Origin of the sequence: Psychrobacillus psychrotolerans, from assembly GCF_900115805.1 — a bacterium.
In the GTDB taxonomy this organism is placed as follows: Bacteria; Bacillota; Bacilli; order Bacillales_A; family Planococcaceae; genus Psychrobacillus; species Psychrobacillus psychrotolerans.
Genome location: NZ_FOXU01000006.1, coordinates 1 through 57671 on the forward strand (window position 1 = coordinate 1; position 57671 = coordinate 57671).

At 36.5% G+C, this 57671-nt stretch carries 60 protein-coding genes (1 of these 60 running past the window's edge); 46 read left to right on the forward strand and 14 right to left on the reverse strand.

Annotated elements, in window-relative coordinates:
* From BM260_RS12050 to BM260_RS12110, 12 genes are all read left to right on the forward strand, one after another.
* Nucleotides 1-93: IS3 family transposase (locus BM260_RS12050; RefSeq protein ID WP_139219922.1), on the forward strand; the 93-nt coding region annotated here is incomplete at its 5' end.
* Between the two features lie 158 nt (nt 94-251).
* Nucleotides 252-827 (forward strand): sigma-70 family RNA polymerase sigma factor, encoded by a 576-nt coding sequence (locus tag BM260_RS12055; protein WP_093537606.1) that lies wholly within the window; start codon nt 252-254, stop codon nt 825-827.
* Nucleotides 824-1834: a DUF4179 domain-containing protein gene (locus BM260_RS12060; RefSeq protein ID WP_093537607.1), complete on the forward strand. Its 1011-nt coding sequence runs from the start codon at nt 824-826 to the stop codon at nt 1832-1834. Before BM260_RS12055 ends, BM260_RS12060 begins: the two co-directional genes overlap by 4 nt.
* A 209-nt stretch (nt 1835-2043) precedes the next feature.
* A complete protein-coding gene (locus BM260_RS12065) occupies nt 2044-2640 on the forward strand; it encodes a kinase (RefSeq protein WP_093537608.1) in 597 nt (198 codons plus the stop codon).
* Between the two features lie 662 nt (nt 2641-3302).
* Nucleotides 3303-4631: a group II intron reverse transcriptase/maturase gene (gene ltrA / locus BM260_RS12070; protein WP_093537609.1), complete on the forward strand. Its 1329-nt coding sequence runs from the start codon at nt 3303-3305 to the stop codon at nt 4629-4631.
* A 460-nt stretch (nt 4632-5091) separates the two neighbouring features.
* Nucleotides 5092-5622 carry a hypothetical protein gene (locus BM260_RS12080; protein ID WP_053589475.1) on the forward strand — a complete coding sequence of 177 codons (531 nt, stop codon included), beginning with the start codon at nt 5092-5094 and terminating at the stop codon, nt 5620-5622.
* Between the two features lie 258 nt (nt 5623-5880).
* Nucleotides 5881-6168 carry a hypothetical protein gene (locus BM260_RS12085; protein WP_093537610.1) on the forward strand — a complete coding sequence of 96 codons (288 nt, stop codon included), beginning with the start codon at nt 5881-5883 and terminating at the stop codon, nt 6166-6168.
* A 253-nt stretch (nt 6169-6421) separates the two neighbouring features.
* Nucleotides 6422-6766 (forward strand): YciI family protein, encoded by a 345-nt coding sequence (locus BM260_RS12090; protein ID WP_093537611.1) that lies wholly within the window; start codon nt 6422-6424, stop codon nt 6764-6766.
* 210 nt (nt 6767-6976) lie between these two features.
* Nucleotides 6977-7468 carry a hypothetical protein gene (locus tag BM260_RS12095; protein WP_093537612.1) on the forward strand — a complete coding sequence of 164 codons (492 nt, stop codon included), beginning with the start codon at nt 6977-6979 and terminating at the stop codon, nt 7466-7468.
* Between the two features lie 150 nt (nt 7469-7618).
* Nucleotides 7619-8089, forward strand: a complete 471-nt coding sequence (locus BM260_RS12100) for a GNAT family N-acetyltransferase (protein WP_093537613.1) — start codon at nt 7619-7621, stop codon at nt 8087-8089.
* A gap of 115 nt (nt 8090-8204) precedes the next feature.
* Entirely contained in the window at nt 8205-8612 is a 408-nt protein-coding gene (locus tag BM260_RS12105) for a hypothetical protein (protein ID WP_245762723.1), read from the forward strand.
* Between the two features lie 101 nt (nt 8613-8713).
* The gene (locus BM260_RS12110) at nt 8714-8935 is read left to right on the forward strand and encodes a hypothetical protein (protein ID WP_093537614.1); all 222 of its coding nucleotides are present in this window, start codon (nt 8714-8716) and stop codon (nt 8933-8935) included.
* A gap of 70 nt (nt 8936-9005) precedes the next feature.
* Here BM260_RS12110 and BM260_RS12115 read toward each other — a convergent pair whose 3' ends face one another.
* The 4 genes from BM260_RS12115 to BM260_RS12130 form a co-directional block, all read right to left on the reverse strand.
* Entirely contained in the window at nt 9006-9542 is a 537-nt protein-coding gene (locus tag BM260_RS12115) for a TetR/AcrR family transcriptional regulator (protein WP_093537615.1), read from the reverse strand.
* 152 nt (nt 9543-9694) lie between these two features.
* The gene (locus BM260_RS12120) at nt 9695-10330 is read right to left on the reverse strand and encodes an FMN-dependent NADH-azoreductase (RefSeq protein WP_093537616.1); all 636 of its coding nucleotides are present in this window, start codon (nt 10328-10330) and stop codon (nt 9695-9697) included.
* A gap of 478 nt (nt 10331-10808) precedes the next feature.
* Nucleotides 10809-10988, reverse strand: a complete 180-nt coding sequence (locus tag BM260_RS12125) for a hypothetical protein (protein WP_093537617.1) — start codon at nt 10986-10988, stop codon at nt 10809-10811.
* 82 nt (nt 10989-11070) lie between these two features.
* A complete protein-coding gene (locus tag BM260_RS12130) occupies nt 11071-11646 on the reverse strand; it encodes a hypothetical protein (protein WP_093537618.1) in 576 nt (191 codons plus the stop codon).
* Nucleotides 11647-11858: 212 nt separating this feature from the next.
* Between BM260_RS12130 and BM260_RS12135 the strand changes: the two genes are divergently transcribed.
* Both BM260_RS12135 and BM260_RS12140 read left to right on the forward strand, forming a co-directional pair.
* Complete coding sequence (locus tag BM260_RS12135) at nt 11859-13406, forward strand: fatty acid--CoA ligase family protein (protein WP_093537619.1); 1548 nt, start codon at nt 11859-11861, stop codon at nt 13404-13406.
* A 139-nt stretch (nt 13407-13545) separates the two neighbouring features.
* Nucleotides 13546-15522 carry a S9 family peptidase gene (locus tag BM260_RS12140; RefSeq protein WP_093537620.1) on the forward strand — a complete coding sequence of 659 codons (1977 nt, stop codon included), beginning with the start codon at nt 13546-13548 and terminating at the stop codon, nt 15520-15522.
* Nucleotides 15523-15585: 63 nt separating this feature from the next.
* On the opposite strand, the gene BM260_RS12145 is transcribed toward BM260_RS12140, so the two are convergent.
* On the reverse strand, nt 15586-16941 hold the full coding sequence (locus BM260_RS12145; RefSeq protein WP_093537621.1) for an amino acid permease: 1356 nt from the start codon (nt 16939-16941) through the stop codon (nt 15586-15588).
* A gap of 136 nt (nt 16942-17077) precedes the next feature.
* Here BM260_RS12145 and BM260_RS12150 point away from each other — a divergent pair, with 136 nt between their 5' ends.
* Both BM260_RS12150 and BM260_RS12155 read left to right on the forward strand, forming a co-directional pair.
* Nucleotides 17078-17605 carry a GNAT family N-acetyltransferase gene (locus BM260_RS12150; protein ID WP_093537622.1) on the forward strand — a complete coding sequence of 176 codons (528 nt, stop codon included), beginning with the start codon at nt 17078-17080 and terminating at the stop codon, nt 17603-17605.
* Nucleotides 17606-17676: 71 nt separating this feature from the next.
* A complete protein-coding gene (locus BM260_RS12155) occupies nt 17677-18435 on the forward strand; it encodes a hypothetical protein (RefSeq protein ID WP_093537623.1) in 759 nt (252 codons plus the stop codon).
* Nucleotides 18436-18477: 42 nt separating this feature from the next.
* Here BM260_RS12155 and BM260_RS12160 read toward each other — a convergent pair whose 3' ends face one another.
* Both BM260_RS12160 and BM260_RS12165 read right to left on the reverse strand, forming a co-directional pair.
* Nucleotides 18478-19017, reverse strand: coding sequence for an HAD-IIIA family hydrolase (locus tag BM260_RS12160; protein ID WP_245762724.1), 540 nt, complete (start codon nt 19015-19017; stop codon nt 18478-18480).
* Entirely contained in the window at nt 19005-20006 is a 1002-nt protein-coding gene (locus BM260_RS12165; protein ID WP_093537624.1) for a S66 family peptidase, read from the reverse strand. Before BM260_RS12165 ends, BM260_RS12160 begins: the two co-directional genes overlap by 13 nt.
* A 175-nt stretch (nt 20007-20181) precedes the next feature.
* On the opposite strand from BM260_RS12165, the gene BM260_RS12170 reads away from it, so the two are divergent.
* The 6 genes from BM260_RS12170 to BM260_RS12195 all read left to right on the forward strand — a co-directional run bounded on the left by BM260_RS12170 (nt 20182) and on the right by BM260_RS12195 (nt 25968).
* On the forward strand, nt 20182-20679 hold the full coding sequence (locus BM260_RS12170) for a GNAT family N-acetyltransferase (protein ID WP_093537625.1): 498 nt from the start codon (nt 20182-20184) through the stop codon (nt 20677-20679).
* Nucleotides 20680-20805: 126 nt separating this feature from the next.
* On the forward strand, nt 20806-22647 hold the full coding sequence (locus BM260_RS12175) for an SLC13 family permease (protein ID WP_093537626.1): 1842 nt from the start codon (nt 20806-20808) through the stop codon (nt 22645-22647).
* Between the two features lie 134 nt (nt 22648-22781).
* Nucleotides 22782-23420, forward strand: coding sequence for a class I SAM-dependent DNA methyltransferase (locus tag BM260_RS12180; RefSeq protein WP_093537627.1), 639 nt, complete (start codon nt 22782-22784; stop codon nt 23418-23420).
* A gap of 12 nt (nt 23421-23432) precedes the next feature.
* Complete coding sequence (locus BM260_RS12185; RefSeq protein WP_093537628.1) at nt 23433-23903, forward strand: S-ribosylhomocysteine lyase; 471 nt, start codon at nt 23433-23435, stop codon at nt 23901-23903.
* Complete coding sequence (locus BM260_RS12190; RefSeq protein WP_093537629.1) at nt 23903-24832, forward strand: PLP-dependent cysteine synthase family protein; 930 nt, start codon at nt 23903-23905, stop codon at nt 24830-24832. Before BM260_RS12185 ends, BM260_RS12190 begins: the two co-directional genes overlap by 1 nt.
* A 2-nt stretch (nt 24833-24834) precedes the next feature.
* A complete protein-coding gene (locus BM260_RS12195; RefSeq protein ID WP_093537630.1) occupies nt 24835-25968 on the forward strand; it encodes a bifunctional cystathionine gamma-lyase/homocysteine desulfhydrase in 1134 nt (377 codons plus the stop codon).
* A gap of 130 nt (nt 25969-26098) precedes the next feature.
* Here BM260_RS12195 and BM260_RS12200 read toward each other — a convergent pair whose 3' ends face one another.
* Nucleotides 26099-26356 (reverse strand): hypothetical protein, encoded by a 258-nt coding sequence (locus BM260_RS12200; protein ID WP_093537631.1) that lies wholly within the window; start codon nt 26354-26356, stop codon nt 26099-26101.
* A 145-nt stretch (nt 26357-26501) separates the two neighbouring features.
* On the opposite strand from BM260_RS12200, the gene BM260_RS12205 reads away from it, so the two are divergent.
* A complete protein-coding gene (locus BM260_RS12205) occupies nt 26502-27341 on the forward strand; it encodes a DUF2268 domain-containing protein (RefSeq protein WP_093537632.1) in 840 nt (279 codons plus the stop codon).
* Nucleotides 27342-27421: 80 nt separating this feature from the next.
* On the opposite strand, the gene BM260_RS12210 is transcribed toward BM260_RS12205, so the two are convergent.
* Nucleotides 27422-28300 carry a LysR family transcriptional regulator gene (locus tag BM260_RS12210; protein WP_093537633.1) on the reverse strand — a complete coding sequence of 293 codons (879 nt, stop codon included), beginning with the start codon at nt 28298-28300 and terminating at the stop codon, nt 27422-27424.
* Between the two features lie 132 nt (nt 28301-28432).
* Between BM260_RS12210 and BM260_RS12215 the strand changes: the two genes are divergently transcribed.
* Both BM260_RS12215 and BM260_RS12220 read left to right on the forward strand, forming a co-directional pair.
* A complete protein-coding gene (locus BM260_RS12215) occupies nt 28433-29401 on the forward strand; it encodes a DMT family transporter (RefSeq protein ID WP_093537634.1) in 969 nt (322 codons plus the stop codon).
* Between the two features lie 104 nt (nt 29402-29505).
* Entirely contained in the window at nt 29506-30387 is an 882-nt protein-coding gene (locus BM260_RS12220) for a DMT family transporter (RefSeq protein ID WP_093537635.1), read from the forward strand.
* Nucleotides 30388-30787: 400 nt separating this feature from the next.
* Here the strand turns inward: BM260_RS12220 and BM260_RS12225 are convergent, their stop codons facing one another.
* Together BM260_RS12225 and BM260_RS12230 are read right to left on the reverse strand one after the other, a co-directional pair.
* Nucleotides 30788-31234 (reverse strand): DUF4275 family protein, encoded by a 447-nt coding sequence (locus BM260_RS12225; RefSeq protein WP_093537636.1) that lies wholly within the window; start codon nt 31232-31234, stop codon nt 30788-30790.
* Between the two features lie 163 nt (nt 31235-31397).
* Entirely contained in the window at nt 31398-31952 is a 555-nt protein-coding gene (locus BM260_RS12230) for a GNAT family N-acetyltransferase (RefSeq protein WP_093537637.1), read from the reverse strand.
* A gap of 185 nt (nt 31953-32137) precedes the next feature.
* Here BM260_RS12230 and BM260_RS12235 point away from each other — a divergent pair, with 185 nt between their 5' ends.
* Nucleotides 32138-32458: a DUF378 domain-containing protein gene (locus BM260_RS12235; RefSeq protein WP_093537638.1), complete on the forward strand. Its 321-nt coding sequence runs from the start codon at nt 32138-32140 to the stop codon at nt 32456-32458.
* A gap of 76 nt (nt 32459-32534) precedes the next feature.
* Here BM260_RS12235 and BM260_RS12240 read toward each other — a convergent pair whose 3' ends face one another.
* A complete protein-coding gene (locus tag BM260_RS12240; protein WP_093537639.1) occupies nt 32535-33311 on the reverse strand; it encodes an enoyl-CoA hydratase-related protein in 777 nt (258 codons plus the stop codon).
* A 156-nt stretch (nt 33312-33467) separates the two neighbouring features.
* Between BM260_RS12240 and BM260_RS12245 the strand changes: the two genes are divergently transcribed.
* A complete protein-coding gene (locus tag BM260_RS12245; RefSeq protein ID WP_093537640.1) occupies nt 33468-34697 on the forward strand; it encodes an EAL and HDOD domain-containing protein in 1230 nt (409 codons plus the stop codon).
* 160 nt (nt 34698-34857) lie between these two features.
* Nucleotides 34858-35223, forward strand: coding sequence for a hypothetical protein (locus BM260_RS12250; RefSeq protein WP_093537641.1), 366 nt, complete (start codon nt 34858-34860; stop codon nt 35221-35223).
* On the opposite strand, the gene BM260_RS12255 is transcribed toward BM260_RS12250, so the two are convergent.
* A complete protein-coding gene (locus BM260_RS12255) occupies nt 35220-35759 on the reverse strand; it encodes a competence protein ComK (protein WP_175496285.1) in 540 nt (179 codons plus the stop codon). The genes BM260_RS12250 and BM260_RS12255 overlap by 4 nt on opposite strands.
* A gap of 178 nt (nt 35760-35937) precedes the next feature.
* On the opposite strand from BM260_RS12255, the gene BM260_RS12260 reads away from it, so the two are divergent.
* From BM260_RS12260 to BM260_RS12280, 5 genes are all read left to right on the forward strand, one after another.
* Nucleotides 35938-36174 (forward strand): IDEAL domain-containing protein, encoded by a 237-nt coding sequence (locus BM260_RS12260; RefSeq protein ID WP_093537643.1) that lies wholly within the window; start codon nt 35938-35940, stop codon nt 36172-36174.
* A gap of 143 nt (nt 36175-36317) precedes the next feature.
* Nucleotides 36318-37892, forward strand: a complete 1575-nt coding sequence (locus BM260_RS12265) for a M14 family zinc carboxypeptidase (RefSeq protein ID WP_093537644.1) — start codon at nt 36318-36320, stop codon at nt 37890-37892.
* 464 nt (nt 37893-38356) lie between these two features.
* Nucleotides 38357-40339: an excinuclease ABC subunit UvrB gene (gene uvrB, locus BM260_RS12270; protein ID WP_093537645.1), complete on the forward strand. Its 1983-nt coding sequence runs from the start codon at nt 38357-38359 to the stop codon at nt 40337-40339.
* A gap of 6 nt (nt 40340-40345) precedes the next feature.
* Nucleotides 40346-43237: an excinuclease ABC subunit UvrA gene (gene uvrA / locus BM260_RS12275; protein WP_093537646.1), complete on the forward strand. Its 2892-nt coding sequence runs from the start codon at nt 40346-40348 to the stop codon at nt 43235-43237.
* An 83-nt stretch (nt 43238-43320) separates the two neighbouring features.
* A complete protein-coding gene (locus tag BM260_RS12280) occupies nt 43321-44424 on the forward strand; it encodes a DUF4097 family beta strand repeat-containing protein (protein ID WP_093537647.1) in 1104 nt (367 codons plus the stop codon).
* A 436-nt stretch (nt 44425-44860) separates the two neighbouring features.
* Here the strand turns inward: BM260_RS12280 and BM260_RS12285 are convergent, their stop codons facing one another.
* The gene (locus BM260_RS12285) at nt 44861-45412 is read right to left on the reverse strand and encodes an N-acetylmuramoyl-L-alanine amidase family protein (protein WP_093537648.1); all 552 of its coding nucleotides are present in this window, start codon (nt 45410-45412) and stop codon (nt 44861-44863) included.
* A gap of 123 nt (nt 45413-45535) precedes the next feature.
* On the opposite strand from BM260_RS12285, the gene hprK reads away from it, so the two are divergent.
* From hprK to trxB, 13 genes are all read left to right on the forward strand, one after another.
* Nucleotides 45536-46471 (forward strand): HPr(Ser) kinase/phosphatase, encoded by a 936-nt coding sequence (hprK, locus tag BM260_RS12290; protein ID WP_093537649.1) that lies wholly within the window; start codon nt 45536-45538, stop codon nt 46469-46471.
* Between the two features lie 23 nt (nt 46472-46494).
* Complete coding sequence (lgt, locus tag BM260_RS12295; RefSeq protein WP_093537650.1) at nt 46495-47304, forward strand: prolipoprotein diacylglyceryl transferase; 810 nt, start codon at nt 46495-46497, stop codon at nt 47302-47304.
* A 15-nt stretch (nt 47305-47319) separates the two neighbouring features.
* Nucleotides 47320-48258: a nucleoside recognition domain-containing protein gene (locus BM260_RS12300; protein WP_093537651.1), complete on the forward strand. Its 939-nt coding sequence runs from the start codon at nt 47320-47322 to the stop codon at nt 48256-48258.
* Nucleotides 48255-48905: a pyrophosphatase PpaX gene (gene ppaX, locus BM260_RS12305; RefSeq protein ID WP_093537652.1), complete on the forward strand. Its 651-nt coding sequence runs from the start codon at nt 48255-48257 to the stop codon at nt 48903-48905. The genes BM260_RS12300 and ppaX overlap by 4 nt, the downstream gene beginning before the upstream one ends.
* Nucleotides 48902-49411 (forward strand): acyltransferase, encoded by a 510-nt coding sequence (locus BM260_RS12310; RefSeq protein WP_093537653.1) that lies wholly within the window; start codon nt 48902-48904, stop codon nt 49409-49411. The genes ppaX and BM260_RS12310 overlap by 4 nt, the downstream gene beginning before the upstream one ends.
* Before the next feature lie 619 nt (nt 49412-50030).
* Nucleotides 50031-51212: an ATP phosphoribosyltransferase regulatory subunit gene (locus BM260_RS12315; RefSeq protein WP_093537654.1), complete on the forward strand. Its 1182-nt coding sequence runs from the start codon at nt 50031-50033 to the stop codon at nt 51210-51212.
* A 13-nt stretch (nt 51213-51225) separates the two neighbouring features.
* Complete coding sequence (hisG, locus tag BM260_RS12320) at nt 51226-51834, forward strand: ATP phosphoribosyltransferase (RefSeq protein WP_245762730.1); 609 nt, start codon at nt 51226-51228, stop codon at nt 51832-51834.
* Nucleotides 51835-51842: 8 nt separating this feature from the next.
* Nucleotides 51843-53126: a histidinol dehydrogenase gene (gene hisD, locus BM260_RS12325; RefSeq protein ID WP_093537655.1), complete on the forward strand. Its 1284-nt coding sequence runs from the start codon at nt 51843-51845 to the stop codon at nt 53124-53126.
* The gene (hisB, locus tag BM260_RS12330; protein WP_093537656.1) at nt 53123-53719 is read left to right on the forward strand and encodes an imidazoleglycerol-phosphate dehydratase HisB; all 597 of its coding nucleotides are present in this window, start codon (nt 53123-53125) and stop codon (nt 53717-53719) included. The genes hisD and hisB overlap by 4 nt, the downstream gene beginning before the upstream one ends.
* Nucleotides 53720-53734: 15 nt before the next feature.
* Nucleotides 53735-54475 carry a 1-(5-phosphoribosyl)-5-[(5-phosphoribosylamino)methylideneamino]imidazole-4-carboxamide isomerase gene (gene hisA, locus BM260_RS12335; RefSeq protein ID WP_093537657.1) on the forward strand — a complete coding sequence of 247 codons (741 nt, stop codon included), beginning with the start codon at nt 53735-53737 and terminating at the stop codon, nt 54473-54475.
* 47 nt (nt 54476-54522) lie between these two features.
* Nucleotides 54523-55149, forward strand: coding sequence for a bifunctional phosphoribosyl-AMP cyclohydrolase/phosphoribosyl-ATP diphosphatase HisIE (hisIE, locus tag BM260_RS12340; RefSeq protein ID WP_093537658.1), 627 nt, complete (start codon nt 54523-54525; stop codon nt 55147-55149).
* A 75-nt stretch (nt 55150-55224) separates the two neighbouring features.
* A complete protein-coding gene (locus tag BM260_RS12345) occupies nt 55225-56751 on the forward strand; it encodes a tetratricopeptide repeat protein (protein ID WP_093537659.1) in 1527 nt (508 codons plus the stop codon).
* Nucleotides 56752-56824: 73 nt separating this feature from the next.
* Nucleotides 56825-57671, forward strand: partial view of a thioredoxin-disulfide reductase gene (gene trxB, locus BM260_RS12350; RefSeq protein ID WP_093537660.1) — the 5' portion only. It continues 104 nt past the right edge of the window; only the first 847 of its 951 coding nucleotides appear in the window; its start codon is at nt 56825-56827; its stop codon lies beyond the right edge, outside the window.

Sequence of the window (57671 nt, forward strand, 5' to 3'; positions counted from 1 at the left end):
TATATGGAGTATTATAATCACAAGCGAATGAAGGCAAAATTAAAAGACCTGAGCCCGGTTGAATACCGAACGCAGATCTTAGAAGCTGCTTAAATAATTTGTCTAACTTTATTGGGTCAGTTCATTTGGCAGGTCTTTTTGTTGTAGTTTAAGAAAAAGAAATCAAATTTTATTAAATGTGAGAAAAAAAGTGGATTTATTACGTTGTATATAGTGTGAGGGATTTTACAAAAAGTAAGGAGACAAATCGTATGAAATCTACCGACCATAATTTTATTAAGCGGCTTAAACGTCAAAAAGAAGATGCTCTAGAATATGCAGTTGATAAATATTTACCGTTAGTTAAGGGCATTACCTATAAAGTATTGTCACCATTAGGAAACCCTGGTCTAGTTGATGAGTGTATAAATGATGTTTTTTTAACTATTTGGCATCACGCAAATCAGTTTGAAGGGGACACGGATGATTTTCGAAAATGGCTCTGTGTGGTCACAAAATTTAAAGCAATTGATACCTATCGGATAGCAAATAAACGTGTTGAAGTTGAAATAGTCGGTACGAATGATTTAGATGTAGGTAGTAGTCCTTCTGTAGAAAACGAAGTTCTCGTTACTGAACATAAAAATGAACTATTAAAGTTAATGTGTGGGTTTGAAGAGATTGACCGAGATATTTTTATGATGAAATTTTTCTTGGACATGACAAGTGAGGAAATTGCAAAGAATATTGGTTTAACGAAAGCCGCAGTCGATAACCGCATTTACCGTGGAAAGAAAAGACTAAAACAACAACGGACTATTAATAACTTAGGGGGGATTTTTGCATGAAAGATATCTTTGAACATTTAAATAATCTAAAGCTGGATGATAAAGATTTTGAAGAAATGGAAGTAAATGAAGTCGAAAAGGCACGAGTAAAGGCAAAATTAAAGCAATCAATTGAAAAGAACCAGTCACATCAGTTGAGAAAACAGTCAGCTAGAAAAAAATGGGGTTATGGCATTGGGGCAGCAGTTATGGCTTTTGGATTGTTAGTCGCATCTGCGACGGTGTCTCCAACAATGGCACAGGTCGTCTCTTCTATACCATTAATTGGTCAAATATATAAGAACTTAGGCGATATCGGATTGAAAAATGTTTCGGAAGCAGGGTTGAGTGAGTTTTCCGGGGAATCTAAAACAATCAACGGGATTACGATAACACTCGGGGAAATCTATTACGATGATGCCCGGGTAACAGCCAGCTTTTCCGTCGATTCTGAAAAACCTTTAACGTCGGATTATTTTAACATTAAACATAATTATAAAGGTGGAATGCCTTTATCGAATTATGGACTTACAACGGATGAAAGTTCACCAACAAATTGGACTGGAATTCTAAATATTAATTACTATAGTTTTAACCCTGATACACTTGAATTGGGTATAACTTTTGAAGGTAAGCAAGAGGAGTTATTTGAATTTAGGAAGGAAGTAGTTAAAGCACAGTATGAAAATAAGATTGATATTGCAAAATCTCAACAAATAGATAACTTGAAATACGAGATACATGATATTAAATGGGGTACTCCTGGCGTTCTCTTTACGTATGATGCCCAATATAAGGAAGAAAATTATGGAAGAGACGTTAAACTTGAATTTGAGGTGGTCGATTCTTCTAACAAACGATTAAAGGAGATTAGTTGGAAGTACGGTAAGCAATTATTTGAACCGGTCGAAAATGGTGTCACTGAATTAACAATCACCCCTTATGCTAAATTTGATATTCAAAGAGGAGATGGAGATATAGAATGGAAGGAATATAAGTTGGAGCCCTTTAAAATATCGATTCCGTAAATAGAGTTTGTATGAAAGTAAATTAAAGGAATTATCTCCAGTAGAGTTGGAAGGCTTTAATAAATGTGTTTTGTACATTGAGGACAATGACAAAGGGGGGAGTGGCTTTTACTACTCTATTTTTAAAAATAGATAAGAAAGTATCTAATTTTTTGTTCAATGCAGCAGGGTACCAAAAGAAGGAAGGCAATAATTAAGGGGGGAGATACTTGAAAGATAACGACCTTCTTATAATACTTAATAGAATTTCAAACATTGAACAAGGTAAAAGAGTTATTCTTGGAATAGATGGTTTAAGTCGTTCTGGAAAAACAACATTTGTAAAAAAAGTTGAACATCATCTTCAAAAATTAAACATATCTGTCTATATTTTTCATATAGACGACTACATTGTTGAGAGAAAAAAGCGGTACGACACTGATTATGAAGAGTGGTATGAATATTACTATTTGCAATGGGATGTAGAGTTGTTAAAAGACAGCTTGTTCAAAGAACTGAAGGTGTCCAAGGAACTACACTTGCTAAATTATGATTATTACTCTGATAGACAAAAATTACAGGTAGTGAAAATACCTGATACTTGCCTCATTATAATTGAAGGAGTGTTTCTGCAAAGAAGTGAGTGGAGAACTTTTTTTGATTATATGATTTACTTGGATTGTCCAAAAGATAAAAGATTCAAACGTGAAAGTGATGTAACACAAAATAACATTAAAAAATTAGAAGAGAGATACTGGAAAGCAGAAGATTATTATATAGGGACAGTATCACCTAAGAAACAAGCCAATTTAGTTATCCTGAATTGAACTAAAATCATCTGTTTTAGATAACGAACACTTAAAGTAACAGGTGCTTTAGTTAACCATGACCATCATTTTCGATGGTCTATTTTTATGTCAAAAACATTAATTTGATATTGGTGTTCCATTGTGAAATGTTACACTTAAACTAACGAAGCAGTTGTGCGGCCGAGCCTAGGTCGTATCATATAGCGGGTGGGATTCCCGTCGAGAAAGAACTAGCCATTCACTCGTAGCGAGTCTTGGAGGGCTAATGGTAACATTAGCCTTTAAGCGTAGACAGTTAGGTGGCGGGCCGAAAGCCAAATGGTTGAAGGGATTGAGCTCCATAATGTTAGTAAATCGAGAGGGCTGATGCCTTAACTGCGGTAGAAAGCTACATTTTATTCTTCGATAAAGGCAAGAAGAATAAAACCTCTCTGGGGTCAGAGACCTTGGCACGTCACACATGGATATGATACGGCAACTCGGGAGACCCTACCGGTCTCTTCTAATAGAAGAGTATGGTGTACAAGTGATAATAAGCAAGGAAACCAAATGCCGTTGTAGGGAGTCGGATAGCAGCGTAGTACCAATGAAGTTGGGTAATGCCGATGGAGGAAAGGCTGCTACCAAGTTATCACCCTTACTAGGGACACATTTACTACACTCGGAGGTAGGAATATTAAATGGAAACAAAACTATTAAGGATAGCAGAATTAGCAAAATCTGATCCTAAAATGAAATTTACATCTATTGTCCATTTACTAAATAAGCAATCTCTAGTTCAGTGTCATCTTGAATTACCTAATAAGAAGGCTACTGGGATTAATGGCACAACTAAAGAGCAATACAGTGAAACACTAGAGGAAAATATAGAGGATTTAGTAAGTAGGCTTAAAAGTAAAAGTTATCATCCTGTTCCCGTAAGGAGAATGTATATTCCGAAGCTTAACTCCAACAAGAAAAGACCATTGGGGATACCGGAACATGAAGATAAGATTGTACAGAAAGGCATTACAAAAATACTAAATGCCATCTATGAAAATGATTTTCTAGATTGCTCTTTTGGGTTCCGCCCAAATCGTAACTGCCACGATGCTTTGAAAATATTAAATCATTATATTGAAAAGAAATCAGTAAATTATATAGTAGATGTAGATATTAAAGGATTCTTTGACAACGTTGACCACATATGGATGATGGAGTTCTTAAAACTGCGAATCGCTGACCCTAACTTACTAAGAATAATAGGTAGGTTTCTTAAAGGTGGATACATGGAGGAAGGAAAGAAATACAAGACAGATAAAGGCACACCGCAAGGTGGAGTCATATCTCCGGTCCTTGCCAATCTATACCTCCATTATGTCCTGGACCTGTGGTTTGAGAAGGAAGTTAGAAAACAGTGTAAAGGAGAAGCATACATAGTTCGTTATGCAGATGACTTTGTTTGTTGCTTCCAATATAAGAGCGAAGCTCAGGAATTCTTTCAATCATTAAAGCTGAGATTACAGAAGTTTAACTTAGAAATAGCGGAGGATAAAACCAAAATTATTCCCTTCGGGAGATTTGCGGAGAAAGATGCAAAACTAAAGGGAAATGGAAAACCTGACACCTTTGATTTCCTAGGTTTTACACACTACTGTGGAAAGAGTAAATCTGGATACTTTCGTGTGAAACGGAAATCAAGCAGGAAAAAGCTACAAGGTAAACTTAAGGAATCGAAGGAATGGATAAAGAAGAACCGAAACAATGATATTCATATGATTATGGATAGATTTAAACGCTCGCTTGTAGGTTATTACAACTACTATTGCATCACAGATAACACTCCAAGTGTTCAACAATTTAAAGACAAAATCCAATACTTACTGTTTAAATGGCTCAACAGAAGAAGTCAAAGAAAATCCTTTACTTGGGATAAATTCAATCTCTTTCTTCATAAATATCCGTTACCTTCACCAAGAATAAAGGTGAATATATACGACTTAAGAAAAGAGATTAGCTATATTTTGTGAATGAAGACTTGGAGGAGCCGTGTGCGTGAATAGCGCAAGCACGGTTCTGTGAGGGGGGAAGAACACAATCTACCGCAAGGTAGAGAGGTTCTCTTCTACTCGACTAGTTGAAGAAGAGGTATGTATAGTCAGTTGTTAATCAGAGGGCGGGATTTGGATATTATCGAAACTTAAAAAAGGGAGGATGTCGTAAATTGGACAGAAAACATAGTAATTACGAAGTACAGATTATAGGCAAACCGCTACGCTGCCCCCACTGCGATAGTGCTATTTTTAGTCATCGGGAAGTATATCTTGATATAGTGTCACCAAATGTTGATGTGGACCCGTTTAATGAAGATCCTCCGGAGCAATTGGTACTACAGTCTTTCACTTGCAACGACTGTTATAATATCCAGCAGTTCCAACAACTGACGAAAGGTATGGAAACGAATATCGTTTGCAAACAGGTAGATTAGATATGGCAAAAGATTTAAACCTTGAGGAAAGTCACATCGCTATTTTGGACCGACCTATTAATTGTCTTTTCTGCGAGCATGATGTATTTATTCCATATGTGACGTACAAAAATGAGGTAGAACCCGAGATGTATGCCGGCATCCAAGCAAACTATACGGCAGTTTGTACGCATTGCGGCAGTGCGATACAGTTTGGAGAAATGAGTAACGTCCATGTTAATCCCATAATAACTGAGGCAAAATTGCAGGCGCAAAAAAGGTGCTTGCTCCTAGCTCTACAGATTCTCGTACAAGAGAAAAAAATAGATGATACCGTGCTTACCTTAGCCGAGGAAGAACAGTATTTTAAAGTAATGGTATTATTGAAGTCAAGAACGAATCAAGTTGAAGAAATGCCGGCTCTAAGCTGTTTAGCGATAGCGCTAAGTCAGTTATCGACGCACAATATCGTCGACGCTATGCAAGTACACCGCATCATACTGGATGAAAGCTATCCGGGTATTGAGCCATTTTTAAAACAGTTTATAAAATGAAAAAGTACTGTTGGTTCAAAGCGAGTTATAGTGTGATGAAATCACACTTAGAACTTAGAATTACATTCTAATTTTAAATAAAAGTTTTTAGAATACATGTCAAAATAGAATCTCAAATTTTAAAAATATAATGTTGTTTAACTAACGGGTGCTTTAGTCAACCACAATCCGGGCTTTCCCGGAAAACTAGGAAAGTGTCTTTGTCTTTATAGGACATGGTGTTATGGAACGTTACATTCATTAGGAGGAGGCATTGTTATGGAAATATACTGGGTTAACGGACAATATCAAGAAGATGAACGGATTTTTGATTCTCAGTTTGAAGTTTATGAATGGACGGACTCATTATATCAAGATTTCTCAAATGGCTTTTTGAGAAAAGAAAATATCGGTTATGCAACTCCTGATGTAAAGGTAATTGATTGTTTAACGGAACTAATACCACAATGGGCCGGATACACGAATGTAAATGTTACAATGCATAGAGATAAGATTGGGGTAGAAGGTAAAGATATATATAGAATTTGGACATCGTATAGTAGATAAAGTTATTCCACAATCGGGCACGATTATGGAAGATTACCTTTCTGTTTCTTCTTCCACTAACGGTTGCTTTAGTAAAGTGCTTGTTCATCTAAAACGGCAGGTTAGTAGAAGAAGAAAAAGGATTTTTTGTATTTAACACGAAAATAAATAGGTGAGATATGGAAGCAAAATATTGTCGATTTTGAAGATGCAGATTCGTTGTATGTACAAAGAGGTCAATTTTCACCTCTAAAAAAGAAGGAGGAAATTTTTTATGCTGTTTATGTTGATTGTCAAAGCCTCGAAGAATTCGGAAGCCGGAAACCTCCCGAGCCCCGATCTCATGGAAGCTATGGATCAGTACAATGAGGATTTAGTTAAGGCTGGCGTACGTGTTATGGCTAAAGGACTTCATCCAAGTTCAAATGGGATTCGCCTTGCGTTTCCAGGGGAAAAGCCGGTGGTTACGGATGGCCCATTTAAGGAAACGAAAGAATTGATTGCCGGGTTCATTCTGATTGATGTGAAGTCGAGAGAAGAAGCCATCGAGTGGGCCATGCGGATGCCGGACCCGCAAGGACATGGGGAAGGTCAGATTGAATTACGTCAAGTATTTTAAGTGTCGGAGCTTACCGAGGAACTTTTAAACAAGAACTGAAGCTAACTATTGGTTGGCGGCTTTTGTTTCTCATTCCACTAACGAGTGCTTTACTTCAAGAAGGAGTAAAGCCTTTTTTCTTATTGAACTAAAGCAGCAGGTTAGCGGAATAAGAGATATAATTATTATAGCTATACTCGTAGACAATTGATAAAGGAGAAATCGCATCTTATGTTTAGTTTTTTAAATATAGCAAAATTAAAAAAAGATGATTTAAAAGGCATTGCAAAATTAATGTATCGGGATGTATCAGATGATTCCTGGGATAAAGAGAACCTAACTAAAAGAAATTTAGACTTCACTATTGAGAGCATTCGTTATATTGATATGTATGCAAAAAGATTAATAAATACGGATTTTGGTACTGAACTATTAAATAAGCATTTTGATAATTTTGTGGTTCGAATAGGTGCGTATATTGGTGAGGTTATCAAAAATTATATTAATCAAGACTTTTACTGGTATGAGTCTGATTCTGTACGTAATTACTCTCCCAGTCTTGATGAAGAGTTAAGTGATAGCAAAACACAGAGTGTTCTTTATTCTAAAAAGAGGGATATGGTGATATTACCTTTGAATGTGGTATCGCAATTTTTGAAAGGGAACTCCCCATACAATGATCTCCTTACTTACGTAGAAGAAGTGATTAAGCAAAATACTTAAATAAGAAATGTTACTCAACAAACGGGTGCTTTACTTCAAGAAGGGGTAAAGCCTTTTTCTTATTGAACTAAAGCGGCAGTTTAGTTTAAGAAGGAAAAAATTAATTCTTGTTGAATAGTTCAGAATATAAATATAAAGAAGGTGAAATTAATGGAACTTAGATTGGAAAAAGCAATTGAAAATGATGCACAAGCTATTTTTGATATTCAGGTTAAAGCCTTTATGCCTTTGTTGAATAAGTATGAGGATTACGAAACAAACCCAGCAAATGAAACTATCGAAAGAGTAATATCGAGAATAAATCAACACAATGGTAGTTTTTATAAGATATTAGCTGACAATACCCTTGTGGGAGCTATCTGTATTTTTTGGAGAGAAGAAGTACAATTTTGGATTAGTCCGATGTTTATTTTGCCTACTCACCAAGGAAAAGGAATAGCTCAGAAGGTTATAAATTTAATTGAGTGTATGTTCCCTCAAGCAACCACGTGGGAATTAGCTACAATATTAGAGGAAGAACGAAATTGTTATTTATACGAAAAAATGGGTTATAGCAAAACAGGAATTAGCAAGAAATTAAACGATAACACAACCCTTATTTTTTATAAAAAGGTCTGTTAAAACACAAAACAGCTTATTAAGCTAACGGGTGCTTTAGTTTAATAAGAAAGTATTTAAACAAGGTGGATTGCATTACACTATAAATAGGTGAATTTCGATAAAGGTAGGAATGTGCATGTATAAAAAACTAAGTAATATAGATTTTAAATATTTTATTGGTCAGAAGGTTACTGAGGTCAACACAGAAAAGAACGTACCTTTAGGGATGACTTTTGATACGGCTGGTTTAATCATTGAATGCCCTTGGAGATTACTAGTTTCTAATGAGATTATGATTGGTTATACAGACTGTATCCAATCCTCCGACAAATTCTCGCATAAAAATGTTAAGGGGATTCTTATGGAAAAGAAAATAGTGAATATCTTACATTTTGAAAATATATCTGATTTAGTTGTGGAATTTGAAGGCAACATTTATCTTGAGTTGTTTCACGACAGTACTTATTTTGAAGGATGGACATTAAGTGGAGATAACGGGTTTTATTTATTCACATTACCTGGAGGTACTTATGATTTTAGTTGAACACTTCTTATTAAGCTAAAGGGTGCTTTAGTGAAATAAGAAATGCAATAAATTTGGATATAGCCAAGAAAAAGAACATGTATGAAGGTATGTGAACACTGTTGTTTTACATTCTTTTTCTTCTTTGTTTAACATCAAGTGAGGAATTAGTAGAAGAATTAACAGAACCAAAATTTAAGGTTATCACACAAAAACAGATGTTCAGTGAAAGTTCGAAAGATAAATTAATGGAATCCTTAAGAAGAATAGCTATATTGGATAATGAGAACAAGAAGATGAAAAACAATAATGCTCGTTTACTTGGAAAGTTGACTAACAGATAAGAAAACCCCTGTATCTTTTACCTACTAAGGATGATAATTGATACATGGGGTTTTATAATGGTTCTATATACTAGCCTAAAATGATATTTGTCAAACGGTTTACCGCAGTATGCAAAGTTTCTTTCCCCTCTACACATGCCATTGCAACCCCATAAATGCCCCAACTCCAAAATGTAGCAAGAAAATAATGTTCTTCCTTCACACCATGCTCTTTATCTAATAAAGCGTGCAGATTTTCCGTCAATCGTTGTTTAATTTCATAGTCCATTTTCGGTTTAAATTCTTTAACTGCTCGTTGACAATGTAGGGCTAAATTTGTTTGAGAACCCATAATAGCTTGTAGGGACATAATAATCGTTTGTTCATCGATGACTTCTTGTAATGCTACTTCTTTAAAAATTTCTTTCGTAAGAACTTCTCTTTGAATCACATCGATTAAATCGTATTTATCCATAAAATGATAGTAAAATGTTGAACGGTTAATCTCTGCTTCTTGTGTAATATCAGCAATGGAAATATCACTAAAATCTTTTTGTTTAATCAGTCTCATAAAACTATTCATGATATTTTGTCTTGTCCGTTGAACCCGTGGATCTAGTTTTTTCATTCGTACCTACCTCCTCAAAACAAAATTATTTTTTAACACTTGTTGGATTAAATGAATGACTCGATTATAACAGAAAAATTTTCAGAAAAAAATAAGCAATTCGTGGTCCATACAAAATGGACCACGAATTGCAATATAAAGATAATAAACGATTAGAATTTTTGTGCTAATTGCTTTGCTCGCTCGATGCCTTCTGCTTTAATTTCCTCTGCTTTTGTTGGCATTTTAGCTTGACCTTCAATAAATAGACCTTCGTATTCAGTAATACCCATGAAGTTCATGATATGTTTTAAGTATCTATCGCCTAGCTCTTCATCTGCTAAATGACCTACTGAATAAAAATCTCCACGAGCTTGAATGTGAAACACTTTTTTACCATGAAGTAAGCCTACAGCACCAGTTTCCGTATATCTAAACGTCTTACCAGGTACAGCTACAGCATCAATGTATGCTTTCACAACTGCTGGAAATGAGAAATTCCACATCGGCGTTACGAATATCATTTTATCCGCTGAAATAAATTGATCGAGAACTTCGTTTAGGCGACTAACTTTTGCTAATTCCTCAGTTGAAAGAGCATCCAATGGCTGTCCTGCACGAAGTTTTCCCCACCCACTGAAAACATCTGCATCTAAATTTGGAATATCGTCCTTAAATAAATCCACGGTTACAATTTCATCCATTGGGTTTGTTTCTTTATATGTTTCAATAAATGCCTTTCCTGCTGCCATACTAAACGAATGATTTTCATCATTTGGATTTGCTGTAATAAATAATACCTTAGTCATAATTATTCCCTCTATTTCTTTAAGATTTACAACAACTGTTGTGTGAATTAGTATAAAACGATTTATTAACTAAACAAACCAACAGTTTTATCGAATTGTTGCAAATCCAACATTCAGCTCGTATTGACTAAAAAAAGAATAATCTAAATAAAATTAAATCTCCTGTCATAAAAAAAGATTAGAGAAGATTAGATTCCTGACACGTAGGCCCAGACGGAAAAACAAGAAAGAAGAAATAACTCTTATTCAACTAACGTCGTGCTTTAGTAAAAAAATGGACATCAAAGTAAACGGAGCTTGGAGATACAATTCACAGCTCCGTTTTATTTGTAGTATTTTTTAAATCATCCTTTACCTTTAACATAGCCAAAATAAAAAACCCAGTCCATTGAACTGAGCAATACATTGCCTACGCAGTATTTAACTTTATAAGAAAATGGACCTCTATTATATTTAGCTATTTATTCAGATTCGGTGATCAGGATTCGCTTGGTTTTGTAACTATTTTTACAAGTGCAGTGGATGTTATAACAAACATGGCAATAGTATAAGTACCGGTGATTAAACTATTTGCCCCACTATAATAGAGAGCAAGCAAAACAGTAAGGGATAAGCTATTCAAAATAACAAATAACCTTATTTTATGAGTTCCTTTCACAATATTCCCTCCCATATATGCCCTTTTAAGACCATTTTATTTTTCTCTCATTTTATACTAATTTGGAAAAGATAAACATAGCTCACTTATTAAATAAGTTAGGTAGAACAACTTTCCATATATCATTTTCTTTTTTTAATTCCATTAAGGTTGTAGCTGTGAACCTGCCATAGGTAACCAATAATTCGACAAATAAGCCATTACTCTCTTCTTGTTTTACCTGGATTGAATCATAATATCTGAAATCTAAGGCTATTTCCATGTTGGATATGTTAAGGTGCTTATAATATTTATCTTTAAAATTGTCGAATTCCAATGACTCACCTTCCATATAAGCCAACGCATAGATAGCTTCGATATCATCAATAACTGCTGAATGAATATATATAAGTAAAATATTTTCTGGTGAAAAAACTTTTAAGTATTTTGTATCATATTCTTCCGCAAATTGTTTATAGGACTTTAATTCTTCTTCCGACAAGTTAGTTAAATAAGAAAACTGTTCTTCCGAGTCCACCATCTTTAATACTTTCTCATCCACTTTACTGATTACATGTTCCTTTTTTGTTTCATTTGTTTTTAAGGAATTACTAGGCGTACAACCAGTTATTAAGAATAATGAAGTTAAAAATGCAACGAGAGAAATATTAGATTTCAAATAAATTACTCCTTTCATGCACCCTTGTAAGCTATATATTCTGCATGTTCTTAATTATTCCTTCTTCTACAATAGTAGCCTTACTTTTCACGAGTTTCAAATAGCCTCTAGAGTTCGAAGTTCTAGTTTTTGTTGAATTGTCAAAACTTTTCTTATATAATGAATATGGGATAATGAATGGTCATTCATTCAAAAAGATGGGGGACGAGAATATGAGTTTAGTTTCACGTGTTCAACAGATTGCCAGTGAGCATCCAGAGAAGATTGCTTATAACTTTATGGGGAAAGATACTACATACGCAGCATTTGAACAATCAGTGGAGTTATTTGCAGGGGCTTTAAAGTCAATTGGTGTGGAAAAAGGGGATAATATAGGTTTTTTACTAGGTAACTCACCACACTTTTTAATTTCTTTATATGCCACTATGCGAATAGGTGCTACCGCTGTTCCGATAAACCCAATTTATTCGCCAGATGAAATCAGTTATATTGTAAAAAACAGCGACGCTAAAGTAATTATTGCTCTTGATGCATTATTACCATTAGTAGAGAAAGCTGCAGGGGTTTTCACTTCGGTTGAAAATTATATTATTTGTGAAACACAACCAGACACGGTTCAAAAACTAGCTGCTTTACCTGAAAACTTGAAGACAAAAGTGAAACCGTTTTCAGTAATGATTTCTTCAGCTGCTATGGGTACGTCTGCTGTGGAAACTGATCCAGATGATATAGCAGTAATCTTATATACTTCCGGAACAACTGGTCATCCAAAGGGTGCAATGTTAACATATAACAATATTTACTCCAATGCTCGAGATGTTGCAGAATACTTAAAGATTAATACAGAGGATCGCGTAATTACAACGTTACCTGTATTTCATGTGTTCGCTTTAACAGTTGTTGTGAATGCTCCATTATTAATGGGTGCAACGCTACTATTAATTCCAAGATTTAGCCCGCAAGAAGTGTTTCAAATTGCAAAAGAGCAACAAGCTACTGTATTTGCAGGTGTTCCAACAATGTATAATTTCTTGTATCAATTCCCTGAAGGAAATGCAGAAGATTTTTCCAGTATACGTTTAGCAATATCAGGAGGATCTTCTTTACCTGTAGCCCTGTTGCATAACTTTGAGGACAAGTTCAATGTTCGTATATCTGAAGGGTATGGATTGTCAGAGGCATCACCAGTTACATGCTTTAACCCAATTGACCGTGATCGCAAGCCTGGTTCAATCGGAACAAATATCATAAATGTGGAGAACAAAATCGTCAATGAGCTTGGGGAAGAAGTTTCAGTAGGTGAGGTAGGAGAGTTAATCGTTCGTGGACCTAACGTGATGAAAGGTTACTACAAAATGCCGGAAGAAACAGCAAGTGCCATTCGCGATGGGTGGTTATATACTGGGGATCTGGCTAGACAAGATGAGGAAGGTTATTTCTTTATCGTAGATCGCAAAAAGGATATGATTATCGTAGGTGGGTATAATGTCTATCCTCGTGAAGTGGAGGAAGTTTTGTTTGCACATCCAGGTATCGTTGAGGCAGCGGTTGTCGGAATCCCTGATCCAAACTTTGGAGAAGAAGTGCTTGCATTTGTTGTAAAAAAAGATCCTACATTAACAGCGCAACAACTGGAAGCATATTGTTTAGAAAAACTAGCAAAATATAAAGTGCCGAAGAAGATTGAATTCTTAGAGGAACTTCCGAAGAACACAACGGGTAAAATATTACGTCGTTCTTTAAAACCACAAACAGTTTAAGAGATAAATTTGTTCAAGCTCCTCATGTATCTATGAGGAGCTTTTTTTTATATAAACTTTTCATAGAAAATAGAAGGAAAAAGATTTCGGTTGTCGAAATAAATAGGGAGAGAAATTTAAATAGAGGGAGATATTAATAATGGCAAAACGAAAATTAGAAGCTACTGATTTATTTAAAATACAATCAATCACCAATCCAGTAATTTCACCGGACGGGAATGAGGCAGTTTTCATCCGTACGGAAATGCACAAAAAGGATAACAAGTACTATGCTTACTTATATCATGTGAAGATCGAAACGAGTGAGGTAACACAATGGACTCATGCAAAAGAAAAAGTATCCTCTCCGAAATGGTCTGCAGATGGTAAACAATTAGCATTTATATCGAATCGTGACGATAAAAACCAAATTTACATAATGTCGGCTAAAGGTGGAGAAGCAAAACAGCTGACGAAATTTGAAAAAGGTGTTTCGAGCTTTATATGGTCTCCTTGTAGTAAAAAGATTTGGTTCTCTGCATCTCTAAAAGATGGGAGAAGTTGGACAGACGAAGCTGAAGAGAAAGAAGACAAACTACCAGAAGCTTACGTGGTAGATAATATGAAGTACCATAATGATGGTGTAGGATTATTACCAAAAGATACTTACCGACAAATAGGGTCTATCGTTATAGCATCAGGGGAAATTAAAGCCTTCACCGAAGGTACATTTAATCATAGTCTACAAGCAATTTCTCATGATGGAAAAAAACTAGTAATGGGTGTTAATCGTGATGAAAGTCAAGATTTTTCATTCCATGAACCTATGTTATTAATCGATATAGAAACGAAAAAGGAATCAGTAATCATTGAAGAAGACGGACACTTTGGAGGAGCTACATTTTCATCGGATGACCAATATATCGCTTTTGGTGGAATGCTTCACACATTTAAAAATGCAACGCATGCAGAAGTATATGTATATGAAGTGAGTACTGGAAAACTCCAAATACTAACAGAAGGGATAGACGCGCCAGTAGGTGACTATGCAGGGGCGGATATTCAACAAGGAGCAAATGCACCTGATGTTGTTTGGACTAACCAGAATCACCTATATTTCCAGTTATCCACAATGGGAGACGTACGTCTGTATTTTGCATCTTTGGATGGAGAAATTTATCCAGCATCTCCAGAAAACGAGCATGTATATGGATACGATATCGCTAGAAATGGAACTTATGCTCTAGCGACAATAAGTAATACAATATTTCCCGGGGAATTATTTAAACTAAATTTGGCGACTGGTGAAAGAATTACAATCACTAACTTTAACGAAGAGTTGATAAACGAGGTAGAGCTTGTCGAACCAGAAGCCATTGTGTATAAGGGTCTTAACGATTGGGATGTACATGGTTGGCTTATGAAGCCAGCGGGCTATCAAGAAGGACAGAAGTATCCCCTTGTTGTGGAAATTCACGGTGGACCTCATACGATGTATGCAAATACGTTTTTCCATGAGCTTCAACTATTAGCAGCCCAAGGGTATGGAGTATTATATGTAAATCCACGTGGAAGTCACTCATATAGTCAACATTTCGTCGACGCTGTTCGTGGGGACTACGGTGGTGGCGACTATGAAGATATCATGGCTGGAGTAGACTATGTGTTGAAGGAAAACGACTGGGTTGATGAAAAACGTTTAGGAGTAACTGGTGGGAGCTATGGTGGATTTATGACTAACTGGATCGTCGGTCATACAAATCGATTTAATGCAGCTGTTACACAGCGTTCGATTTCTAATTGGATTAGTTTTTATGGAGTTTCTGATATTGGATACTATTTCACACCATGGCAAATTGGCACTGATATGACAAATATCGATAAACTATGGGATGCTTCTCCGCTTAAATATGCAGCTAATGTAGAGACACCTTTATTGATCTTGCATAGTGAAAATGACTATCGCTGTCCTATCGAACAAGGACAACAGCTATATATTACGCTAAAAGCTATGGGGAAAGAGACAAGTTTCGTTCGTTTCCCGCAATCTGATCATAATTTATCTCGAGTAGGGTTCCCAAATCTAAGACAAACACGACTAGACCAAATCACAAGCTGGTTTGCAAAATATCTTTGAAAATAGAGAAAACCCCTTCATTTCGATTTTGAAATGAAGGGGTTTTGTTGAATCGGAAACTTATTATCTTTTGTGAAATCCTTTTTTGTAATAGACAAAGACTAACCCTATTATCCATATAGGACCTACGATTAGGGCAATACGTGTATCGGGGAAATAAGCCATGAGGCCAAGAACCAATACTAAGAAAGCTAATGCTAAATAAGAACCTACTGGGTAGAACAAAGCTTTATAGGAAAGCCTTGATACTTCCCCTTTTGTAAGTGTTTTGCGGAATTTCAATTGGGATAATAATATAATTCCCCATGTCCAAACGGCTCCGAAAGTCGAAATACTCGTTACCCAAATGAATACTTTTTCAGGAACTAAGTAGTTTAATACAACGCCGACTAATAACAAGAAGGCAGAAAAGATAATAGCCTTGGAAGGTACTCCCGTTCTACTAATGCTAGCGAATGAATTAGGAGCTTGTTTCTGCTCAGCCAAATTAAATAACATACGTCCTGTGCTGAAAATACCACTATTACAACTAGATAATGCTGCTGTAAGCACAACAAAGTTTATAATACCTGCTGCTGGACCAATTCCAATTTTCTCGAACATTAAAACGAAAGGACTTCCATTGGCTCCTATTTCATTCCATGGATAAATGGACATGATTACAAACAATGCCCCGACATAGAAAAGCAAAATACGCCAAAACACCGTGTCGATTGCTTTTGGAATAACCGTTTTAGGGTTTTTGGCTTCCCCTGCAGTTACACCAATCATTTCGACACCCAAATAAGCAAACATGACCATCTGTAAGGACATAAATATGCCAGTAACTCCATTTGGCGCAAATCCGCCGTTCGACCATAAATTACTTATGCCGACAGCAACTCCGCCATTACCAAGACCAAAGAGAATGACACCTAGCCCAACAAAAATCATCGCTAATATGGCAATAATTTTAATAAGTGCAAACCAAAACTCAAATTCCCCATAAGCTTTTACAGCAATTAAGTTAACCAATGTCATAATAACTAATGCCGCTAATGCCCAAATCCAAGGGGCTGTGTCTGGATACCACATTTTCATATATACTCCAACAGCAGTAATCTCTGCCATACAAGTAACTACCCATAAAAACCAATAATTCCATCCAGTTATGTATCCTGCAAGAGGGCCAAGATAATCCTTTGCATACCGACTAAATGAACCTGAAACTGGATTATGTACGGCCATTTCACCCAGTGCACGCATAATAATGAAAATGGCTATTCCTCCGACAATATAGGAAATCAGAATAGCAGGTCCTGCCAGCTGTATGGCTGTAGCTGAACCTAAAAATAGACCAACTCCGATTGCTGCTCCTAATGACATCAAGGTGATATGTCGCTGTTCTAATCCTCGCTGTAACTGCTGATTTCCACCCAAGCTATGTCACTCCTTATAAATTTAATACTCTGCAAGATAAAACTCTATCACAATAATATACGTATTGGGAACAGTCTATCATACTTATATTGTGATAAAATTATGAATACAAAGCATGATAGATTGGAGTTAAAAGATGAAAGTTGTATCGATTCGTCCTATTATCGAAAAAGAGCTTGTTCGACTGTGGGAATTAAGTGCAAAGGAAAGTGCTCCCGAATGGAAAAAATGGGATGCACCTTATTATCCCCATATTCCTTCAACTTTAGAACAATTTTTAGAAAAGAAAGATCAACTCGCCAACCAAGAAGATATGTGGGGGATTTATGTAGATGGAGAATTAGTCGGCTCGCTCTGTTACTACTGGGAGCATGAAGAATCCCTTTGGCTAGAAATGGGGATTGTCATTTATGAACCCCAATTTTGGAGTGGGGGAATAGGTACAGAGGCACTCCGAATGTGGATTAATCATTTATTTAAAGAACTACCACTTGTTCGTGTTGGCTATACAACCTGGTCAGGCAATGAACGGATGATTAAAGTCGGTGAAAAGTTAGGAATGACAATGGAAGCAAGACTTCGAAAATGTCGATTCTTTAACGGTGTATATTATGACTCTATTCGAATGGGTTTATTAAGAGAAGAATGGGAAGAGCTTGAATGACTCCATTTTTGCAATTAAAGAAGAAGCATTGGGATGCATAATTACTACAATTGAAAGATTGGAGATAGTGAATGGAGCCAATAGTGATTGAAGAAACGCCGTCTATAGTTACAGTTAAATATGATTCAACGCCATACGAATTACCAGAACAAATGAGGGAAAAACATGAACACTTCTGGAATGAACAATTAAAGATAAATCCACATTTTCGTAATGGAGAAGTCTTTACCATTCAAAAAATTTGTAGAAATTCAGAGGAACTTCAAATTACTGTAGCAAAAACAGACTACAAGCATTATTTATATACGATTCGTCATGAAGAAAAAGTATTTCCGTGCAAAGTTATTTTTACTTGTGTGGCTGTTATTACAAAAGACAATTACATTGCATTTGGGAAAATGAACAAACATACTTCCACACCAGGTCGTTTACAATTTACAGGTGGAGGTTTAGACGAGTCGGATTTAAAAGGTGAGTTATTTAATTTGGAGAAAAGTATCGAAAAAGAATTGATGGAAGAAATGGGTTTATCTATTAACCCCTCCTATACAAAATCTTTTAGACCAATGTTTGTTAAGCACGGAGGATTAAATGATTTTTGGGCTGTTGTTTTCGAGCTGAATGTGACTTTTACATCGAATGAATTACAAGTTATATTAGAAAAACACAATATGAGTATAATAGGAAAAGGCGAACAACCAGAATTTGCTGAGTTCCTCTTAGTCGCATTAGATAAAGAAAGTGTGCATTCCTTTATACAAAATGATCTTTCTTTAAAAGAGGAATACTTAGAGCCAATTTTGGAGAAGTATATTGATCAAATGACTTAAGAATGACAAAATGCTGCAAGGGTTTGCTCCAGGCAGCATTTTCTATTGATCTAATATACATTTGACTGCTTCCAGTAAATTCTCGGCAATATAATCGGGTTCTACATCTTTCCATTCGACTCGATACTGTGATAAGGAGCCTTTTCCCCAACCAGTAAGCACTAATATTTTCAGCGCTCCAACAGCTTGAGCAGCTAGCATATCAGTACCACCGACATCCCCAATAACTACACAATTTTTAAGATTGAGATTGTATATGCTAGCAGCCTCAAGTAACATGCCAGGATTTGGCTTACGACATACACAGGAATCGAGAAGGCTATGTGGACAAATGAACCCATCATCAAAACCATAGGACAGAAATTCTTTTTGAAATTCCACTATGGATGCCTCTCCTCGACTCACTCGATGTTGGTTGGTGAATCCAAATATTTTAATTCCTTGGGATTGTAGTAACTGAATCGCTGTTCTACTAAACTCATAAGGAACAAAGTCATTTGGATGTATAAAATGACCTGTGCCACCAATTGTCCCATCACGATCTATAAAAACTGCTTCTAATTTCCTTATCAATTTATCCATTGCTCCATTAGTGCAATCTCTCTTTCACCAGAATTCATTTTAATTCGTCGTCCAATAGGCATTGTTAACATCGGGTGGGTATGGCAGCAGTCGAAGTCAGCAAGAATTGGAATTGTTGGAACTCCCATAATTTCTACTAAAATATCAGCCGGCATTCTCCCGGTTCCTTGATCATCAAATAATTCATGTTTTCCTAATATAATTCCAGAAACTCTATCAAATACACCATTTAACTTTAATAGGTTGAAGTTTTTTTCCACAACAGCTGCAGATTTCATCGTGTCTTCTATTAACAAGATATCTCCATCTTTTATTAAAGGCATAAACGGGCTTCCCCAAATACCATACATAGCATTCAAATTCCCACCTATTAATCTACCTTCAGCAGTTCCCTCATTTACGCAAGTCCATTCATTCGGTCTTAGTTGTTTGTCACAGGTTTTAAATTCCCAATTGAGTGGCTCATCTGTCCAATAAGGGGGGAGTGGAATATTGAAAGGAATTTGTTGCTCGTTTATTAAAATATCCTTGAAATAATCATATGTATAATTTACGTAGGGTTCAAACTCTCCAAATGACGGCACTAATGCTGGGCCATAAAATGTTGGTATTCCAGTTTGAGCATAAATTGCGAGTAAAATTGCGGTAGCATCGGAGTAGCCAATCATGATCTTAGGGTTTCTTTTAAAAGCTTCATAATCAATATATGGCAAAATAGCGTTAGAGTTTGTCCCACCAATGGTAGACATAATACAGCGGATTTCAGGATTACGAATAAGCTCGTTTAACTCCTGAGCACGTTCTTGAATATTTCCAGAGCGGTAAAAGTCTTGTTTCCCAGTTAAATTTCCCTCTATAATTTCAAATCCCTTTGCTTCTAAAAAAGTTCTAGCTCTTTCAAAGCGCTGGGGAGAAGAATGCGTAATCGGTGATGAAGGTGAATAAATTCCAATTTTGTCGCCTTTTTGTAACCTATTTAAACCTTTCATAGGGAGAATCATTCCTTTCAATAAACAATCGTAATGAGAGAATAAAATTACTAAAGATTTGACCATGAAGTTAAAATAATAAGTTGAATATTCTCTATTTAACATAACCTAAATATTATATAATTGGAACTACTTATATTAAATGAGTAATACATAGTAGAGAGGAGATAGATTAATGTATAAAGAAGAAATTGAGTTTACTAGTAAAGAAGAATTTTATATAAGTACGGATAAAAAATTATTGGATAAGGATGTTATCTATAAATTTCTTAGTCAAGAATCCTATTGGTTAGAAGGTACTTCAAGAGAATTAGTTGAAGCATCGATTGAGAATTCCATTCTTTGCTATGGGATTTATGAGGGGGATCCAACTAAGGGCAATCCAAAACAAATAGGTTTTGCTCGTGTTGTATCAGATCTTGTCCGATATTCTTGGTTGGGCGATGTTTTCGTACTTCCCGAGTATAGAGGAAAGGGACTTAGTAAATGGCTAATGACAATTATTACTGAAAATCCGAAATTGAAAGGCACTAATTTTCATTTGGCGACAAGAGATGCTCATACCCTGTACGAACAATTCGGTTTTAAGTCTGCGGAGAAAAGCGAAGTTAGTATGACCAGACCCCTTGATTGGGACGCTATTAATGCAATTTACAAAAAAGAAACGGTTTGAATCATTTTTGTATATCTTGTGACCTTTCCAAAAGAATACGTTTTCACTTATAGCTTTGGTTAGGAACTTTACATGGGCTTCTTATATAATGAGGGTAGAATTATGTAAGAAAGGATTCGCTCTATTATGCAATTAACTATTACATTTGTTGTTTTAGCGATCAGTATCGTTTTGTTTATAAGCAATCGAGTGCGTGCAGACCTTGTCGCGATTCTTGCACTTTTAGCTTTCGTTATTTCAGGTGTGTTAGAGCCTACGGAGGCGCTTGCAGGGTTTTCTAATTCTGTCGTTATTATGATTGCAGGGCTATTTGTTGTGGGAGCTGGAATTGTTCGGACAGGTCTGGCACAGTCTGCCGGGAATTTATTGTTGAAATGGTCGGGGAAAAGCGAGAGGAAATTATTCGTTTTATTACTTATTATTACAGGCAGTGTTGGCTCATTTATGAGTAATACGGGGGTAGTTGCTTTAATGCTACCGATAGTAATTAGCATTGCCATCAGTATTAATAGCAGCCCGTCTAAGTATTTAATCCCCCTATCTTATATTAGTAGCTTGTCAGGGCTGATGACACTAATTGCCACACCGGCCAATCTGATTGTCAGCCAGGTCCTTGTAGATAATGGATTTGAAAAACTAGGTTTTTTTGAAATTACCCCACTTGGAATTATTGGAATCACTACTGGTATCTTATATTTTCTTGTTGCTCGAAAATATGTGTTGCCGAATGATAAAAGAAAAAATAATGCCGGAGAAGGGCATAAATTATCTCCACAGCAACTGGCAGCAGATTATGAGTTAGGTGGTAACTTGCATCGTATTCGAGTGGTAGAGGGTTCTTCGATTATTGGAAAACAACTCGCGGAGTTAAAGCTTCCTGCAAAATATCATCTTGCTATTTTGAAAATTGACCGTAAGTCGATGGAAGGCATGAATATCCTACCTATCCGTTATCAGGAAATGGCTGGTCCTATGAGTGTGATTGAAGGCAAGGATATTTTATATGTTCAAGGTCCACTAGAAAATACTTTGCAATTTGTGAGAGATTTTCACTTAGAGGTTGATGAAGAAACGAATGCAGAGGAACTCGTTTCTAAACAATTGGGTATAGCAGAGGTACTATTAACTCCACATTCCAATTTGATAAACGAAACGGTTGGAAGTATTAGTTTCCGAGAAAAATATAACTTAAATATACTAGGCATTAATCGCAAAGGAGAATATGTATTAACCGAAATGGCGGAAGTACGATTGCGATTCGGGGATGCGTTGTTGGTCCAAGGAGCTTGGGAAGAGATTGAGCTTTTGTCTAGAGCTGTAAAAGATGTTGTGATTATTGGGCAACCTAAAGAGCATGCAAGTATGGCTGCTGCTAGTGGGAAAGCGCCAATTGCTGGAGCAATTATGCTATTGATGATTGGGTTAATGGTTTTGGAAGTGTTTCCTGCAGTCATTTCTGTTCTTTTAGCCGCTACTTTAATGGTCATGACTGGGTGTCTGCGTAATATGGATGATGCGTATGGCAAGATGAACTGGGAAAGTATTATTTTAATCGCCGCCATGCTTCCAATGGCAACTGCCCTTGAAAAAACGGGTGGTATGGTAATTCTTTCTGAAGGGATAGTTAATCTTCTTGGTGGGTTCGGTGCAATGGGAGTGTTAGCTGGTATTTACTTTGTGACGATGGTATTTGGTCAATTTATTAGTAATACTGCGACTGCCGTTTTGTTTGCCCCAATAGCAATGACTGCAGCCATTAGTTTAGATGCAAATCCGTATACATTTTTAATCGCTATAGCTGTATCTTCAAGTATGGCTTTTGCGACTCCTGTAGCGTCTCCTACTAATGCATTAGTAATGACAGCAGGAGGATATAAATTCTTTGACTTTATCAAGGCAGGAATACCCTTACAAATAATTATGTTCATCATTATGATGATTGCAATTCCAATATTTTTCCCATTGTAATTTAAAAGAGTTTCTCTTCCAAAGAGAGCTCTTTTTTTGTTTGACAATTTGTTGGAATATGATATAACTAATATTGTTAAGCCTAAAACAAAGTATGCAAGTAGGAATAATATGATTCAAAAAGGGGTTAAAAAATGGGCAGAGAATTTGTCGATATTTTTGATGGTTGGGCAGACTCTTATGATGCTTCCGTTTCGGGTAAAGATCCGGAGTATCGAGATGTATTCGAAGGCTATGAAACTATTTTAAGTGAGGTAGCTAACCGTGTTTCTGGTACTATTATTGAATTTGGAACAGGAACTGGGAATTTAACTGCCAAGTTATTAGAAGCAGGTTTTTCAGTTATTGGTATCGAACCTAATACTAAGATGCTTGAAGTAACCGCTAAACGTTTTCCTTCTATTAACTTAATTGATGGAGATTTACTTGAATTTGATGTACAAAATGAAAATATAGATGCATTTGTAAGCACTTATGTGTTTCATCACTTAACGGATGATGAAAAAGGAATAGCACTGAAAAAATATGCTAACCTACTTTCGAAAAATGGAAAGGTCGTTTTTGCAGATACTGTTTTTCTTACAGAGGAAGCCAAAAAAGCACAAATTGCTAAGGAAAGAAATCGTGGATTCTTAAATGTAGTAGAAGATCTGGAACGAGAATATTATACAACGATTCCTAAACTAAAAGAATTGTTCACAGAAGCAGGTTTTCAAGTAGAATTCGTGAAAATGAATGATTATGTTTGGTTAATGGATGCAACCAAAAAATAAGGAGCGATAACGATGAAAAAAATGAATGTAGAAAGCTTTAACTTAGATCACACAAAAGTAGCGGCACCATTTGTACGCCTTGCAGGTACAAAAGTAGGGAACAGTGGCGATGTAATATTAAAATATGACATCCGTTTTAAACAGCCAAATAAAGAGCATATGGAAATGCCTGGTCTACACTCTTTAGAGCATTTAATGGCAGAAAATATTCGCAATCATACTGATCAAGTAGTGGATTTGAGTCCTATGGGCTGTCAAACTGGTTTCTACCTATCTGTTATCAATCATGATAACTTTGAGGAAATTCTGGAAATCTTAGAAAAAACATTACAAGATGTTTTACAAGCAACAGAGGTTCCAGCTTGCAATGAAGTCCAATGTGGTTGGGCTGCAAGTCATAGTTTGGAAGGTGCGAAAGAAATAGCTTCTGACATGCTAGCTAAAAAAGATGAATGGCGTCAAATTTATAAAGAGGAAGCATAATGAACATTTTTAGTAGTGTACAAGATTTAATAGGCAACACACCCGTAGTAGAGATAAAACATATTCCTATTCCTAATAATTGCCGTATTTTCGCAAAGCTTGAATATTTTAATCCTGGTGGCAGTGTAAAGGATCGACTAGGCTTGTCTTTGATTGAAGATGCTGAGAGGTCTGGGAAACTTCTACCAGGCGGTACCATTATTGAACCTACTGCAGGTAATACTGGTATAGGAGTTGCTTTAGCTGCAATTGGTAAAGGATATAAAGTTATTTTTGTTGTTCCACAAAAATTTAGTGTTGAAAAGCAAACATTAATGCGTGCATTAGGGGCGGAGATAGTAAACACAGATACAGCTTTAGGCATGCAGGGAGCGATTAAAAAAGCTGTAGAACTAGTGGCTACAACACCAAATGCTTTCTCTCCTTCTCAATTTTCTAACCCTGCAAATCCAGCTACGTATACAAAGACAATCGGACCTGAATTATGGCGAGATTTAGATGGTGAAATTGACGTCTTTGTTGCAGGTGCAGGATCAGGTGGAACATTTATGGGTACTTCAATCTATTTGAAAAAACAAAAAGAATCGATTAAAACAGTTATTGTAGAACCGGTCGGATCCATATTAAATGGTGGTGAATCTGGTTCTCATGTGACAGAAGGAATCGGTATGGAGTTTCTACCGGACTTTATGGATACTTCCTATTTTAATGCAATCCATACTGTTACAGATGAGGATGCATTTCAACAATTACGAGCACTTTCAAAAAAAGAAGGCTTACTAGTCGGAAGCTCATCTGGAGCTGCTTTTCAAGCGGCATTGAAGGAAGCAGAGGTAGCGAAAGAGGGAAGTCATATTGTAACGATTTTCCCAGATTCGAGCGAACGATATTTAAGCCAGGACGTTTATGAACTTTTCAAGGAGGAATAAGGATGCGCGCTAAAACGAAGTTAATACATGCAGGAATTGTTGGGGACGAGGCAACTGGAGCAGTATCGACGCCTATTTATCAAGTAAGTACGTATAAACAAGAGGCAGTAGGCAAATTCAAAGGCTATGAATATTCACGTACTGGTAATCCTACACGTCATGCTTTGGAAGTATTAATCAGCGAGCTAGAAGGAGGAGTTGCAGGGTTTGCTTTCGCATCTGGAATGGCAGCAACAAGCTCTGTTATGATGCTTTTTAGTAAAGGTGACCATGTTATTTTAACGGATGATGTATACGGTGGAACTTTCCGTGTAATTTCTAAAGTATTGAATCGCTTTGGCATTGAAGCGACATTCGTAGATACTGGAGACTTATCGAATGTTGAAGCGGCTATCCAAGAAAATACAAAAGCAATTTTCTTAGAAACCCCTACAAATCCATTGTTGAAAATTACCGATATTGAAGCAATTTCCAAGTTTGCGAAAGAAAAAGGATTATTGACTATTGTAGATAATACGTTCATGACGCCATATTTCCAACAACCGATATCACTTGGTGCGGACATTGTCGTGCATAGTGCTACTAAATATTTGGGTGGACATAGTGATGTTGTGGCAGGTCTTGTTGTTGTAAACTCGGATCAGCTAGCAACTGACTTACACTTTGTTCAAAACTCTGTAGGAGCAGTTCTTGGGCCGCAGGATTCTTGGTTGCTTATGCGTGGTATTAAAACACTGGGTATTCGGATGGAAGAGCATAATGTAAATGCTCAACGAATTGCAGAGTTCCTAAATAATCATGAAGCTGTTTCTAACGTTTTTTATCCTGGTCTAGCTACTCATCCAGGACATAACTTGATGAAGAAACAGTCTACAGGATTTGGCGGAATGATTTCCTTCGATGTTGGAAGTGGGGAGAAAGCAGATGAGCTTTTAGCGAAGCTTCGCTACTTTACACTTGCAGAGAGTTTAGGTGCGGTGGAGAGTTTAATCTCAGTTCCTGCGCGAATGACTCATGCATCCATCCCAAGTGAGCGTCGCGCTGAGCTTGGTATTACAGATGGGCTTGTCCGAATTTCAGTAGGAATTGAAGATGTGGAAGACTTATTAGAGGATTTAACACAAGCACTCGCATAATGTTGGATTAAGCATATCCCTTTGCCAGAGGGGGTGTGCTTTTTTGTTGCTATATATCATTTAGTTGGAATGTGAACAGGTTTAGTTGGAATTTCAATATATAAAGAGAGGCTGCAACCTCTCTTCATTACTACCAAAAAAATGCAGTAGCTAGTACGATGCCTGTAATCGCACCTAGTGCAATACCGTAGCCAAAGTCCGATCCGTATCCTCCAAAGCCGAAAAATCCTAGTCCGTAACCACCAAGATTTTCATCAGGACGAATCCATACCATATTTCTATTAACTCTTGTAACCTCTCCACGATGTACTCGCCCTTGGTTATCTACAATTCTTACACGTTTTCCCTGATAGCTACAACAGAGATTATACATATCATTTTGATTCATCTATAGTCCTCCTCTCCCTAAAACTACATACAAGTATGTTCTGTTAGTTTATGTTGGTCCTGTGGACTTGCTAGAGACACTTGTCTATACACGGTAACTAAAATAAATTAAAAACATATGCTATAAGACAAAAAGGAGAGGGTTCATGTCGGTCAAAGAAACGAGAAATTTACTCTTTACATTTGCTGAAAAATGCGAAGAACAGCATGGGAGAGGGGCTGAGACTTTACAGCGAGAGATTATATGCGATTCAGTTATGAAGTTTTTCCCAGAGGTAAATTCGGAGGTCATACAATACGAACTTTTAAAAAATGGTTTATTTGAACCGACTGAATGGAAGTCTTTAAAGAAAACCGTGCGAAAATTAGAACTCAATCATGTTTGGGATATTGTGAAACAAGAATATAAATATTTGCGAGAATTATGGGGAGGTCCCAAGGTTTCTATTTATATTTATCCGATAAAAAAAGAAAGTGCACAGTGGAGAAAGGATTTTCCCCGTAAAAACGGGATCGCTTATCGAAATGTACTTTTTCTTTTCGTCTCTCCTGAGCTTAACAAAGAAGAGATTAAAGCATTAGTAGCCCATGAGTATAATCATGTATGTAGATTGAAATTTTTAAGTTCTCCGCCTGCAGCCATCTCCTTAGCAGATTCAGTGATTATTGAGGGGCTAGGCGAGTTTGCGGTAAAACAGTTGTACGGAAAAAAGTGGATAGCTCCTTGGACGAATATGTATCGTTTGGAAGAGGCGAAAGAAGTGTGGGAAAGGCATTTTGTACCTGGCTTGCACATAAAGGGTATTAAAAATCATCAGCTTTACTTATTTGGTCAAAATAAGACGCCGTTTCCGAAGTGGATTGGCTATCATATTGGCTATCAAATTGTGTATACGTACAATAAAAAACGTGGGCCTTTTGTTATGAAGGAATTGCTGCTTAAGACATCTGATGAAATTATAGCAGGCTCTGATTTTGCTATATAAACTGGAATACTTTCCTATACAAAAAGCGTCATCTCTGACTTTCAAGAGATGACGCTTTTTTGGAAGGAATTCATTTTTATCTAATATTGTAGCAGCTCAGAGGATTCACCATTACTCAAATCAATAGTTTCAATAAATCTTTCAACTGTAGTTGTTAAATACGTATTGGAACGTCTGATAAATACGGTTTTAATTTCACTGTATTTCGTAGGCAATAAATGACAGTGGATCAGTCCACGGGCCTCTAAATGGGACACTGCTGACCTTGGGATAAAAGTGATGCCTAAGCCAGCGACAACACTGCTTAAAATCGTTTCTAACGTTCCAAACTCCATTACTTTTTTAGGAACTATATTTTCATCTTTATACCAAGCTTCTAATCTCGCTCTGTATCCACAGCCTTTGCTAAAACATAAAAAGGGTTCATTTTTCAGTTGTTCTAGAGTTGTAGTATTTATATTCGATATTAATACTAGTTCTTCTTGAAAAACATCATGGGAGACAAGCTCTGGATGGGGAGTAGTTTCTGTAACAAAAGCTCCGTCTAATCGATGATTCAATACTTCCTCCTGCAGTTTTTCTGTGACACCTGAGAAGAGAGAAAGGTCTACCTCTTTATACTTTTTAGTAAATGTAGATAAAATAGTTGGTAGTTTTATAACAGTTTCGACTGTTCCAATTTCTAATTTTCCCGATGGGTGTTCTTTATTTTGCACTACCTTTTTCATTTCGTTGGTTAATGATAAAATTTGCTCACAATATACTAATAGCTTTTTTCCTTCAGGTGTTAAATTCATCCCTCTATTATGGCGGTTAAATAATGGTGTATTTAGCTCTACTTCTAATTTTTTAATACGTGCTGTAATGTTGGATTGAACATAACTCAGTTCTTTTGCGACTGCTGTAACTGTTCCTTTTTGTGCAACAAGTTGAAATATTTCTAAGTCTTTTAACTCCACCTTGCATTCTCTCCTTTGTAAAATTACATGATATCACAATAAATGATACATAACATCAAAAATAATCATTTTACATGATAGGTAATCATGACGTTTAATAGATAAGGGAATACGAGAAGGAGAATAAATTTTATGAAAAATAATATTTTTTTAGGTGCCTTATTATGTTTTATCGCAAGTGTGTCATGGGGAGCAATGTTTCCGGTAGCGCATCATGCTTTTACTTATATTGATCCATTTTACTTTACTATTTTCCGCTACGGAGCAGTCTCCATAATTTTAGTTTTACTTTTACTATGGAAGGAAGGACCAAAGGCGTTTCGATTGGAGGGAAAGGGAAGGTTATTATGGTTTTTTGGGACAATGGCTTTTACTGTCTATAACTTACTTATTTTCTGGGGTGAAGACTTACTAGGAGAACCAGGTGTTATGGTTGCTTCTATTATGGAATCGTTAATGCCCATGATTTCAATTATAATCGTTTGGCTATTTTATAGACGCCGTCCTTATTCATTTACAATTTTATGTGTGGTGGTTTCTTTTGTGGGAGCAATACTTGTTATTACTAAAGGTGATATCACTTCCTTTTTGACTGCTACCAATAATATAATTCCATCTATATTGATTTTCATCGCGGTTATTGGCTGGGTTATTTATACAATGGGTGGAGACAAGTTTAGAGGCTGGTCTGTGCTTCGTTATTCGACATTAAGCTGTTTACTAGGTACGATTTCTGCAGTTGTCATTGTAGCAATAGCAACGATGGTAGGATACGTCTCTGTGCCGACATTTGGTACTATTCAAACAGTTAGTCCACATCTGCTATTTATGATTGTCTTTCCTGGAGTTATTGCTTTAGTTGGATGGAATATTGGTGTTAGTATTCTTTCGCCTTTAAATGCTTTGTTGTTTATTAACTTTGTTCCTGTTACGACACTTGTTATTTCAAGTGTTCAAGGTAACCATATCTCTTCCTTTGAAATTATAGGAGTTGGTTTTATCATTCTGGCTCTTCTTGCTAATAATATTTTTGTCCGTTTAATTCAAAAGAAAGAGACGAGTCAACAAGTAAAGCAAAGTTTACAAGAGAGTATTTCCTAGTTATAAAGCGACTTTCACTACAATGAAAATATTGTAGAAGAAGGCGCTTTTTTTGTGAATATTTACGCTATACTAGTTTTAGTATAATAAGGTTGGTGGGAATAATGTTTAAATATATGGGAGAATTATTATTAGTACTTACCGCTATTATTTGGGGTAGTGGATTTGTAGCAAGTGCAGTAGCTTTGGAACATTATACGCCGTATCAGATTTTAGCTGGCAGGTTTTTAATCGGAGGGGTTATATTAAGTCTTATATTTTTCAAAAAGTTTAATAAGCTAAACAAAAGTACGCTTATTAAAGGAGCGCTATTAGGGCTATTTTTATATATTGCTTTTGCTCTTCAAACAGTGGGACTCCAATTTACAACACCATCCAAAAACGCTTTTTTAACAGCCGTGAATGTTGTTATCGTTCCATTTATAGGATTTCTTTTATATAAAAGAAAAATAGATATGTACGAACTAACTGGTGCTATTCTCGCTGTTGTTGGTATTGCTGTCCTATCTTTAAAATTATCTTCGGACATCAATGTGGGAGATGTATTGACCTTAGGTTGTGCGGTAGGATTTGCTTTTCATATTTTTTACACGGCTAAGTTTGTTAAGACGGAAGATCCTGTTGTGCTTACGATTGTCCAAATGGTTACTGCAGCAGTTATTGGTTGTATCGTCATACTATTTAGAGGAGAAACGAGTTTTTCCGTCGAATCTGAAGGTGTGCTGAATCTGTTATACTTAGGAATTTTTTCTACAACGATTGCTTTTCTCATGCAAACAGTGGCTCAAAAATATATTACAGAAACTAAGGCAGCCATTATATTAGCTACTGAATCGTTTTGGGGCATGGTCTTTTCCATTATCATTTTGAGTGAAATCATGACAGGAAGAATGATTATTGGAGCATTTCTCATTTTGTTAGCTATTCTAATTTCCGAAACAAAAATGGGATTTTTGAAAAAGGATAAAATGAAAACAGTCGGCTGATTTTACAGTTTGTGGTATAGAATCTCGCTGGAGCTTTTTGTGAAGATATGTAGTTTTACAATCGATTCACAAGATAGTATTATTTTGACTCCAGCGGCCACACTGTATGGAAGACGTATGCATTCATTCATGAGAGATGAATCATACTCGGGTTCCTGCATTATCCCAACATTGGTTTTTAAAATGAAAAAAATTTTCTCCACAGTCTTTTTACTTTAGTGTCCTTTTTTACTAAAGCATGATATTACCTCCAGAAACCTATCTTGTAAAAAGCAGCCAAATTAAAACAATAACAATAGCGATAAAAACCCAAGTAATGGCTTGGCTACTTTTTTTCATTACAAAACCTCCTCTTAAAACACTTTAATACTAAACTGTTTTTATTAAAATAAGGAAATATTTATTTCCTTTTTCTACTAAAATATGGACCTAAACTTGTTTCATGTGTATTAACGTATGTCCAAGTGAAATCCTTATCAACGACAAAGATATCACCTTCATTATAGTCATCTTTCTGTACAAAATCACTGGCAGTAACAAATGTTGCATTTTCTATGATCAACGCGTAATCAGAGTTTTGATAGAATACGTAACATGTATTTTTTGATATATTATTAAATGCTTCATTGGCTTGCGTTTCTTTTAAACAATCTCTTTTTTCATAACTAAAAATATGCCATAAGTAGCCATGAGCAAAACCGTTATAAGACAGATGAATTTCTTCCTTCTCTTTATAGCTAAGGTGTCCAGCAAAACTATCTTCCCATTGCTGCCGTATATAAGGTCCCCAACCTGGTATTTCTCTCGCCTGTACTTTTTTTATTTTAAGCCGATTTACTATATCCATAAATACCTCCATAAATATAAAAGTTCATTCGTTTCAAAAGTTCTAGCTAAAAGTCTTCACTAATTTGAACCAAACAATCTATGCCTCTTAAGTTGAACTTGGAAAGAAGAGGTGCTTATTATTATTCCACTAAGGATGCGTTGGTTGTTAAAAGCGTCTGTCTTTACTCATTAAATCTTCCCATGATTATGGTATTATAATAATTCCCATCTGATAGTAGCTTATCCTTCTTCAATACTCCTTCTTCTTCAAAACCATATTTTTTATAAAGCATGATGGCTTTTTGATTAGTTTCCAGTACGTTCAAAGTAATTTTCTTAATTTCGTTTGTATCAGCGAACTTAATTGTTTCTTTTAACAAGTTTGTACCAATGCCGTATCCCCAGAAATCCTTAAGTACACAAACGCCAAATGCAACTTTATGAGACATTCTTTTCAACTGACTTCCTTCACACCTTGAAAAGCCAACAACCTTACCGTTTGCTTCGCAAACTAAAAATAGATTATAAGGACTTTTGGTGTCTTCAATGATTAGTTGTTTAAAACTAGCTTCATCTATGTATGCTTCGCCCATTTCTCTATCCATATTTTCTGTTTCGCCATCTATCTGCAACCTCACTTCAGCTAAAGTTTTCGCATCCTCCTCTTTTGCTGACCTTATTACATAACTCAAATTTCGTATATTAAATTTTATTGGATTTCCTCTAATTACAAACATCTCCTTTCTGCAACTTTCTGCAGTTTAGTTTAAGCAAACACTTTCACATATTTTAATATTTCAATTTCTCTTCATGTATGAATCGTTATTTCTGGTAAAAGATAAGAACGAATCTTAGTTGTTTTCGATATGTTATCCCATATCGTCGCTATCATTCGTAGAACTAATGAAGGAGGAGTTAATCAGTGGGATTTATACATCGGCTTGCTTTAGCCCTCGTTATAATTGGTGCAATTAACTGGGGATTGATCGGCTTTTTCGAATTCGATTTAGTTGCTTCTATTTTTGGAGGTCAGACTGCAGCTTTTTCTAGAGTGATCTATGCATTAGTAGGAATAAGCGGCTTAATCTGCATTCCACTTTTATTTAGGACGTCCGAGGAAGAAGAGTTCGGAACAAGCAGACAAAGTTCTCGAAACCTTCAATATGGAACTGAATTCGGGGAGGAACCAGAATTCACGGATATAAATGAAGCAGCTTCAAAAGAGAATGAGAAAAATAAATAACTAAGAAAGGATAGATAACTGCACCTTCAAGCAGATTATCTATCCTTTTTTAATAAGCATTTATTTAAGCGGAAACTTATTTCCCCTTAAAAATCGGCTTTCTTTTTTCCCCGAAGGCTTGTAATGCTTCTAATCGATCTTCTGTAGGTATTGTAATTTCATATGCTTTTCTTTCAATACTTAAGCCAGTTTGTAGATCAACATTCATCCCATGTTTTACAGCGAATTTAGCTTGCTGCAAAGCAATTGGTCCATTTGCAAGCATTAGTTGTGCAAATGCCTCTGTTTCTTCTTGGAGAGCTTCTCGAGTTGTTACCTTTGTTACTAATCCATAGGACATCGCTTCATCTGCTTTTAGTCGTCTAGCAGTTAATATCAATTCTAATGCTTTAGATTCTCCTATTAGCCTTGGCAGACGTTGAGTTCCACCAGCTCCTGGGATTATTGCTAAACTTGTCTCCGTCAAGCCAAGTAGAATATCAGCTGAAGCAATTCTAAAATCACAGGCAAGCGCCAATTCTGTTCCGCCACCAAAAGCATAGCCATTTAGCATAGCTATAGTGGGTTGAGGAAGGTTTTCAATCGCTGTAAATACTTCGCCAATTTTATATATATTCCGTTTAACTTGTTGATCAGTTAATGTTTTTCGTTCCTTTAAGTCTGCACCAACACTAAATGATTTTTCTCCTGCACCCGTGAAAATAACAACACGAATATCAGGGTTAATACGTATAGATTCTGTAATATCTCCGAGTTTACGTAGCATTTCATAGTTAAATGCATTTAATGCGTCTGGTCTGTTTAGCGTGACATATGCTATATTCCCCTGTTGTGTATAACGAATAGATTCCATTATTATTTCTCCCCTTTCGACGTTCTTCCCCATTACCAAACATATCATGTTCCAAGTTTTCTGTCATCCACAGGTAATAATTAGAAAATACATCGATTTCCTTGGAAATATTTGCTACAATAGACATATTGAATATTTAGGATTTGAGGAGTTTGTATGGATGTTTTTGTGGCAAGACAACCAATCTTTACAAAAAATGAGCATATTTTTGCCTTTGAATTATTGTATCGTAATAGTGGTACGAATGTATTTCCTATTACAGACGGAGATTTTGCGACTTTAGAGGTATTAACTCATTCATTTTTGACGATTGGTATAAACAACCTTGTTGGAGAAAAATTATGCTTTATTAACTTTACAGAAAACTTATTAGATAATACAGTATTTGACAAGATTCCACCTAAACGTGTTGTTGTGGAAGTTCTAGAGGATATTTCGATTACGCCGTCTTTAATTGAAAAGCTTAAATATATTAAAAAACTTGGATTCTTAATTGCATTGGATGATTTTATATTACATGAAAATATAAACTTATATGATGAATTATTTAGTTTAGTTAATTTTATAAAAGTAGATTTTATGTTGAGTAAACCTTCTGAAAGACAAGTAATTGAAAAAATTGTGAAGAACAATTATCCTCATATTGTCCTGTTAGCTGAAAAAGTAGAAACGCGTGAAGAATTTTATCAGGCAAAAGAAGCTGGATACGGGTTATTCCAAGGGTACTTTTTTGCTAAACCTGAAATTATTAAAGGAACAGACGTACCTGCTAATATGGCACAATATTTTCGTATTATTAGCTTACTTAGTGACCCAGTTTCTTCTATTGAACAAATAGCAGAGGAAATAGAGCGTGATGTGTCGCTTTCCTTTAAAGTTTTGAAAATTATTAACTCTCCAACCTCCAGAAAAAGATCTAAGATTCGTTCCATTAAACAAGCTGTAGTGATGTTGGGCCTTGAAGAATTGAATCATTGGTTATATGTATTAATGTTAAGAGAGTCGACCGTAAATTCAAATGGTGATGGCATGGCTCTAATTGAAGCATCCTTATTTCGTGCGAAGTTTTGTGAGCTGTTAGCCAAAAATCATTCATTACGAAACTCTTCTGAATACTTTCTTGTAGGAATGTTTTCTTTAATAGATACATTATTGCATCAAAAGATGACTCTTTTGCTTCAAGAACTTCCTCTCACAGATGAGGTAATAGAGACGCTAGCAGGAGAAAATACTGATATGACTCCTTATTTAGAACTTGCCGTAGCATGCGACGAAGTTAGATGGAATGCTATGATCGCAGGTGCTGGAGCTATGGGTATTGATCATATTACATTAAACAAATATTATTTAGAAGCCCGTAGGTGGGCTATGGATATAGTAGCTTAAGAACAACTGCCATTTTTAGAGATGGCAGTTGTTCTTTTTAGTGATTGTTCTTTCTAATGTTTCATTTATATACCAATAACTCGTTTGTTGCTTTTTCCGATAAAAGTAGTACAATTAATAATAAGAACGTACGTTCCTAAAAGGAGAAGGAGGAGTAGTTATGCCATTAATACCGGAAGAGGCAATTCCATATCTTGAAAACATGATTTATCTTCCAATGGTCTTGACTATTTTAGAAAAAGATCGGACTATTTTTGAAAATGCTCCATTTAAATTGAAGCGTCCGTATATCGTTTTAGTAGAAGAAGCAGGAAAGCAAGTACAAAAAGAGTTAAAGCAGACGCATATGTACATGAAGCGTCACAGTATGAAAGTTCTTCGGGGAGAAGGAGATGATATGTTCACAGAGTATGTATTTTTTCATGGTGGCTATGAAGAACATCGTCGTTACTTAAATGTTCGTCTCCGCAATAGAGTTGAAGAACTACTATCTATATATTTGGCAGTAGTAGAAAAACTTCGTTAGTACTGTGTGTCTTTTTGAATTCGTGGAGTTTGCGTGGTGTAACCAGTGTTTATTAAATAGCTCATCCGTTTCAGTAAATGCATATTTAGTATATTAGCAAATCCAACCTGTCTACTTATTGTTTGTGGAGAAGAAGGAACGATTATTTTTTGACCATTTGTTAAAACAACGACACAACCTTCCTCAGACGGATAAAATCCTGCTATTGCCTTCAAAGAGAACCACACATTTAAATCAGATTTTGGCGAGAGTATTGGTAAGAAAATACATGGATTTCCGAAGTCATGCGCTATAAGAATTGGTAACTTTAAATAATTTCCAATCGCATCTCTCGATAATCGTACTGTATGCTGAAACGAAGAGCCATAAAAAGAACAAGAGTGACGAACAATATCAAAAGGCTTTTTACCTATAATATGGGATTCACCTGAAAAGTTAGTTACTTTCGTAAATATCATATTATTCACTATAAAAGGTTGAAGTACAGCGGTTTCAAATGAAATAAAATAAGATTTTTCTTCTGCTTTATTCGACATAAAAATCCACCCCTTTGTATTATATACCTCAATTATAGTTAATATTGGAAGTAAAGCAAGCATATATACCGAAATTTCGGAATATTCCATATTAACCATGTAATCTTAATTTTCTAAAAATGATTGCAAGTAGCTCGTTGCTTTTATATAATAGAAAAAAGACATCGGGGTGATGGAGATGGACAAACAATATTCATATGCAGATTTCTTGAAAGCAATGGGCCAGGCAGGGAAGGAAAGCTCTGCTGAAAATTTGTTAAACGAAATATATCTTGATATGTTTTTGAACATAATCCACCGGGAACAAAGTAGTAAACGTCTATTAACATTAATAGATGAGGCATTGGATCAGAAAGACATGGCAGCATTTATGGATTATACAACTGCACTTCATCAACTAAACAGTCCTAAATAATCAAATCTAACGTAAAAAACCACTTCTATTGAAGTGGTTTTTTTATATCGCAAAATTCTATTTCTTTTGACAAAATAGTACGTTAAGCTAAGAGAAGTTGAAAGATTTACCACTATAAGTGTTAAAGAAGGAGGATGCAATAAATGAAACGTTGTTTGCTGACAGCATTATTTTTACTATTAATTCTACCAACTATTGGCCAAGCAGAAGACAGATGGGATATTAAAACCCTTGATACCTATCAAGTACTATCGGATGCCTCCATTGATTCTTCTATATTATTAGATGGTATAAAAGCTGATGTATACGAAACAACAGGTTTACAGGAAGGATATTATAAAATTGATTTCAATGGAGTACAAGGATTTATCCATAGTAGTCAAGCGAGCACTTTGTTTGAACAAGAGCGAATGAGTTTTAAAGTAGTGGAGGATCAAATCCCATACTATATTATGACAAAAGGAAAGCTAGTGCAAAAAGGAACTCTGTTAAAAGAAGCAGTTTTAACTCGTACTAAAACTGCTTCTGTCTATCATTTAGTAGAAGTGGGTAAAGAAGTATACTATATTCCACTGGCAGGTACGATTCCTACGACGGAACCTATAATAGATACTAGCAAAAAAGCCAAATATCCAATGAAATTATATAATCGTGATGAGGTACCTATTTACAATAAACAATTAATCCAAATAGCAACTCTTTCCGCCAATCAATCTGTGGATTTAATAGCATTAGAAAAGAGTAAAGGTGTTATTTATTTTCTTGGACAAGAGGCAAGGATAAATATGAATGATTTTGTCCATATGGATTTATTGCAACCGAAAAAAGTTTTAACTTATGAAGAAATGACTTATTTACTTCAAGTAGTTGCTACATTATATCCAGAGTTTACAAAGCTCGAGCAAATAGGTAAATCTGTAGAAGGTACCCCTATGTATGCGATGAAAATAGGAAACGGCAAAAAGGAAGTTCTACTAGATGGTTCTTTACATGCTCGCGAGCATATGACGACAAACGTTGTAGTTGAAATGATTGACACATACAGCATTCATTACAAAAACAAATCTGTTTATGGTGGATATAATGTTCGTGAGACATTGGATCAAACTGCTATTTGGTTTATCCCCATGATGAATCCTGATGGTGTAAAACTTGTTCAATCCGGACCAAAATCTTTAAAAAATGGGGCACTTGCTACAAAGATAAATGGAAGTACTAATTTTAATCGGTGGAAATCCAATATTCGTGGAGTAGATTTAAATGATAACTTTGCGTCTGGTTGGGATAAGATTACCGGCGGTCATAAGAAACCTGCATATATGGCATATAAAGGACCTAGTGCTTTTAGTGAACCAGAGTCACAAGCATTTCGAGATTTCGTCAAAAAACACAAATTTAAAACGTATATTTCTTACCATTCTTCAGGTCAAATTATGTACTGGTTTAACTATCAAAAGCAAGCAGAATCCAAGCGAGATCAAGCATTGGCAAAAACATTATCAAAGCTCACTGGCTACAAAGTAATGCCTCCTCAATATTTGCCGGGTTCAGGGGCATCTGCTGATTGGTTTATCCAACAAACGAAAATGCCAGGTATCACATTAGAAATTTCTCCGTATGTAGGAGATATTCCTGTGCCTTTATCGAAGTGGGATGCTATCTGGAGGCAGAACAACAAAGTAGGCTTATATTTAGCGCAAGAAGCATCTAAAAGATAATCATAGAAATAACAAAAGCATTTTTATAAACGGTTAGGAATAGTAATAAATGTTCCGAAGGATGTTTATTTGTCCTATTAAAAGTAAGATATTGAATACTCTATTGGAACTGTTTATAAGGCAAGGTCCACCACGAAGACTCCAGTGGGAATAGCTTGAGCTGAAGACCCCGCAGGAAAGACATTGGTCGAACTTTGTTTGACCAATGTCTTTGCGACGAGTAACCGCAGGAGCATATGTTTTCGTAGTGACGAGGAGGCTGAAGCCAAGCCCACGGAAAGCGAAGTGGTGGGCCTTGCCGAGTTTAATATTCAACTCTATATACCTAAAATTGAGTTTGTCACAGTCTGAAGCCACTGAAAACAGTGGCTTTTGTTATATTTAAAAAACGTATGTTCGTTTTATTAGGAAACAAAAAAAGAGTATGTTAAACTGAAATTATTCAAAAAATGGGAGGCTTATGTATGGAACAAATATTCGAATTACAAGCTCCGTATGAGCCAGCGGGAGATCAAATCGAAGCGATAAAAGAACTAGTTGCGGGTGTTAAAGAAGGAAAAAGATATCAAACCTTACTAGGTGCGACAGGTACTGGTAAAACATATACTATTTCAAATGTTATCCAACAGATAAACAAACCAACGCTAGTAATGGCACATAACAAAACATTAGCAGGTCAATTATATAACGAATTTAAAGAGTTTTTTCCTAACAATGCGGTTGAGTACTTTGTAAGTTACTATGATTATTTTCAACCAGAAGCGTATGTTCCTTCAACCGATACATTTATAGAAAAAGACTCCAGTGTCAATGAGGAAATAGATAAGCTTCGCCATTCTGCAACCTCTTCTTTATTCGAAAGAAAAGACGTTATTATTATTGCGTCTGTATCCTGTATTTACGGATTAGGGAATCCAGAAGAATATAATGAAATGGTCGTATCGCTAAGAACGGGAATGGAAATTGAACGCAATCAGTTATTACGTAAACTCGTCGACATTCAATATGAACGAAACGATTTAAACTTCGTACGTGGAAAGTTTCGTGTTCGCGGTGATGTAGTAGAAATTTTCCCCGCTTCACGTGATGAAAGATGTCTTCGTGTAGAATTTTTCGGAGATGAGATTGATCGGATTCGTGAAGTTAACGCACTTACGGGAGAAATTTTAGGAGAACGAGATCATGTTGCTATCTTTCCTGCATCCCATTTCGTTACTCGGGAAGAAAAGATGAAGCTAGCGATAGCTAATATTGAAAAAGAATTGGAAGAACAGCTGGCTTACTTACGCAGCGAGGATAAGCTGTTAGAAGCACAACGATTAGAGCAGCGTACAAGATATGATTTAGAAATGATGGAAGAAATGGGCTTTTGTTCAGGCATAGAAAACTACTCCCGCCATTTAACTTTAAGAGAGGCTGGAGCAGTTCCATATACATTACTAGATTATTTTCCAAAAGACTTTTTACTCGTAGTAGATGAAAGTCACGTTTCATTGCCTCAAGTAAGAGGAATGTATAATGGTGACCAAGCTAGAAAATCTGTGCTTGTAAATTACGGTTTTCGATTGCCATCTGCACTAGACAACAGACCTTTAACTTTTAATGAATATGAAAAACATATAAACCAAGCTATATTTGTTTCGGCAACACCAGGTCCTTATGAGTTGGAGCATACACCAGAAATGGTAGAGCAAATTATCCGACCAACTGGACTTTTAGATCCTGTCATAACTGTCAAGCCTATTGAAGGGCAAATAGATGATTTGATCAATGAAATTCATGAGAGATCTGCCAAAAATGAGCGAGTAATAATCACCACGCTAACTAAAAAAATGTCAGAGGATTTAACCGATTACTTAAAAGAAATAGGAATTAAGGTTCAGTACTTACATTCGGAAGTAAAAACTCTAGAACGCACAGAAATTATTCGACAGCTCCGTCTAGGTACGTACGATGTAATAATAGGGATTAACTTATTACGAGAAGGTATAGATATACCGGAAGTTTCTTTAGTAGCTATATTAGATGCGGATAAAGAAGGATTTTTACGTTCTGAACGTTCTTTAATACAAACAATTGGTCGTGCCGCCCGTAACTCAAATGGGGAAGTAATTATGTATGCGGACAAAATGACGGACTCCATGCGAAAAGCGATTGATGAAACGCAACGTCGCCGGACAATTCAAATGGAGTATAACGAAAAACATGGTATTACACCAATAACAATTAAAAAGAAAATAAACGATGTTATCCGTGCAACAAAAGTTGCGGAAGAGGAAGAAACATATGCTCAACGATTAATGAGTGGAAAACCACTATCGAAAGAAGAAAAAGCAACACTTCTAAACAAATTAGAGAAAGAAATGAAAGATGCAGCTAAAGCACTTAATTTTGAACGAGCTGCAGAATTACGGGATGCTATTTTGGAACTGAAGCTGGAAGGGTGATATGTATTGAAAAATCAAGAAATCGTTATTCAAGGTGCACGTGCAAATAATTTAAAAAATGTTAGCTTGAAAATACCAAGAGACAAGCTAGTAGTCATGACTGGACTTTCTGGCTCTGGTAAGTCTTCTTTAGCTTTTGATACTATCTACGCGGAAGGTCAAAGACGCTATGTAGAGTCATTGTCTGCGTATGCACGACAATTTTTAGGACAAATGGAAAAGCCAGATGTTGATGTTATTGAGGGTTTATCACCAGCTATTTCCATCGATCAAAAAACAACGAGTAAAAATCCACGTTCCACTGTAGCAACGGTGACGGAAATTTATGATTATATGCGACTATTGTATGCGCGAGTTGGAAAACCGATATGTCCCAATCATGGTATTGAAATTTCATCACAAACGATTGAACAAATGGTCGATCGCTTAAGTGAATACCCGGAAAAAACAAAAATGCAGGTGTTAGCACCCATTGTTTCAGGTCGTAAAGGAACGCATGTCAAACTTTTGGAAGAGATGAAAAAAGAAGGTTTCGTTCGAGTACGTATCGATGGGGAGTTAATCGATTTAGATGATGATATCAATCTAGACAAAAATAAAAAACATAATATTGAAGTGGTTATTGACCGAATTATCATGAAAGAAGGAGTTGCCCCAAGACTTAGTGATTCCCTAGAGTCTGCACTAAGACTTGCAGATGGTAGAGTTTTAATAGATGTTATGGAGCACGAAGAAGTTCTATTTAGTGAACATCATGCCTGTCCAATATGTGGTTTTTCTATTGGAGAATTAGAGCCTCGTATGTTTTCGTTCAACAGTCCCTTTGGAGCTTGTGGGCAGTGTGACGGACTTGGTACTAAGTTAGAAGTAGATGCGGAATTAGTCGTTCCAGATAAAAGTATTTCCTTAGCAGATGGAGCAATTGTCGCATGGCAACCAACAAGCTCTCAGTATTACCCGAAGCTATTAGAAGCCGTTTGTAAGCATTACAAAATAAAAATGAATGTTCCAGTTGAAAAACTACCAATCGATCAATGGAACAAAATTTTGTATGGATCAGGAGACGATAAAATTCGTTTTCGCTATGAAAATGAATTTGGCCAAGTTCGTGATAGTGAAATGTCATTTGAAGGTGTCCTTGCTAATATTGAACGCAGATTCAAAGATACGTCATCGGATTATATTCGTGAGCAAATGGAGAAGTATATGGAGCAACACGATTGCCCTGCATGTAAAGGTTATCGTTTAAAAGAGGAAACGCTTGCGGTAAAAATAAATTCCCTTCATATCGGTGAAATTACAAGGTTCTCCATTGAAGAAGCAAATAAATTTTTCGCGGAGTTGTCCTTATCAGAAAAAGATATGCAAATTGCTCGTCTTGTGTTGAGAGAAATTCATGAACGATTAGGATTTTTAGAGAATGTGGGATTAGACTATTTAACATTGAACCGTGCTTCAGGAACTCTATCCGGAGGAGAAGCCCAACGTATTCGTTTAGCTACTCAAATCGGATCAAGACTGACTGGTGTGTTATATATTTTAGATGAACCTTCTATTGGTTTACATCAGCGGGATAACGATCGATTAATTGAGACTCTAAAAAACATGAGAGATATAGGAAATACCTTAATTGTAGTAGAGCATGATGAAGATACAATGATGGCTGCTGACTATTTGATAGATGTGGGACCTGGTGCAGGAGTGCATGGTGGAGAGATAATCGCTGCAGGAACTCCTGAACAAGTGATGAAAAACAAAAAGTCACTAACAGGACAATATTTAAGCGGGAAAAAGTTCATTCCACTTCCAGCTGAAAGAAGAAAACCAGACGGTCGCTTTATCAAAATAAAAGGCGCTTCTGAAAACAACTTAAAAAATGTCAGTGTAGATATTCCGTTAGGCGTATTTACCGCTGTGACAGGAGTTTCAGGATCTGGTAAAAGTACATTAGTCAACGAAATATTATATAAATCATTAGCACAAAAGTTAAATCGCTCTCGAGTTAAACCTGGTATTAGTAAAGGTGTTGAGGGTATAGAAATGTTAGAAAAAGTGATTGAGATTGACCAATCGCCAATTGGACGTACCCCAAGATCTAATCCCGCTACCTATACGGGTGTGTTTGATGATATACGAGACCTTTTTGCAACAACAAATGAAGCAAAAGTAAGAGGGTATAAAAAAGGAAGATTTAGCTTCAATGTAAAAGGCGGCCGCTGTGAGGCATGTCGCGGAGATGGAATACTCAAAATTGAAATGCATTTCTTGCCAGATGTCTATGTGCCATGCGAAGTCTGTCATGGTAAAAGATATAATCGTGAAACACTGGAAGTACATTACAAAGGTAAAAATATAGCGGATATTTTAAAAATGACTGCAGAGGATGGCTATGCCTTTTTTGAGAATCATCCAAAAATAAGCCGGAAGATAAAAACGATCGTAGATGTAGGATTAGGGTATATGGAATTAGGACAACCTGCTACAACACTTTCTGGTGGTGAGGCACAGCGGGTTAAACTGGCTTCTGAATTACACAAGCGCTCTAACGGGAAGTCATTTTATATTTTAGATGAGCCAACTACGGGTCTGCATGTAGATGATATCGCAAGATTATTGATCGTACTTCAACGTTTAGTAGATAACGGTGATAGCGTGCTAGTAATTGAGCATAATTTAGATGTCATTAAAACAGCAGATTATATGATTGATTTAGGACCTGAAGGTGGAGAAAAGGGTGGTACCATCATTGCGGTAGGTTCACCTGAAAAAATTGCTGCATCAAAAGATTCCTATACAGGGAAGTACTTGAAAACCGTTTTAGAAAGAGATCGACAACGGATGGATGATGTTGTAGCGAAAGCAACTAAAAAGAAAAAAAGTCCAGTATCCACTACATGATGAAACTTTTTGATTTTTCATTCGTATAAAGTAATGTAAGTAAAAATGATTTATAGTATAAATTCATGAGGAGGCCTTTCACTATGCAAGAAGAACGAAAACGTATTTTAGATATGGTTGAAAATGGCACGATTACTGCACAAGAAGCATTGGCATTACTAGAAGAGCTTGGAAAACAAACAGCACCTGTTACACCGTTTGTCCCTGAGGAAAAAGAATATAAAAAGTCATCGAATAATAATACCGATTTCGTCGAGGACTTGAAGCGTGATTTTACCGTGATGGGTGAAAGATTTATGCAGTTTATGCAAGGTACCGTCGACAAAATGAAAGATTTTGAAATGCCATTTGGAGAACCGGTTGTATTTGAAGAAGAATTCGTCCAAGCGGATACAGATTTCACAGATATCTCTATTAATATTGCGAATGGTAAAGTGGAAGTACTTCCGTCGGAAGAAAAGCATGCGCATGCTAGTGTCAAAGTTAAATCCTTTAAGAATTCATCTGAAGAGGAAGCAAAGGCACGTTTCCGTGAGGAGTTTATATTTACAACAGAAGGAAACAAATTACGTCTGTATAGTGATATGAAAACCACTTCTGTTCAAGTAACGTTATATGTACCGACTAAAGAGTATAACTATATTTCTGCTCGATTGTTTAATGGTGAGTTCTTAGCTAAGAATTTAGAAGCGAATTCATTTAAAGTGAAGACTACAAACGGAAAAGTAGAATTAGAGGACTTGAAGTTTGAAAGAGCTGATATAGAAACGGTTAATGGATCGGTTCAAGTTCAAAGGGTTGTAGGAGAAACAATTGAAGTAGAGACGATGAATGGTCGTATTTACGTAGATGGCAAGCTTAAAGAAATTGAGGGCTCATCGGTTAGTGGACATGTTATTTTAACAACAAAAGATAAAGCAGCACGTAAAATAGAAGGAACGGCAGTAGCTGGAACGGTCGAACTGTATATTCCAAAAGATGTTTCGATTAAAGGAGAAGCTACTTCCCAAATTGGTAAGATAGATGTTCAATTGGCTGATGTTACGCACTTAAATCAATCTGAGCAGCTGTTAAACAAAAAGGTTGGATTCACGAAAATAGTCGATTCTGAAGCTGTACCTTTACGAGTATACGGTGATGCAAAAACAGGATCTGTTGTTGTCCGTTATACAGTAGAAGGAGAATAAGAAAAAATGGAGGGGGATAATATCCCCTCCATTTTTTTATGTGCAAAGATAATAAAATGATATTACGGATTTCTGTTTTAGATGTACGTTTACCGCGGGAGTTGCTACACGATGTGGGGTACTTATCCTTTGTTCCATTGGTACGTTCCTGCGGAGTCTTCACTTAACGCTCTTTGTACTAGAGTTCATTTCAACATTAATTATTTCCATATAAACTTATGAATAAATACGTACTATTGTAGTCAGTTATTCGTTTACCTCAAGTGGATATTGTTGATTGGAGCGCAGGTCGGTGACTCCAGTGGGAACAGCACGAGCACGTGATTTCGTAGTGACGAGGAGATTGAAGCCGTGCCCACGGAAAGCGTCCGACCAGAGCGGAAAACAACGCCATACCTATGTATGGACGTATTTTTTACAGTATATCTTTTCAAGTTTAACGTTTCTGTTGAATCCAACATAGAATTGCATAGGTGATGGCTTTTGCACAGTGCATTCTGTAATTCGTGGATTGAAGTAAGATTGCTTCATTTTTATTCGTCATGAATCCGCATTCCACTAGTACTGCAGGCATTCTTGTATCTCGAACAACCGCAAAGTCTGCTTTTTTCACTCCTCTGTTTAATCTTCCTGTAATCGAACATAAAGAGTTTTGGATAAGCGATGCGAGAATAGTGGACTGTTTGGAAGGCTTCGTATAGGTGAAGGTTTCAATTCCACTCGTATTATTCCATGTTGTCCCGAATGCATTCGCATGGATAGAAATAAATACATCCACTTCCATTTTATTTGCTAAAGCTGTTCTTTCGTTTAAAGGAACATCCCTCCCTCTGTCATGACTATTAATAACTATTAGTCCGAAAGCAGTCAGTTCCTTTTTAACAAACTGTGCAACAGCCTCATTAAATTCAAATTCTTTCATTTTTCCATCTAGTGTACGTTTCCCCGCAGTATTAGGTCCGTGGCCAGCATCCAACATAATTTTCATCGGAAAAACCTCCCTTCCTCTCTTAAATAGAAGAAGAAAAGATAAATGGATACAATTTAAGTAGACAATCATGATAAAATAAGTACTAGGTTTGCAAATGTAGGACGAAGGGAGTTAAGGGGTATGTCACATGTGACGACGAAAGATATAAAAGAGCATTTGAATCTCACATTAATAAGTGGGGAAGAAGGTATTGGACGTCACATTTCCATGAGTGATATTTCCAGACCAGGAATTGAAATTGCAGGTTACTTTACACATTATCCTTCAAATCGTATACAGCTTTTAGGAAAGACAGAGATTTCTTTTTTTGCTTTGCTACAGCCGAAAGAAAAAAGTGAACGAATGAGAAGACTTTGTGCACAAGATACACCGGTCATCATTGTCTCACACGGAATGGATGTACCGAAGGAGTTAATCGCTGCATCCAATGAAAGTTCGGTTCCTGTATTAACGACAAGTTTGCCTACTACAAGATTTTCTAGTATGCTTACAAACTTTTTAGAAAGTAGGTTAGCGCCTTCAACTGCAGTACATGGGGTACTTGTAGATATTTATGGGGTTGGTGTGCTAATCACCGGGAAAAGTGGAGTCGGAAAAAGTGAAACGGCGTTAGAGTTAGTGAAAAGGGGTCACCGTTTAGTAGCGGATGATTGTGTAGAGATTAGACAAGAGGGCGAGGACACGCTAGTTGGAAGTGCGCCGCAGTTAATCGAGCATCTTTTAGAAATCCGCGGATTAGGTATTATCGACATAATGACCTTATTCGGAGCAAGTGCAATTCGGAGTTATAAGCGTATAACGCTTGTAATCGAATTAGAAATCTGGGATGAGAAAAAGACATATGATCGCCTAGGTCTAGAAGAAGAGAAAATGGAAATTATTAATACAGCAATTACGAAGTTAACTGTTCCAGTTCGCCCTGGTCGAAATATAGCAGTTATAATTGAAGTGGCAGCCATGAATCATCGATTGAAAAAAATGGGTGTAAATGCTGCGGAAGATTTCGCTAAACGTTTAAATGATGTTATAGAACAAAATACAGAAGTGGATTATTAAATGATGCTTGAAGGGAGATACATATGAGTTTGTTACAAATAATTGATCCAGTAGCTTTTTCGCTAGGACCGTTATCAGTACGTTGGTATGGAGTAATCATTGCTCTAGGTATCGTATTAGCATTTTTCGTGGCACAAAAAGAAATGGTAAAACGAGGATTTCATCCGGATTATTTAACCGATTTACTTATTTGGGCGGTTCCCATTGCTATTCTTAGTGCGCGAATTTACTATGTTATTTTTAAATGGGATTTCTATGGTCAAAACCCTGGCAAAATTATTGAAATTTGGAATGGTGGAATTGCCATTCATGGGGCGTTGATAGGATCGTTTATCACGGCCTATATTTTCACCAAAAAACGCGGCTCTTCTTTTTGGAAGGTTGCAGATATAGTAGCACCTAGTATTTTAATCGGTCAGGCTATTGGTCGGTGGGGAAATTTCATCAATCAAGAAGCTCATGGTGGAGAAGTAACGAGAACTTTCTTAGAAAATTTAATGCTTCCCAATTGGATTATTGAACAAATGTATATAGATGGAAAATATTATCACCCAACTTTTTTATATGAATCCATTTGGAACTTTGTAGGCGTGATCATATTAATATTGCTTCGAAAAGTAAATTTACGTCGAGGGGAAATGGTGCTGTTTTATGCCGTGTGGTATTCTATTGGCCGATTCTTCATCGAAGGAATGCGTACGGACAGTCTCTATTTAATAGGGGAGTTGCGAACTGCACAGGTCGTTTCAATAGTGACCATTGTAGTTGCTCTAATTGTATTTATATATAGAAGAATGACAGTCAAACCTGTTGTTCATTATCAGGATAAGTAAGAAAGCTGGGATAAGATGGGGACGTTGAAAAACGGACTGTTAGCTGGTCTTAAAACAACATGGACATTAAGTAAAGTAATCTTCCCGATTACATTAATTGTAGTGATTTTACAATATACTCCTGTTCTTCCTTGGATTATTGATTTCATCTCGCCGTTTATGGGGTTATTGGGACTTCGGGGAGAAGCAGCTATTCCTTTAGTGCTAGGAAACGCATTAAATTTATATGCCGGGATCGCAGGTATACTATCTTTGGAGTTAACTGTAAAAGAAGTTTTCATATTAGCGACAATGCTTTCCTTTTCACATAATATTTTCATTGAAACTGGAGTTGCCCTTCGCGTTGGAGTGAAATTATGGGTTGTTTTGGTTGTACGATTTGGTTTGGCAATCCTTTCTGCTGTCATTATTAATCTTGTGTGGCAAGGAGGCGGAGAGGTAGCAAAATATGGTGCGCTAAAAGTAAGTCAGCAAGTTCCTGATGGATGGGGAGAAATTATTTTGCTTGGCTTACAGAAGGCCACGTTCGGTGTTATACAATTAGCGCTAATCGTTATACCATTAATGGTCATCATCCAATTTTTGAAAGACCGAAATTACTTGCAAAAGTTCTCAGAAAAGCTAGCTCCCTTTACGAAAGTTATTGGCGTACAACCAAATGCTTCTCTTACACTTGTAGCAGGCCTGACGATTGGGCTTGCTTATGGCGCAGGTGTAATGATTCAAGCAGTGCAAGAGGATGGAGTTAGTAAAAAGGATGCAACATTGGTCTTTATATTCTTAGTGGCATGTCACGCAGTGGTCGAGGATACATTAATCTTTATACCATTAGGAATTCCAATATGGCCATTACTATTAATAAGATTAATAACCGCTTTCGTATTAACAATTGTAGTAGCTTATGTTTGGAGGAAAGCGGAGCAAAGTAAACATAAGGAAGTGGTAGTCCCGTGAAAAACTATAAAGCCCTACTTTTTGATTTAGACGGTACATTATTAGATACGAACGAACTAATTATTGAATCTTTTTTACACGTATTAGGAGAAACATTTCCGGGGAAATATAGTCGGGAGCATGTGCTACCTTTTTTAGGTCCACCATTATATGAAACATTTGATGGAATAGATCCAACATTAACGGAGACTTTAACTGCATCTTATCGTAAATGGAACCTAGAAAGACATGACCAGATGGTAGTACCGTTTGAAGGGGTCGTAGATACTTTACGACAACTAAAGCAGGATGGCTATAAAATGGCAATTGTTTCTACTAAAAGAAGAGAAATGATTGATCGAGGTCTCCAATTAATGGGGTGTGCAACATTATTTGATACGATTGTGGGATTCGAGGATGTTACGCATACAAAGCCAGACCCTGAGCCTATCCAAATAGCACTTCAAAGAATTGGAGCTAATAAGGAAGACGCCCTGATGATTGGCGACAACTTCCATGATATTGAAGGAGGGCAAAGAGCTGGTGTTGATACAGCAGCTGTAGCTTGGTCCATCAAAGGAGAAGCACACTTAGCTACTTTTAATCCTACTTATATGCTTCATCAAATGAGTGACCTACTAGATATAGTAAAAGGGCAGCATATATGAGAAGGACCGAGCGTTATCCTGTAAAAGGTGCAAACTCTCTATGGCATGTATACGACACTGTTCCATTTTGGAAAGTGATGAAAAATTTTATCTTTATACAGGCGGCTAGATATTCCCCATTTTTAAGTTGGAAGAACTTTTTCTATCGGACTTTTTTGAAAATGGAGGTAGGAAAGGAAACTTCTTTTGCTTTAATGGTGATGGTGGATGTCATGTTCCCAGAGCGTATTAAAGTAGGCGACAATTCCATTATTGGCTACAATACGACAATTCTAGCACATGAATATTTGATCGATGAATATCGTATCGGTGATGTCATAATTGGTAATCGAGTATTAATTGGTGCAAATACGACCATTTTACCTGGCATTACAATTGGAGATGACGCAATTGTTTCTGCGGCAACTCTCGTCAATGCCGATGTCCCAGAAGGATGCTTTGTTGGAGGAAACCCAATGCGCATTATCTATACAAAGGAACAAATGATAGAACGAAGTGAAAACTGATGGAAAGGCTATCCTATAATGGATAGCCTTCAGTTTGACGACAAAGGTATTTTTATAAATGGTTATGAAAGTAATAAATATTCATAAGGCTTTTATTCATCCTATTAAAAGTAAGATATTGAATACTCTATTGGAACTGTTTAGAAGGCAAGGTCCACCACGAAGACTCCAGTGGGATTAGCTTGAGCTGAAGACCCCGCAGGAACGTAGTGACGAGGAGGCTGAAGCCAATCCCACGGAAAGCGAAGTGGTGGGCCTTGCCGAGTTTAATATTCAACTCTATACATCTAAATTAAGTTTGTCTACAGTCTGAAGGCTATCCTATTTTGGATAGCCTTTTTTGTGTGTGGAAAATTTACTATCCAACTAAAGGGCTCAAAATTCCAACTAAACATGCAAAAATTCCAACTACCCCCTTCAAAATTCCAACTACCAGCACCAAAATTCCAACTAAACAATCTCGCTCCTTATTACCACTGATAAATTCTCTCCACTAAAAATATCTCACTCAAAAAGAGGGAATACCAACAAGTTGACGAAATGGTTAAAATAGTATAAAATTTTATTAATTCATCTTGTTAGTTCTCTAGTGTACTAAAGTATTTTTAGGAGTGGTAATGTGAGCAAAATTCAAATGTTTGAAAAACCTCTGGGAATGAGAGATTCGTTTCCAGAAGTAAACGAACAAAAAGAATACATACGATTAACAGCAAGAGACTTTATACGAAGAAAAGGGTACGACTTTATAAAAACGCCATCCGTGGAGTATTTCGAAACAATAGGAAAGGCTTCCGCTATTGATGAATCATCTTTGTTTAAACTAGTAGACAACCAAGGCGAGATGCTAGTTTTACGTCCCGATATGACGACACCGATTGCTAGAATAGCAGCTTCTAAGTTATTGAAGGAAAAAAATCCATTACGCTTAGCGTACTATGCGGATGTATTTCGAGCACAACAGCGAGAAGGCGGAAGACCAGCAGAGTTTGAGCAGCTAGGACTCGAACTGATTGGGGATTTTAGTCCTTATGCTGATAGTGAAATAATTTATACAGCAATAGAACTGTTGAAGGATTTAGGAGTAGAAGGCTTCCGAATTACAATCGGTCACGCTGAAATTCTAACGGCTTTCTTGACAAACAACACGAATAATAATGAAGAAGTTGAATTGCTTAGACAACTTTTAGTTGAGAAGAATTTAGTAGGTTTCTCACAAATGTTAGAAAGCATGAACTTACTAGAAGAACAAAAAGATAGACTAAGTAAAATAATAGAATTTACAATCGATTCCAATGTATTTTCTGATTTCCGTCAATTCCTTAATGACGATCAACAATACTTAATTGATCAAGTGGAAGAACTTCAAGCTCTATTAGAATTCCAATTGAATGACTTTTCGGTTGTCTCTTTTGATTTCTCTTTGGCAAGTCATATGAGCTATTACACAGGCATGCTGTTTGAGATTCATGCAGCAGGAAGTGGCTTCTCTATTGGAAATGGTGGTCGATATGATGAGTTATTTAAACAGTTCAACGAAAAAGTAGGAGCTACTGGATTTGGTATCCGAGTAGATCGATTATTGGAAGTTTTACCGAAGCAACTAATGAAAGAAAAGCGCACACTTCTTTTATTTGATAAAGGCTCTTTTTCTAAAGCGAATGTGTTAGCGGAAGCTAGAAGAAATGCATCCGAATATGTGACACTGCAATACGCGGAGAGTGTAAGTGATATTGAAGCGTTTAAACAAATTTTCGATGAAGTCATTATCGTGTCCGAAGGTGGTTCTTTCCGTGAAGAATGAATTAACAATTGCAATGCCAAAAGGTCGTATTTTTGAAGAAGCATATAAACTATTTGTCCAAGCAGGATTTAACTTACCGGCCGAGATTGATGATTCTAGAAAGTTAATCGTAGAGGCTCCCGACGAGCGCATTCAATTCATATTGGCAAAACCGATGGATGTACCTGTATACGTTGAACATGGTGTAGCGGATATCGGTATTGCGGGCAAGGATGTTTTGCTAGAGCAGCATCGTGATGTCCATGAACTGTTAGATTTACAAATTAGTAATTGTTATATTGCTACTGCAGGTCTTCCGAACACAACGATGAACGATATTGCTCCACGTGTTGCTACAAAGTATCCTAGAATCGCAACAAACTTCTATAAGGAAAAAGGAGAGCAAGTCGAAATCATAGAGTTGAATGGATCGATTGAGCTGGCTCCAATGATCGGTCTTGCAGATCGCATTGTCGACATTGTTTCCACTGGACAGACTCTTAAGGAAAATGGCTTAGTAGAATATGAAAAAATTGTACCCATTTCCTCGCGGTTGATCGTTAATCCGGTAAGCTACCGAGTAAAAAGTGAACGGATTAATGCTTTTATTGCACAACTAAAAAATGAATTGAACAAAAGGTAGGGAATCCTATGAGAATAGAAAAGCTTACAAATACAATTTCATTATTGCGTTCGGTGGAACAAGCAAATGCCGATCATTTAACGACAGTTCGTGAGGTAATTACGGATGTACGAAAAAATGGTGATCTAGCACTTTTTCGTTACACAGAAAAATGGGATGGCGCAAAACTCACATCACTCAAAGTAACCAAAGAAGAGATGGACGAAGCGTATGCTAATTTTGATAGACAATTGATAGGTGATTTGGAAGAGGCAGCTGCTAATATTCGCGTATTTCATACAGAGCAGGTTCGCAAACAAATAGACTTTCCATTAGCTAACAATTCTTATATTCAATACAAAATTTCACCATTAGATGCGGTAGGTTTATATGTACCAGGTGGAACAGCTGCTTATCCTTCGTCGGTACTAATGAACGCAATACCTGCATTAGTAGCAGGAGTAGGCAGGGTGGTTATTGTATCACCACCATCGAGTAATGGAAAACTACCTGATTCAGTATTAGTAGCAGCTCGTATAGCTGGCATTACCGAAATATATAAAGTTGGCGGTGCTCAAGCTATAGCGGCTTTGGCCTACGGTACTGAGTCGATAAGAGCGGTAGATAAGATTACGGGACCGGGAAATAGCTTTGTAGCACTTGCTAAAAGAGAAGTGTTTGGTAGAGTTGCAATCGATATGATAGCTGGTCCAAGTGAAATAACGATAATTGCAGATGAAACTGCCTATGCAGACGAAGTAGCAGCCGATCTTCTGGCGCAAGCAGAGCATGATCGATTTGCAAGCTCTGTTTTAATCACTACAAGTGAAACTCTGGCAGAACAAGTTTCCTCAGAAGTAGAAAGACAATTAAAGCTTCTTCCGAGAGAAGAAATTGCTCGTGCATCTATTGAAAACTTCGGATATATCTATATTGCAGAATCATTAGAACAAGCGGTAGATGCGGTTAATGAACTTGCACCAGAGCATTTGGAAATTATTACAAAGCAACCAGAGGAACTCAGTAAAAAAATTAAGCATGCTGGAGCTATTTTCATCGGGAGATTCAGTAGTGAGCCAGTAGGTGATTATTTTGCGGGTACCAATCATGTACTTCCGACAAATAGCACGGCAAGATTTTCAAGTGGATTATGTGTAGATGATTTTGTGAAGAAAACAAGTGTCGTCTACTATTCGAAAGAAATGTGGCAGGAGCAATACCCTAAAATTGCACGCTTAGCGAGACTAGAGCAACTAGAAGGGCATGCTAGGTCTGTAGAGTCAAGAAGTTGGGATAAGGGGGATTCGCAATGACAAACAAAAGAACGGCAAAAATAGAAAGAATGACGAACGAAACAAAAGTATGGGTTGAAATAGATTTAGATGGTGAAGGAAAAGCGGACATAGATACAGGAGTACCATTTATGGATCACATGCTAGATTTATTTACTAAGCATGGCTTATTTGATGCATCTATTAAAGCTAAGGGAGATACATATATTGATGATCACCATACGACAGAAGACATCGGTATTGTTCTAGGACAAGCGGTAAAAGAAGCATTAGGAGACAAAACAGGTATTAAACGCTATGGTAATGCCTTTGTACCAATGGATGATGCTTTAGCACAAGTAGTCATTGATATTTCGAATCGTCCACATTTAGAGTTTCGTGCACAGTTTCCAACTGAAAAAGTAGGGAATTTTGATACAGAACTTGTTCATGAATTTCTCTGGAAATTTGCCTTGGAGGCACGTATGAATGTACATGTAATCGTTCATTATGGTGCAAATACACATCATATAATTGAATCAATTTTCAAAGCATTAGCTCGAGCTATTGATGATGCTATTACAAAAGACGATCGAGTGAAGGGTGTTCCTTCTACAAAAGGTCTACTTACATAAGAAGGAGAGAATAATATGACGTCGATTCAAGTTTACCCCGCAATTGATATGAAAGGTGGAAAATGTGTCCGCCTGTATCAGGGAGATTATGAGCAAGAAACCGTTTATGGAGATTCTCCATTCGATATGGCTAAGAAGTTTGCAGATGAAGGTGCTACATGGATTCATCTAGTGGATTTAGATGGGGCAAAAGATGGTGAAAAAATTCATGCCGACGTAGTTATACGCATTGCAAAAGAGCTACCAGTTAGTGTACAAATTGGTGGAGGCATTCGTACGAAAGAAGACGTTTTATTTTATTTGAATAACGGTGTAAATAGGGTAATTATAGGAAGTCTTGCTATTTCACAACCGGACTTAGTAGTAGAGTTATTGGAAGAATTCGGCGGTGACCGAATTGTCATTGGACTAGATGCAAAAGATGGCATGGTGGCTACACACGGGTGGCTAGAAACCTCTACGCAATCTGCCGTTGAGGTCGGTCAGTTTTTTGCTTCTAAAGGTGCCAAACACGTTATCTTTACGGATATTGCAACAGATGGAACGCTTCAAGGACCAAACTTACTGGCAAACAAAGAACTTGCTGAAGAAACGGGATTATCTATTATTGTATCGGGTGGGATTAGTTCGTTAGAAGATATTGCAGCCGTAGCAAAATTAGCGCAAACGACTACAGTTGCTGGTGTAATTACAGGTAAAGCATTGTACAATGAGCGGTTTACGCTTTCTGAAGCACTTCAAGAATCGATTAAATAAGTAAATAACCATTCGGTAATATCGAATGAAAGAGGAGTAAAACTATCATGACTAATTTAACATTTGATGAAAAAGGTTTAATACCTGTAATTGTGCAACACGCGATGACAAGAGAAGTATTAACTCTTGCGTATATGAATGAGGAAGCTTATGCAAAAACGGTAGAAACCGGAGAAGTATGGTTTTTTAGCCGTAGCAGACAGGAACTTTGGCATAAGGGCGAAACTTCGGGAAATACGCAAAAAGTAGTTTCTATTAAGACAGACTGTGACTCGGATGCATTAGTAGTAGAAGTACTGCCAGCGGGACCTGCTTGTCATACTGGAGAAGATACATGCTTCCATAAGACAGTAGAGAAAATGGATGACACGGTAGGCTTTAATGCAATCTCCTCTCTTATTAATGTTATCGAAGAAAGACAGCAGTCGATGCCAGAAGGTGCGTATACAACGTACTTATTTGAAAAGGGTGTAGATAAAATTTGTAAAAAAGTGGGGGAAGAGGCATCTGAAGTTATTATTGCTTCCAAAAATAATGATGGAGAAGAACTGAAGTGGGAAGCGGCAGATCTTCTATATCATTTACTAGTTCTTTTACAAAACCAACAAGTCAGTTTCTATGACTTACTGCAAGTATTACAGAAGAGACATGAAGCCAAAGCAGATAAAAAATAAATATATGTGATATACTGAAGAATATACTAATAAGGGACGTTTTTAACGTTCCTTATTATTTTTCGGAGGATTATATTGAATAAAAAAAGTAAAAAAGTACTTAGAGAAAATATCATATCGTTTTTACCTACGGGTGAATACTACTATAAAAAAGCATTAGATGAACTACAAAAAGACCAATATGAAAAAGCACATAAATATTTAAAACGAGCAGCAGAACTTAGTCCTAATGATCCCATGATATTGCTACAATATGCGATATTACAAATGGAGATAGATAATTTTGAACTAGCTCATGAGCTTTTGAGAAGTGCCCATGCTATTGATGGTAATGAGTCTGAAATAGTTTTCTTTTTAGCGGAAGTAAATGCCCATCTCGGGAATTTTGTAGAGGCCAATAAATTTGCTCAGATGTATTTGGAAATGGATATACAAGGGGAATATACGGAAGAAGCAATGGAAATTGTTGACTTCACTGAGCAGGAAGATATAGTTTCACTTCAAGTAGATGCACCATCAGGTGAAGCGTTATTTTTACAAGAAAAATCGAGACGTTTGATGGAACAAGGGAAGTTTGCTGAGGCGGTAGAGCTATTAGAATCTATCGTGGTGGATCATCCAGATTTTTGGGCGGCATTTAATAATTTGGCGCTTGCTTATTTTTATATTGGCGAAGAGGAACAAGCGAAAGCGTTATTACATGATGTCCTACATGAAAATAGAGGTAATATCCACGCGCTATGTAATTTAGCAGTGATTCATTACTATGAAAAAAATGTAGAAGATCTGGAAGAAATCGTAGAGTTATTAGCAAAGATAAACCCTTACTTTGTTGAACATCGCTATAAGTTAGGTGCAACATTTGCGTTAATAGGCAAATATGATCAAGCATTTAAATGGCTGAGAAGCTTACAGCGAAAAGGTTTTGAAGGGGATCCAGGATTCTATTTCTGGTTGTCTCATTCTGCTTATTTCTCTGGTCATGAAGAGATTGCTAAAAGTGCTTGGAAGTCGTTATTAAAACTTGATCCCGAAAAAGCTGGATTTGAACCTTGGTTACCTCAGAAAAGTGAATCAGATGATGCGGCTTCTAAAATTCAAAAGGAATACATTTTAGAGAAGATCGAGCATAAGCATGTGAGTGAACGTATATATGGGTTTTATTTGTTAGGGAAATCTAAGCATCGTCAAGAAATTATTTCACATCCTAAATGGATTGTTGTAGACAATCTAACAACGATGGAAAAACTATTCCTTGCCAATTCATTGGGGCATGATTTTGATGAGAAATCTCCTGCGGAGAAAGCTTTCCTACGGGCTATTGCAGCGACAGATTTATTGTATGATAAATATAAGCCGTTGGAACATGAAGACACATTTCTATTTCAAATGTGGTTTGTACTAGTGGAACGTGCACTAGAAAAAGGCTATAGCTTCAAAAATCCAAGTGCATTAGCAGCAGCAACGGAGTATATGTTTGAATCGTCTCGTTCTAAAAATGTAACGAAAAAATATTATGCCGAGCAATATGGTATTACGACCAATACATTGACTAAATATATTAACGAACTAATGCCATTTTTGCCTCTTTTTGATGCGTAGGCAAAATAGTTGAAGCGTATGAAAAAATCCTATAGATTGAGGATAGTAGCAATGTATGTAGGAGGAATAGAAGATGACTGTAGATAAAATTTATGATGTAATAATAATTGGTGCTGGACCAGCAGGAATGACAGCGGCGGTATATACTTCACGCGCAAACCTTTCCACTTTAATGATTGAACGTGGGATTCCAGGTGGACAAATGGCAAACACAGAAGAAGTTGAAAACTATCCTGGATTTGAAATGATCTTAGGACCTGAGCTTTCCACTAAAATGTTTGATCATGCGAAAAAATTTGGTGCGGAATATGCATACGGCGATGTGTCAGAAATTGTTGATGGAGAAGCTTACAAAACAGTTAAGGTAAGTGGAAAAGAATATAAAGCATTAGCAGTCATTATTTCTTCTGGTGCGGAATATAAAAAAATGGGAATTCCGGGCGAAACTGAGCTTGGTGGCCGCGGAGTTAGTTATTGTGCAGTTTGTGATGGAGCTTTCTTTAAACAGAAAAACCTTGTAGTTGTAGGTGGAGGAGACTCTGCTGTTGAAGAAGGTGCGTTCCTAACGAAATTTGCAAACAAAGTAACTATTGTGCATCGTCGTGATGCGTTGCGTGCACAAAAAATTCTTCAAGATCGTGCATTTGCAAACGAGAAAATTGATTTTATCTGGAACACCACTTTAAAAGAAATTCATGGCAAAGATGGTAAAGTAGCAAGTGTTACATTAGTGTCTACTGTTGACGGTACGGAAAAAGAATTTGAAACAGACGGTGTATTTGTATATGTAGGGATGCTTCCATTAACAAAACCTTTTGGAAACTTAGGCATTTTAAATGACAATGGGTATATTGTGACAAACGAAAAAATGGAAACAACTGTACCTGGGATATTCGGCGCAGGAGATGTTCGTGAGAAAA

Bases quoted from the DNA above. Each gene is read 5' to 3' on its own strand.
- BM260_RS12055 (WP_093537606.1), top strand. From the start codon at position 252: ATGAAATCTACCGACCATAATTTTATTAAGCGGCTTAAACGTCAAAAA.
- BM260_RS12060 (WP_093537607.1), top strand. From the start codon at position 824: ATGAAAGATATCTTTGAACATTTAAATAATCTAAAGCTGGATGATAAA.
- ltrA (WP_093537609.1), top strand. From the start codon at position 3,303: ATGGAAACAAAACTATTAAGGATAGCAGAATTAGCAAAATCTGATCCT.
- BM260_RS12080 (WP_053589475.1), top strand. From the start codon at position 5,092: ATGGCAAAAGATTTAAACCTTGAGGAAAGTCACATCGCTATTTTGGAC.
- BM260_RS12085 (WP_093537610.1), top strand. From the start codon at position 5,881: ATGGAAATATACTGGGTTAACGGACAATATCAAGAAGATGAACGGATT.
- BM260_RS12090 (WP_093537611.1), top strand. From the start codon at position 6,422: ATGCTGTTTATGTTGATTGTCAAAGCCTCGAAGAATTCGGAAGCCGGA.
- BM260_RS12095 (WP_093537612.1), top strand. From the start codon at position 6,977: ATGTTTAGTTTTTTAAATATAGCAAAATTAAAAAAAGATGATTTAAAA.
- BM260_RS12100 (WP_093537613.1), top strand. From the start codon at position 7,619: ATGGAACTTAGATTGGAAAAAGCAATTGAAAATGATGCACAAGCTATT.
- BM260_RS12105 (WP_245762723.1), top strand. From the start codon at position 8,205: ATGTATAAAAAACTAAGTAATATAGATTTTAAATATTTTATTGGTCAG.
- BM260_RS12115 (WP_093537615.1), bottom strand. From the start codon at position 9,542: ATGAAAAAACTAGATCCACGGGTTCAACGGACAAGACAAAATATCATG.
- BM260_RS12120 (WP_093537616.1), bottom strand. From the start codon at position 10,330: ATGACTAAGGTATTATTTATTACAGCAAATCCAAATGATGAAAATCAT.
- BM260_RS12135 (WP_093537619.1), top strand. From the start codon at position 11,859: ATGAGTTTAGTTTCACGTGTTCAACAGATTGCCAGTGAGCATCCAGAG.
- BM260_RS12140 (WP_093537620.1), top strand. From the start codon at position 13,546: ATGGCAAAACGAAAATTAGAAGCTACTGATTTATTTAAAATACAATCA.
- BM260_RS12150 (WP_093537622.1), top strand. From the start codon at position 17,078: ATGAAAGTTGTATCGATTCGTCCTATTATCGAAAAAGAGCTTGTTCGA.
- BM260_RS12155 (WP_093537623.1), top strand. From the start codon at position 17,677: ATGGAGCCAATAGTGATTGAAGAAACGCCGTCTATAGTTACAGTTAAA.
- BM260_RS12160 (WP_245762724.1), bottom strand. From the start codon at position 19,017: ATGGATAAATTGATAAGGAAATTAGAAGCAGTTTTTATAGATCGTGAT.
- BM260_RS12165 (WP_093537624.1), bottom strand. From the start codon at position 20,006: ATGAAAGGTTTAAATAGGTTACAAAAAGGCGACAAAATTGGAATTTAT.
- BM260_RS12170 (WP_093537625.1), top strand. From the start codon at position 20,182: ATGTATAAAGAAGAAATTGAGTTTACTAGTAAAGAAGAATTTTATATA.
- BM260_RS12175 (WP_093537626.1), top strand. From the start codon at position 20,806: ATGCAATTAACTATTACATTTGTTGTTTTAGCGATCAGTATCGTTTTG.
- BM260_RS12180 (WP_093537627.1), top strand. From the start codon at position 22,782: ATGGGCAGAGAATTTGTCGATATTTTTGATGGTTGGGCAGACTCTTAT.
- BM260_RS12185 (WP_093537628.1), top strand. From the start codon at position 23,433: ATGAAAAAAATGAATGTAGAAAGCTTTAACTTAGATCACACAAAAGTA.
- BM260_RS12190 (WP_093537629.1), top strand. From the start codon at position 23,903: ATGAACATTTTTAGTAGTGTACAAGATTTAATAGGCAACACACCCGTA.
- BM260_RS12195 (WP_093537630.1), top strand. From the start codon at position 24,835: ATGCGCGCTAAAACGAAGTTAATACATGCAGGAATTGTTGGGGACGAG.
- BM260_RS12200 (WP_093537631.1), bottom strand. From the start codon at position 26,356: ATGAATCAAAATGATATGTATAATCTCTGTTGTAGCTATCAGGGAAAA.
- BM260_RS12205 (WP_093537632.1), top strand. From the start codon at position 26,502: ATGTCGGTCAAAGAAACGAGAAATTTACTCTTTACATTTGCTGAAAAA.
- BM260_RS12215 (WP_093537634.1), top strand. From the start codon at position 28,433: ATGAAAAATAATATTTTTTTAGGTGCCTTATTATGTTTTATCGCAAGT.
- BM260_RS12220 (WP_093537635.1), top strand. From the start codon at position 29,506: ATGTTTAAATATATGGGAGAATTATTATTAGTACTTACCGCTATTATT.
- BM260_RS12225 (WP_093537636.1), bottom strand. From the start codon at position 31,234: ATGGATATAGTAAATCGGCTTAAAATAAAAAAAGTACAGGCGAGAGAA.
- BM260_RS12230 (WP_093537637.1), bottom strand. From the start codon at position 31,952: ATGTTTGTAATTAGAGGAAATCCAATAAAATTTAATATACGAAATTTG.
- BM260_RS12240 (WP_093537639.1), bottom strand. From the start codon at position 33,311: ATGGAATCTATTCGTTATACACAACAGGGGAATATAGCATATGTCACG.
- BM260_RS12245 (WP_093537640.1), top strand. From the start codon at position 33,468: ATGGATGTTTTTGTGGCAAGACAACCAATCTTTACAAAAAATGAGCAT.
- BM260_RS12250 (WP_093537641.1), top strand. From the start codon at position 34,858: ATGCCATTAATACCGGAAGAGGCAATTCCATATCTTGAAAACATGATT.
- BM260_RS12255 (WP_175496285.1), bottom strand. From the start codon at position 35,759: ATGTCGAATAAAGCAGAAGAAAAATCTTATTTTATTTCATTTGAAACC.
- BM260_RS12260 (WP_093537643.1), top strand. From the start codon at position 35,938: ATGGACAAACAATATTCATATGCAGATTTCTTGAAAGCAATGGGCCAG.
- BM260_RS12265 (WP_093537644.1), top strand. From the start codon at position 36,318: ATGAAACGTTGTTTGCTGACAGCATTATTTTTACTATTAATTCTACCA.
- uvrB (WP_093537645.1), top strand. From the start codon at position 38,357: ATGGAACAAATATTCGAATTACAAGCTCCGTATGAGCCAGCGGGAGAT.
- BM260_RS12280 (WP_093537647.1), top strand. From the start codon at position 43,321: ATGCAAGAAGAACGAAAACGTATTTTAGATATGGTTGAAAATGGCACG.
- BM260_RS12285 (WP_093537648.1), bottom strand. From the start codon at position 45,412: ATGAAAATTATGTTGGATGCTGGCCACGGACCTAATACTGCGGGGAAA.
- hprK (WP_093537649.1), top strand. From the start codon at position 45,536: ATGTCACATGTGACGACGAAAGATATAAAAGAGCATTTGAATCTCACA.
- lgt (WP_093537650.1), top strand. From the start codon at position 46,495: ATGAGTTTGTTACAAATAATTGATCCAGTAGCTTTTTCGCTAGGACCG.
- BM260_RS12300 (WP_093537651.1), top strand. From the start codon at position 47,320: ATGGGGACGTTGAAAAACGGACTGTTAGCTGGTCTTAAAACAACATGG.
- BM260_RS12310 (WP_093537653.1), top strand. From the start codon at position 48,902: ATGAGAAGGACCGAGCGTTATCCTGTAAAAGGTGCAAACTCTCTATGG.
- hisG (WP_245762730.1), top strand. From the start codon at position 51,226: ATGCCAAAAGGTCGTATTTTTGAAGAAGCATATAAACTATTTGTCCAA.
- hisD (WP_093537655.1), top strand. From the start codon at position 51,843: ATGAGAATAGAAAAGCTTACAAATACAATTTCATTATTGCGTTCGGTG.
- hisB (WP_093537656.1), top strand. From the start codon at position 53,123: ATGACAAACAAAAGAACGGCAAAAATAGAAAGAATGACGAACGAAACA.
- hisA (WP_093537657.1), top strand. From the start codon at position 53,735: ATGACGTCGATTCAAGTTTACCCCGCAATTGATATGAAAGGTGGAAAA.
- hisIE (WP_093537658.1), top strand. From the start codon at position 54,523: ATGACTAATTTAACATTTGATGAAAAAGGTTTAATACCTGTAATTGTG.